The sequence below is a fragment of the Bacillus sp. FSL E2-8900 genome (assembly GCF_037966225.1).
Classification (GTDB): Bacteria; Bacillota; Bacilli; order Bacillales; family Bacillaceae_G; genus Bacillus_A; species Bacillus_A cereus.
In genome coordinates this window covers 1,128,700-1,186,370 of record NZ_CP150193.1, presented here as the reverse complement: position 1 = coordinate 1,186,370, position 57,671 = coordinate 1,128,700, and the positions used below count along the sequence as shown (strand labels likewise).

Sequence of the window (57,671 nt, the reverse complement as noted above, 5' to 3'; positions counted from 1 at the left end):
TGGTGAGGGACGCTTCCCTTCTCTTCTTCATTTCTTACTATTAAATCCAAGCTTAAAACCTTTTCAAGTGAAAAAGGTAAATGAGCGCATCGATTTTATTAAGTTTATTAAAGAATTAGAACCGAAAAAAGCATTAAAAGAAATCATTCATGGTAAAGGAAAATATTTAGAGTACTTACAAAGTAACGATCGTTCTTCCTTTACGATGCATAAAGACATACAAGAAGAAATGTTGGAAGAATTAATGGAGTCTGCAACTCGTTTCACCGATATTCCAGCTTATTTACAATTTATCGACGAGGCGATTCAAGGTCAAAAAGAAATGGAAGCATTAAAAACAATGCCGCAAAAAGATGCCGTTTCACTTATGTCAATCCATAACGCAAAAGGCCTTGAATTTCCATGTGTCTTTTTACTTGGAGCAAGTGATGGAATCCTGCCTCATACTTCTTCTTTAAAAGATGCAAATGATCGTGTTACGGAAACTTCTGAAGCGTTAGAAGAAGAACGCCGATTACTGTATGTCGCCATTACACGTGCGAAAGAAGAACTTTATATTTCTTCTCCGCAATTTTTCAGAGGAAAGAAATTAGATATATCTCGTTTTTTATATACTGTGCGAAAAGATTTACCTGAAAAGACATCCACTAAATAAGGATGTCTTTTTTTATATCACGTTATGTACATCCCTCCTATATAAATTCCTTGTTTTTATCGTGAGAATTAACGTAATATCAGCCATATTCCACTCATATTGTAATAGTGTATGTCAGAACTCACGAGAAGGAGTGAACATAATGAGCTGCAATTGTAATGAAGATCATCAACATGAGTGTGATTTCAACTGTGTATCGAATGTTGTTCGTTTTATACATGAACTACAAGAATGTGCAACGACAACATGTGGATCTGGTTGCGAAGTTCCATTTTTAGGTGCACATAACAATGCATCAGTAGCGAATACACGTCCTTTTATTTTATACACAAAAACTGGAGAACCTTTTGAAGCATTTGCACCATCTTCAAGCCTTACTAGCTGCCGTTCTCCCATTTTCCGCGTAGAAAGTATAGATGATGATGACTGTGCTGTATTGCGTGTATTAACTGTAGTTTTAGGTGATGGTACCGCTGTACCACCTGGTGACGACCCAATCTGTACGTTTTTAGCTGTACCAAATGCAAGACTAATATCAACCTCCACTTGCATTACTGTTGATTTAAGTTGCTTCTGCGCTATTCAATGCTTACGCGATGTTTCTATTTAAAACTAAATAATGAGTTAAGCATGGATTGGGTGGCAGATAATTCTGCCACCCAATCCATGCTTAACGAGTATTCTTATGTAAATTTCTTAAAATTGGGAACTTGTCTAGAACATAGAACCTGTCCTTTTCATTAACTGAAAGTAGAAACAGATAAAGGAGTGAAAAACATGTTCTCTTCTGATTGCGAATTTACTAAAATCGATTGCGAGGCGAAGCCAGCTAGTACACTACCTGCCTTTGGTTTTGCTTTCAACGCGTCTGCACCTCAGTTTGCTTCACTATTTACACCACTATTATTACCTAGCGTAAGTCCAAACCCAAATATTACTGTTCCTGTAATAAATGATACAGTAAGTGTCGGAGATGGCATTCGAATTCTACGAGCTGGTATTTATCAAATCAGTTATACATTAACAATTAGTCTTGATAACTCACCTGTTGCACCAGAAGCTGGTCGTTTCTTCTTATCATTAAATACACCAGCTAATATTATTCCTGGATCAGGTACAGCAGTTCGTTCTAACGTTATTGGTACTGGTGAAGTAGACGTATCCAGCGGTGTTATTCTTATTAACTTAAATCCTGGTGACTTAATTCAAATTGTGCCAGTTCAGTTAATTGGAACTGTAGACATTCGTGCTGCAGCATTAACAGTTGCACAAATTAGCTAGTAAAAAGCGGTATTTCTAATACAGAAATACCGCTTTTTATATATAATAAAAAACACTCACAGTAGCATGAGTGTTTCATTCTTCATATTGTTTTATTGTGTTCTTCTTTTTCCCACAATTGCATCCCTTTTTCTTCACAAATCCTTGTTGTTGTAATTGTTCTTGATATGCCTGTTGTTGTGCTTGGTGTTGTTGCTGTATATGATACCACTGCTGCAGGTCATATGAATTTTGCCTTGGATTATTGCTCACAGCAAACATCTCCTCTACTGTCAATTCTGTCTATTTACTATATGAACAACTCTTTATTTCCGTTCCCTCATTCTTTTAAACTCCGCTTTTTCTCTTATTATGAAAATATATTATTCTCCCATAAAATATCCAGTAATCGTTTCAATGATTGCTGCTGCTCCTGCAATGGCTAATAATGCAAGTAACGGTTCTGCAACGATAGGAATCCAATTATATAAGACTAATAAAAAAGCACTAACCCATACACCTGTACACCAATAACAGCTTAACAATTCGCCAATCCACTTTCTTAATCCTTTACCTTTCACTTTTGTAAACGTTGATACACTTCCATCCGGCTCCGTAATCTCTAATTCATCAATAAATGGTCTTCGCAAAAAGGCTGTAATTTTATCATAAACAATTAAACGAGTGAGCCTAAAAGCAGCTAACGCAAAAATAAAAAATAAAAGCCAGCTTGTAAACAGCATGATTCCACCTTCCCTTATCCTCTTTCGCCTATTTAAAAAAAAAGGTCTTGAGATTGTGACCAAATCTCCTCGACTCCAATATCTTATTAATGTAAATACAAACAAGAAGATAAGGAGTGACATTAATGAGTTGTAACGAAAATAAACACCATGGCTCTTCTCATTGTGTAGTTGACGTTGTAAAATTCATCAATGAATTACAAGATTGTTCTACAACAACATGTGGATCTGGTTGTGAAATCCCATTCTTAGGTGCACACAATACTGCATCAGTAGCTAATACACGCCCTTTTATTTTATACACAAAAACTGGAGAACCTTTTGAAGCATTTGCACCATCATCAAGCCTTACTAGCTGCCGTTCTCCCATTTTCCGTGTGGAAAGTGTAGATGACGATAGCTGTGCTGTACTACGTGTATTAACTGTAGTTTTAGGTGACAGTTCTCCGGTACCACCTGGTGACGATCCAATTTGTACGTTTTTAGCTGTACCAAATGCAAGATTAATATCTACAACTACTTGCATTACTGTTGATTTAAGCTGTTTCTGTGCGATTCAATGCTTACGCGACGTTTCTATCGTAAAGTAAACTAAAAAACTATTGGGGTGGTAGAAGCTTTCTACCACCTTTACATATTTAAAAACCGGCCATACTAATCGATTGGATATCATCTATAGACAGCCTAATATCTCTCATACTATTTTGCGGCATAATAGATACAATGCCATTTCGATACGATATGATCGATCCAACATATGAGACTGTAGCTGTTTTTATTCTGCACCTTACTTTCGGAATGTAATGAGGGCGGTTTAGTAAAAAATGAATTTTTTCATCATTATTCATATCCTTAAATGATTTATTATACGGGACAGTTCTTACTGGTTCTGGTTCTTGCTCTTCTTGTTCTGCGTGTTCTTCTTTTTCTTCTATTTTTTCTTCCACTTGCTGCTCTTCTTGTTGTTCTTGTTCTATTACCTCTTCCACAGCACTACTTACAATATTTTCTTGTCTATTACTTTTCTCTTTTTGATCTTCATTTTCAAAGTTTGTCAGGATAATCCTTTTTATTTTCGGTGCAGCAAGTTCTAAACTTACTTGCGTGATATATAACAACGGTTTTCCAACTGTTGAACTTTTATTTTTATTCTTCACACTCGTCCCTCCCACTTCCATACGTAGCTAAATAAATCGTGTACTATTATAGTTATATTCATCACCTGATAAGAACTTTCGTTAAAAATCGTTCTTTCTCAGAACAAATAAAAAGGACAATCTCATCATTTAGAGATTGTCCTTTAAAATTTAATATTATATTTATCCTAGGATATGATACCCTGAATCAACGTGAATGTTTTCTCCTGTTACACCTCGAGCTAAATCACTGAATAGGAATACTGCTGTATCGCCAACTTCTTCTTGCGTTGTTGTGCGACGAAGTGGTGCGCGCTCCTCAATTTCTCTTAAGATTGAGTTGAAATCGCCTACACCTTTTGCAGATAACGTACGAATTGGTCCTGCAGAAATAGCGTTAACACGAATACCGTGTTGACCTAAATCGTTCGCTAAATATTTCACGCTCGCTTCTAATGAAGCTTTCGCAACACCCATAACGTTATAATTTTTCACAACGCGCTCGCCGCCAAGGTATGTTAACGTTAAAATATTTCCGCCTTCTGTCATTACTTTTTTTGCTTCTCTTGCTACAGCTGTTAAAGAGAATGCACTAATATTTTGTGCAAGTAAAAATCCATCGCGAGAAGTATCTACAAATTCACCTTTTAAGTCATCGCGATTTGCAAAAGCAATACAATGTGCTACACCGTGAATAGTACCTACTTCTTGTTTAATTGTTTCAAAGCAAGCTGTAAGTTCCTCATCATTCGTTACATCACAAGGTAATACAAGTGATTCTTGTCCTTCTAATGTGTCCGCTAATTCACGAACGTTTCTTTCTAAACGTTCTCCTGCATATGTGAATATTAATTTTGCACCTGCATTATGCAAAGAGCGAGCTATTCCCCATGCAATACTTCTTTGGTTCGCAACGCCCATAACAACAAATGTTTTCCCTTGTAATAGTTCCATGATATATCCTCCCAGAAATACTTATACTTGTTATTAGTACCTGATACTATAATTATAGTACCATAAAACCGCTTAAAGGCAAACAAAAAAGTCATTAACAGAAATTTGTTAATGACTTTTGGTTTCTATAAAAAACCGCTCTAATCCTTCTTCCCAAGACGGCATTTGTGAAAAACCATTTAATCTTAGCATGTTATGTTGAAAAATAGAATATTTGGGCCTCGCAGCCGCAGCCCCGAATTCTTCCGTTGAAACAGGTAATACATGCACTTTCATATTGGCGTACGAAAATATCTTTTGTGCAAATTCAAACCAAGAGCATGAGCCTCTGTTTGATACGTGGTATGTACCGTATAAAGAAGTATGAATGAGCTTATTAATAACCATATTCAAATCCGCCACATACGTAGGAGAGCCAACTTGATCCGCTACAACAGATATTTCATCTCTTTCTTTTCCTAATCGCATCATCGTTTTCACAAAATTATTCCCATATTTACCATATAGCCACGATGTGCGAACGATAAAATATTTATTATGTAACTCTTTGACGAACTGCTCCCCCGCATACTTAGAGGCCCCATATATATTTATCGGTGCTGGACTATGAAATTCGTCGTATCCATCTGGTCTGGCGCCTTGAAATACATAATCAGTACTAATATAAACTAGCTTCGCCCCTACTAATTGTGAAGCAACCGCTACATTTCGAGCTCCGATTGCATTTATTCTATATGCAAGATCCTGTTCTTTCTCCGCATGATCTACTTTCGTATAGGCAGCACAATGAATAATTATATGTGGTTTTATTTCTTGTACCACTTGTTGTATTCGGGATATATTTGTCACATCTAATAACTTTTTATCAAATGGATATATATCATATTCTTCAGAGTCTAACTCTTCAAATAGTTGCTTTCCTAATTGACCGTTTGCTCCTGTTATGATAACCCTCTCTTTCATTTAACATGCCCCTTACTGGTCTTTTAGTGGTTTCCACCATTCCTTATTCTTTTCATACCATTTCACCGTCTCTTGTAATCCTTGTTCAAACGTATATTTCGGTTCCCAATCAAATTCATTCTTCATTTTCTCTGCATCAATCGCATAACGACGATCGTGCCCTAAACGATCTGTAACATATTCAATGTCTTTTTTTGTTTTTCCTAAAAGAGTAATAATTTGTTCCACAACTTCTACATTTGTTTTTTCATTATTTCCACCTATATTATATACTTCTCCGACACGTCCCTTATGCAAAACAACGTCAATCGCACTGCAATGATCCGTTACATGTAACCAATCTCTTACATTTAAACCATCACCATATAACGGTAGTTTTTTTCCTTCTAGTGCATTCGTAACCATTAATGGAATTAATTTTTCAGGATACTGGTACGGTCCATAATTGTTAGAACAACGCGTTACTATAACCGGTAATTGATATGTTTTATAGTAAGATAGAGCTATCATGTCCGCGCTCGCCTTACTTGAAGAATATGGACTATTTGGAGCTAACGGCGTTTTCTCTGTGAACTTCCCTGTTTTTCCTAAAGAGCCATACACTTCATCCGTTGATACTTGCACAAGTTTTATATGCGAATATTTTTTAACTAGTTCTAATAAAGTGACCGTCCCAATTACATTTGTATCATAAAAAGGAATCGGATTTTCAATACTACGGTCCACATGTGATTCAGCTGCAAAATTTACAATCACTTGTACGTCCCGCTCTTTTATAACGTGTTCTAATAGCTCTCCATTTTGAATTTCTCCCTTTACAAAAAAGTAATTCGGGTGATCCTGAAGAGATTTTACGTTATTTAAATTCCCGCTATATGTTAATGCATCGTAATTAATAATTTTATATGTTTCATAACTTTGTAGCATGTAATGAACGAAATTACTTCCAATAAATCCAGCCCCACCTGTTACTAATATATTCATAAACAACGCTCCTACTTAAAAACTATCTTCATATTCCTCTAATAATGGTAATATCTGATCCTTATCGGACAATATAGGATCGGTTACTGGCCAAGGAATTGCTAAATCTTTATCTTCCCAAAGTAACCCTGAGTCATGCTCTGCGCTATAATATTCATCTACTTTATACATAACGATAGTATGCGGAACAAGCGTGCAAAATCCATGCGCAAACCCTTTTGGCACTAGTAATTGCCGATGGTTATCTCCACTTAAAATATATCCTTTCCATTGTTTAAATGTTGGTGATTTTTTTCGTAAATCAACGATAACATCATAAATTGCCCCTTGCATAACTTGAATGAGTTTCGTTTGTGCTTTCGGTTTTTTTTGAAAGTGTAGTCCCCGAATCGTTCCTGCCTTAGCCGAATAAGATACGTTATCCTGTACAAATGAATACGTTATCCCTAATGTTTCTAGCACCTGCTTATTATAACTCTCTGAAAAAAAGCCACGCTCGTCTCCAAACAACCTCGGTTCTAACAATTTTGCATCGGTAAAATTTGTTTCTACAACTTTCATATTCTCACCTATTCTCCGTTAAACTGTTTCCCAAAATTAATATCACGCGCTAACGTATTCGCCTTTTGAAGCGAAGCATGAGTTCCCGCATCAGTCCACCAGCCGTTCATTTCATTATAAGTAAGTACCCCTCGTTTTAAATACCAATTATTTATATCTGTAATTTCAAGTTCTCCCCGTGCAGAAGGTTTTAATTCTTTAATATAAGAAAAGACTTTCGAATCATACAAATAAATTCCCGTAACCGCATAAGAACTTTTCGGCTCTTTCGGCTTTTCTTCAATTTCAACTATTTTTCGGTTTTGAATATGTGCTACGCCAAATCTTTCGGGATCTTCTACAGATTGCAATAGCACTTTCGCACCTTCTTTTTGATTTGCAAACTCTTCAACATACGGAAGAATATCATCTGAAAAAATATTATCACCTAATATAACTACCATACGATCATTCCCGACGAAATCTTCACAAAGCCCTAACGCCTGTGCGATCCCGCCCGCTTTATCTTGCACACGATACGTAAAGGACACTCCAAATTCATGACCACTCCCTAAAAAGCTAACAACATCCCCCATATGCTCTTTACCTGTAATAATCATAATATCTGTAATATCGCATTGTTTTAGCTTATATACCGCATGATAAATCATCGGATACCGACCAACAGGAAGTAAATGTTTATTCGTTACTTTCGTTATTGGATATAATCTCGATCCAGTACCACCTGCTAAAATAATTCCTTTCACTTTGCATCTCTCCTTTATGATGGAGATAATATATCTTTGTAATGTTCTACAAACACTTTCCGGTACTTCTCATATGTATCCGCATCAAACTCATCCCCGTTGTAATGAATACACCATAAATTTGCTTGATTTGGGATACCGATTAAATAACCAGCCCTTTGAAACTCTAAAGACTGTGACACATCATAAAAGTGAAACCCTTGAAACAAATCTTCTCGCCACGGAATATCATACTGCGTTGCCATGAATAAACCATCAATTGCCTGAACTGACAAAAATGGTTGATTACCATAAAAAACCTGATCTAAATTTAATAATTGATAATTCCGTCTTCTATACTCAATCACTTTCCCTACTAAATTTTTTCCTTCCCACCATATCCCGTTATTCGGTAAAAACTGAGCTCCAGCGACTCCTATTAAACCAAGCTTTTCATTTTCTTTAAAAAGAGATATAAGTGTAGAAAACATGTCTCGATTAATAAGATATGTATCTTGATGTATATACACTTTGTATTTCGCTGGATATGAAAGGGCTCGGTTGTATGCACTCGCCATACTTTGTGCATCTCGTATCGGAAAAATTTGTACGACATAACCAGGGGGAACAAAAATGTTTCTTATTTGGCTCTCACATTGTTTGAAAAGCTCCTCATTATTTACACAAACAACGACTAATATTGTATGATCTTTCATTTTTGTCCCCCCTTTTATTCTTCCTTATTTATATCTGACATATAGTGTTCCACAAATATTTTTCGATACTTTTCATAGTTCGTCATATTCACATCAAAATGATAATGGATACACCAAGCATCGCGCTGTACAGGTACACCAACTGTATATCCTGCTTTTTTAAATTCAAACGATTGAGATACATCATAAAAATCAAATCCGTCAAATAAGTCTTCTCGCCACGGAACATCATATTGTGTCGCCATTAATAAACCATCAATACATTCTACAGGAATAAATGTTTTTGATTCATGATACGGTTGTTCTAAACTTGCCATATAAAACAAATCATTCATATAACCAATGACCTTTCCTACAATTCCACGCCCTTCGTTCCATACACCAGTTGGAGGAACATATTGCGCTCCAACCATCCCAATCATACCAAGATGTTCATGTTCCTCAAATAATTGAAGTAATCCGTATAAAAAGGCTCTATTTATAATAAAAACATCTTGATGTATATACACTTTATACTTTGCTGGATGCGAAATGGCTTGATTGTATCCACTCGTCATACTTTTCGCATTTCGAATCGGCATAAATTGGACAATATATCCTGGCGGTACTAACAATTGCAATATATGTCGCACGCAGTTTGCATACAATTTCCGATCATTTATACATGTAACAAATAATATTGTTTTGTCTGCAGCACTCATAATTGTGATTTTTCAGCTTCAATAATATACTGAAATACAACTGTCTCAGCCATGAAGCCACTTCCAAGACGATATTTTTTACAAATTCCATATAACTCCTCAATAAGCGGCTCATACATTTTATGATCAACATATACACGATCTACTTTACTAATTGAATATCCTGCTTTTAAAAACATTCTTAGCATTTCATTGAATGTAAAGAAACGAATATGTGTTTTATCTAATAAACCATATTCTGTATACGTCCAATTTCCAGCAAGCAAGGGAGCTAATACTGAAATATGAGCAACGTTTGGTATACTTGCTAAAATCACACCATTTTGCTTTATATATGGCTTTACTTTTTCTATTACAGCCCATGGATTAAATAAATGCTCTAATACATCCCCAAATATGACGCAATCAAATTGCCCCTCCTCATAAGGAAGATCTATTTTTTCTATATCCCCTAAAATAACATGATCTAGTCTTTCCTTCGCTTTTTCTGCCGCCTCTGGAAATGCCTCAATTCCTGATACACGTGTACCGTTTTCTTTAATAGCTGCTCCCAATGCACCGCTCGAGCAACCAATATCAAGAACTTCTTTCCATTCCTCTTTTATATGCTTTAATAAATTCGGATTCGCTGCATTATAATAATGCTCGGATTTTTCTTCATATAAAGAACTTTTTTCGCGACTCATTTCACACACTCCTTATGCAAATTGAATTAGAAATATAAATCTCATATGAATTCTATAAAGTGCAGATTTTGTTCATCCCCCACTGATTATTAGCCCACAAATAGTAGTATAAAACCTTTTATTTATATTGGTTACGTTACTGATACTCTAATATATAACCAATCTATTAGAGTTAGAATAACGATACATCATTTCTAAAAAACGAAACCTATTACACTTTATATGGTTTATCAAAAACTCCCCGAAAATATTTACGGTTATATTCAATTGCAGCATTATTCGGAACATAAGAAGCTGCTAATTCATTGTAATAATACGCTTTATCCTGCTCCCCTAACCTGCTATAACAAATACACATTTGTAAATAGGGTAGCCATGTGTAGCTAGCGGGACTATGGAAAGGACTCTCCGTTGCCATTGGTACTTCCGTTGCAAGTTTAAACCAAAATATCGCTTCATTATATTTTTCTTGTTCCATATATATATATCCTATTCTTGTACAATTCTCTCCTCTAGGGACGCCATACCGAAACGACTTCACACAAGATTCGATTGCCTTCTCCCACATTCCGAGCTTTGCATAGCAATCTCCTAACTTACCACATGCATAAATTTTCTCTTCATACCATCCTTCGTCTTGATTAAGAAATGTTTCATATAGAAGAACTGCATCATCATATTTTTGGTTATCCGTAGATTCATTTGCGTAATAAAATAAATCTCTCGGACTTAATTCTTCACCTGCCGCTACAGTATTTTGAAAAATTTTCAAATTACGATTTGTTACTTTTTTTTCTTTTTTATGTGTAATAGCAACATTACTACTAAAAACCTCACCAGAAATAGCTAAATACTCATGAACCTTTCCAAACCATTGGAATTGTTTTTCACGCTTTACAAGTCGATTTCTTTTTGTACAATATAAAGGTTTCCCGTTAGAATCCATCGCAAGATGATAAGGCATCGAAACAGCATCAATTTTAGGATCTAATTCTCTTTTTAAAAGTTTCAATGCTTCTTGAGCATCTTCTAATAATACGTCATCTGCATCTAGCCACAATATATACTCTTGCGTCGCTTTTGAAAAAGAAAAATTTCTTGCTGCTGCAAAATCATCAATCCACTGGAAATCATATATGTTAGAAGTGTATTTCTCTACGATTTCTTTCGTTCGATCGACGGAGCCTGTATCAACCACTATAATTTCATCCACAATTTTTTCAACTGTGTCTAAACAACGGGCTATTGTCTCCTCCTCATCTCGAACAATCATACATAAACTAATTGTAATTCCTTGCTTGTTCAACATAATCACCCTCTTCCAAATCAATCATATGTTATACATATACTAAACTTTCCATTTTTTTAAATTGTTCAAGTAGTTTAAGATTTCTTTTCAATAATTCAAATGTCCGTGTCATTTTCTTTCGGTTTTGCATCTACTATATAATGAACGCTTTATGGAGGTGAATTTATGTCAAATAATAATTATTCAAATGGATTAAATCCCGATGAATCTTTATCAGCTAGTGCATTTGACCCTAATCTTGTAGGACCTACATTACCACCGATACCACCGTTTACCCTTCCGACTGGGCCAACTGGACCGACTGGACCGACTGGGCCGACTGGTGACACTGGGACTACTGGACCTACGGGGCCGACTGGTGACACTGGGGCTACTGGACCGACTGGGCCGACTGGTGACACTGGGGCTACTGGACCTACGGGGCCGACTGGTGACACTGGGGCTACTGGACCTACGGGGCCGACTGGTGACACTGGAGCTACTGGACCTACGGGGCCGACTGGGGCTACTGGACCGACTGGACCGACTGGACCATCCGGACTAGGACTTCCAGCAGGATTGTATGCATTTAACTCCGCTGGAATTTCTTTAGATCTTGGACTTAATGCTCCAGTACCATTTAATACTGTTGGATCTCAGTTTGGTACAGCAATTTCTCAATTAGATGCTGATACTTTCGTTATTGCTGAAACTGGATTCTATAAAATCACTGTTATCGTATATACTGCGGCAATAAGTGTATTAGGGGGGCTTACAATCCAAGTAAATGGGGTATCTGTACCAGGTACTGGGGCTACTTTAATCTCAGTTGGAGCACCTATCGTTGTTCAAGCAATTACGCAAATTACGACAACTCCATCATTAGTTGAAGTAATCGTTACAGGACTTGGGCTATCATTAGCTCTTGGTACAAATGCATCTATTATTATTGAAAAAGTTGCTTAATTTTTACTTAGCAGTAGAACTGTTATCAGTTTTACTGCTTTTTCAATTTTAAATTCAATCATGAAACATTCGCTATCTACATAATCATATTGTTGTATGACATTTTGCAGGAGGCACAAATATGGAAAGTAAATCTGCTGTTCAGCTTTATCTCGAATTGCTAAAGAAGACAATTTTATTTGAAATATGGTTAGAATATGAGGCATACTTACCGGCATCTCTACATATTTCGAAAGAACTAGAATTCGAACCAGTTACAGTCCCCCTCCCTTTATTCATTAAGCAATATGCCGAAAACCATAACTTAAAAATTGTAAAACCAAATGTCTCAAAAAGTGAACGTCATGATGGAATGGATTGGCCAAGAGCAGCACATAGCATGATTGGTCGAGAACGTATGAACCAATTACAAGAGGCGATGGAAACCGTTGTTCGTGAAAATATAGAAGGTGATTTTATTGAAACAGGTGTATGGCGCGGAGGATCATGCATTTTTATGAATGGTTTTTTACAAGCAAACAACATTACGGATCGTAATGTGTGGGTTGCAGATTCATTTGAAGGTTTGCCAGCACCGAATCTAGAGCAATATCCAAAAGATTACGGTGATTATTTACACACATTCGATTACTTACGCGTCTCTTTAGAACAAGTACAAGAGAATTTCAAAAAATATGATTTACTAAATGATCAAGTGAAATTTTTAAAAGGTTGGTTTAAAGATACTTTACCAACAGCACCAATTGAAAAAATAGCAATTGCACGGCTTGATGGTGATATGTATGAATCCACCATGGATGGTCTCGTGAACTTATATGATAAAGTTTCTAAAGGTGGCTACATAATTATCGATGACTACGGGCTACCACCATGCGCTGAGGCTGTGACAGACTTTAGAAATCAACGGAATTTAAAAGCCCCTATTACTAAAATTGATGTATTTGGCGTTTATTGGAGAAAAGAATAAAAAAGATTTAATCTATAGGAGATTCCATTTTCACTCATTCTTCTCTTACTTCTGATCCAATTAAGTATTCTTTTTCGGAATCTCCCTACATATAACAATTGTTTTCCTGTGTTCTCTCACTACAAATTGAAAATTTCATTAATAGAGTTACTGCATATTCTCACATAAGAAAGGGGTATACTCATGAGCGAATTTAACAAAGAAATGACTTTACTCCCCCCTCCTGAACTCGTCCAATATGTAGGTGGCGACTTCAAAAAGGTTGGAAAAGAGTTCCTAAAGCATTTTATTCAAATTGGCGCTTTAAAATCAAATGAAAAAGTATTAGATGTAGGCTGCGGTGTCGGCCGAATGGCTGTACCATTAATGAATTACTTAAATGATGATGGAGCGTATTATGGATTTGATTTGTTTAAAGATGGAATTACTTGGTGTCAAAATAACATTTCAACTATGCGTAATAATTTTCACTTTGAACATGTTGACATATACAATCAATTCTATAATCCGGAAGGAAAAGAAGATGCCTCTCAATATCGTTTTCCCTATGAAGACGGAACATTCGATTTTATCTTTTTAACTTCTGTATTTACGCATCTTCTCCCAAAAGAATTAGAACATTACGTATCTGAAATTGTACGTGTATTAAAAAAAGACGGGAGATGTTTCATTACATTCTTTCTTATAAACCCTGAATCGTCCTATTATTTAAATGCAGGACAAAGTACATTAGGTTTTTATCATCGAATCGAAAATTGCTACGTTGTAAATAAAGATATTCCGAATTTCGCAGTTGCTTATCCTGAGACAGATATTTGCAATCTATTGAATAAGTACGGCCTAGAAATAATCAATAAGCCGCATTACGGTTTATGGTGCGGCAGACATGAATATACAAGTTACCAAGATATTGTTCTTACAAAAAAAAGCTTCTGAAAGGAAGTTATGTATGATGAATGAAAAAAATCCACCTCTCGTTTCCATCCTTATTCCTACTTATAATCGGCCTCATTATTTCAAAATTGCTCTAGAAAGTGCATTGGCACAAACTTATTCAAATATTGAAATCATCATCGGAGATGATAGTACAAATGATGAAACAGCAACTTTAATACGCGAACAATACTTACCAAATTATAAAAATATAACATACATTCGAAATACCCCTACTCTAGGACAATTTCACAATGACCTTATGCTCATAGAAAAATCAAATGGTGAGTATATAAATTTTTTAATGGACGATGACGTGTTTTATAAGCATAAAATACAAAAAATGATGACCTATTTTGAGCAAGATCCCAATAAAAATCTTGCTCTTGTTACTTCTTATCGAGTACGCATTGATGATCATGGAAATCTAATCGGTGATTCCCATCCAACACAAAGGTTATATAGTGAAGACACCCCATTAAACGGGATATTTTTAGGTAATTGGATGTTAAAGGGCGGACACAACATTATCGGTGAGCCTACAACTACTTTGTTCCGAAAGGAATTGCTCACTGAACCTTTTGGCACCCTTAAAGAGCGACAATATTCTTGTAGTGTTGATATGGCCTCATGGATTTCTTTACTTTCTAAAGGAAATGCAATATACATTTCTGAGCCTTTAAGTCAATTTCGCTACCATGCTGGACAACAAATACACAATAAGCTCCTTCAAGGTTGTGAAGATTTCACACACCTTGTTATAACAGCAAAAGAATATGGCTTTTTACAAAATACTACGGACTATAGAGCAGCTCTACTTAGTGCTTACCAATGGTGTAAAAGTTCCTTAAAATACTATCTTCATCAACTAGATATTTTTCCTGACGCACATGTACGTCTCTCTCATTGTTTGGATATAATTATTAAAGAGCTAAACAATTAAACTACTCTGCAAAATTAAAAGTGTATGGACTATATGTGAATCATTCGTATAGTTCATACATTCTTTCTCATACTATAAAGTGAAACTTTAATCAGCTCTCACCAATCGGGCTTTTACGGGCAGTTGATCCCCCACCTAACTTCTTCGCTTTCGCTGAATTTTGAGGTGGGGGTCTTACTGCCCATTAATGCGGGATAAAATCCATTACTATAAAGAGCAGTAGAAAGGAATACCTACATTGAAAGATCCAAATTCTCAATATCAAATAGACTACGTATTACTATTTATTTTATTTGCCATTGGGATTGTTAGTTGTTGTGCTATTGCAAGTGCGCAAGCCTCTTTACCGCCATTTTTACAAAACGTCAATTTTGTACTAAAGCAAATCCAATGGTATTTCATTGGATTTATAGCCATTGGTGTTATTATGATTATCGACTTCGATCGTTATCAAAAAATTGCTTGGTATTTGTACAGCTTTGCAATGGTACTACTTATTGGACTAGAACTTCAAGTACCAGGTGCCGTTACAATTAAAGGCGCTACCGCTTGGTACAGGCTCCCAGGCATCGGAAATTTTCAGCCTTCTGAAATTATGAAATTGTTTTTAATTATCGTCATTGGACGAATTATAGCAAATCATAATGAGAAATATTTTTCCCAAACGATACATGACGATTTTTTACTACTTGGAAAAATATTTGCAACAAGCTTGCCACCACTACTACTTATTGCAAAAGAACCAGATTTAGGAAACACAATGGTCATTTCAGCGATGCTTGCAGCAATGATACTAGTTTCTGGCATACGATGGCGTTTTATTTTTGGATTAGTTTCAGGTACTTTCGTTGCTGGATCTACATTAATATATATTTTTTTTACTCACACAGATTTCTTTAAAGCACACATTTTAAAAGAATATCAATTAAATCGCTTCTACGGATGGTTAGCACCTTACAAATATGATGCACAAGGCTATCAATTAAGACAAGCATTCTTAGCGACTGGATCCGGAGAAATGCAAGGAAAAGGGTGGGAAAATGGACAAGTATATTTTCCAGAACCACATACAGATTTTATTTTCACTAATGTCGCTGAACAATTTGGATTTCTAGGCGCAAGTGTCATTATTTCTCTTTTTTTCTTACTCATTTTTCGAATGATTCATATTGCTTTAGAAAGTAATGACCCTTTCGGTAGTTACATTTGCGCTGGTACAATCGGAATGTTTACTTTCCAAGTATTCCAAAATATCGGGATGACAATCGGATTACTCCCCATTACAGGGATAACATTACCTCTTATGAGTTACGGAGGAAGTTCACTGCTTACATACATGATTGCGATTGGATTCATTTTAAATGTTCGCTCAAGAACGAAAATCTTTATGTTTAAATGAACAACACAAAAACGCTATATTTTTATCTCTATCCTTTTTTAGATATACTAATGAAAAATACGATGGAGGTTTAAATATGAAATATGACATTATAGGAGATATTCATGGATGCTTCCAAGAGTTTCAAAATTTAACAGAGAAGCTAGGATATAACTGGAGTAGCGGTCTACCGGTTCACCCTGACCAACGTAAACTTGCATTCGTTGGCGATATTACAGACCGTGGTCCTCATTCATTACGTATGATTGAAATTGTATGGGAACTTGTCATACATAAAAAAGAAGCTTATTACGCTCCTGGAAATCACTGTAATAAACTATATCGATTTTTCCTTGGGCGTAATGTAACAGTCGCTCACGGACTTGAAACAACTGTTGCTGAATATGAGGCACTTCCTTCTCATAAGCAAAACGTTATAAAAGAAAAGTTTATCACTCTTTATGAACAATCACCGCTCTACCACATACTAGATGAAAAAAGAGTAATCGTATGTCACGCTGGGATTCGGCAAGATTACATAGGAAGACGAGATAAAAAAGTACAAACCTTTGTATTATATGGCGATATTACAGGAGAAAAGCATGCCGATGGCTCACCTGTCCGTCGCGATTGGGCGCAAGAGTACAAGGGGCAAGCTTGGATTGTATATGGACATACACCAGTAGCAGAACCTCGATTCGTCAATCAGACAGTCAATATTGATACTGGTGCTGTATTTGGTGGCAAATTAACCGGATTACGTTATCCTGAAATGGAGACTATCTCTGTTCCTTCTTCTTTACCTTTTGTCGCTGAGAAATTCCGTCCAATTTCATAACTACCTTACTTAGCGAAAGATTACCGTATTATTTAGGCAGATCTCATATAAAACTAGGTAAAGTAATTAAAAAAAGATGCAATAAAGTGCATCTTTTTTTAATTACACTACATATAATGTCGCAGGAGGTGACAGAATGAAGAAAAAATCTTCTAAACAAAAAAGAAAATTTCCCCCTTTATATCTGCCCATGTACGGAATTAACAACTGGTGTAGTATTCGGGCTGCAGCGATAGAAGAACTGGAAGAACAAGAGTCATCAAAAAAAAGCAAAGTAAAACCAACATATGTCTCTTTAGAAAATGCTGTGATGAGCCGCATAATCGATCGCAGAAAAATAAAGATGCAACAAAAAAATAAACAGCTCTCAAATCAAGATGAACAGGTAATACATTCTAATCAAACAGAAGAAAAGACGGAAGAAAATATTTCTGTAGCAATAAATAAAAAAGTGGAACCAGAAATTCCAGCTGCTATTATAAACAAAGTAAAAAAAATAAAAGAGGCATTGGCTTCATCGAATGATATACAAACTGAAAAACCACTCATAATTGAGACACCTACACCTGAAAATACAAAAGTTAAAAGGGGCGGCCGATATGCATATGCGGAAGGGCTTCACTCTCATGCGGAGGGCATGGCAGCACATGCGGAAGGCTTATTAACACACGCAAAAGGTTCTTTCTCTCATGCAGAAGGATCAAACTCAAAAGCAACCGGACATAGTTCCCATAGTGAGGGAAGTGAAACGACAGCAGGCGGAGCTTATTCTCATGCAGAGGGGAAACAGACGATTGCTTTAGGCGAAGCAGCACACGCAGAAGGAACCGCAACTATCGCTAACGGATCCTCTTCTCATGCGGAAGGTCATCATACATCAACAGCTCATTTTGCAGGTAGCCATATTATGGGGCGCTTCGGCACTGCAGAAGAAGCTTATTCTTGGTTTATTGCAAATGGTGTAAGCGACACCGACCATAATATCGGGGCTAAATGGCTTGCCCATAATGGAGAAATGTACATTGAGGGTGCGTCTTACAATGCAAGTGGAACGGATTTTGCACAAATGTTTGAAACCGAAGATCATAAACCTATTGATGTCGGTTATTTCGTTACATTTAGTAGCGAAGAAAAAATTCGGATAGCTACTTCACACGACTCGTTCATTTTAGGAATATCTAGTGCAACCCCTGCCCTTATAGGAAATAGCGGGGCTTTAAGTTGGGAAAAACGTTATAAAACAGATAACTTTGGAAAACGCCAATATGTATGGACGGAAACCGAAGAAATACAACCTCTTTTAAATACAGAATGGGATCCAACTCGCAAATATGTAGCAAGAAAAGATCGCGCCGAGTGGCTTCCTGTCGGATTAATTGGACAAATGTTAGTACGTGATGACGGCACTTGCGAAGCACATGGATTTTGTCTTCCAAATGACAATGGCATTGCTACAAAAGCCGAAAGTGGATTTTTCGTTATAAAGCGTACGGGTGAAAACCAAATTTTAATATTATTCCGCTAAGAAAAAGGGAACAAAATTCTTTATAATATAAGAATTTTGTTCCCTTTTTAAGTATGCCGCAACACTTCTTGCATATCGCTTGGAAGCTTTATAGTGAAAGACATCTCTTTCTCTAAAATAGGATGATAAAACGTCAAAGATTTACTATGAAGTGCTTGCCGTTTCATTTCATCCCTTCTCCCTCCATATAAGCTATCACCAAGTAATGGATGTCCTATATGAGCCATATGCACACGAATTTGATGCGTTCTTCCTGTCTCAAGCTCAAGCGCTACATGTGTCTTATGATATGTACTATCAATTACTTTAAAATGAGTAACTGCCCTTTGTCCATCCTCACAAACCGTTCGCTCAATAATGCTATCAGATTTTCGACCAATTGGTGCATCAATCATTCCTTCTCGTTCTACAATCTTTCCGTGAACAATTGCTTCATACGTTCGTTTCACAGCTTTTTGTTGATGCTGCTTCGATAAAAGATGATGCACGAAACGATTTTTTGCAATAAGCATAAGCCCCGAAGTATCACGATCTAAACGTGTTACGATGTGCACTGTACTTGCAAGATGCTGCTTATCATAATGAGATAACAGCGCATTGGCAACACTTCCTGCCGGATGTTCTCTAGACGGAATCGTTGACATATTCGCCTCTTTATTAATGATAAGAACCGCGTCATCTTCATATATAATGCATAAAGGAATATCTTCTGCCATCATCCCTTCACTTCTTTCCTCCATTGGAAAAAAGACACGTAATTCTTCACCAGCACGCAACTGATGACGAACACTCGCATGTTGACCATTTACTTCAATTGCTCCGCCATGAAACTTTATATCCGTTAAAGCGGCTTTAGAAATACCTTTCGTTTTCAAAAATTCCCTAACTAAAGTTCCCTCTTTAGCCGGCCCTATATCCCATTTCAATGTAAATCTGTTCAAATATATAACCCTTTCTATTTATCTGCAACAAACGAGTCACGAACTCGTTTCCAGAACGGGAATGGACGGAAACGAACAAATCGTACTTTCTCGTTTGCGACGCGATACTGGATTGATTTCACATCTTGATGAACCATCGTTAAGTGATCCACTGTAATTTGTAAGTTCATCCCTGCAGCTGGCTTTAACACACATGTATGATGCTTCGGCAATACGAGTGGTGATCCTACAGTACGAAATACACGATTGTTAATGGACGCCATTTCTGCAATTTGAATCGCTTCAATAGATGGGTGAATAATTGCTCCGCCAAGCGCTTTATTATATGCGGTACTTCCTGAAGGAGTAGAGATACAAAGGCCATCTCCGCGGAATGTTTCAAAATATTCTCCGCGTATTTCTACTTCTGTTACTAATGTACCTTCTGCACTTTTTACAGTCGCCTCATTCATCGCTAAATACTGTGACTCTTTACTTCCATTCACATAGCGAATAATAACTTCTAAAAGCGGATATTCCACCACTTGGAATGGTGTTTTCGCAATCGCAATTACTAATTTCTCTACTTCTGTCGGTAACCAATCTGCATAGAAACCTAGATGTCCTGTATGTACACCAACAAATGCTGTTTCATCCAATCGATTATAATAACGATGAAACGCATATAAAAGCGTTCCATCTCCCCCAACAGAAATTACAATATCGGGTTCCTTTTCATCCATTATAAATCCAAAATCTAGCAAGTACTCTTTCATCGTGCTTGCCAGTGTATCTGATGATTGATCTCCCTTTGACATAATTGTAAATTTCATCGCCCAACACCCTTTAGTTTATGATTCGGAATCTTTCGTTTCTTGCTTTCTTGAAAAAGCCTTTTGCGCTTCTTGAATTTCAAGACGAATAGAAGACATTTCTTCATCTAATAAAAACGCCGCTTCAGCTGCACGTTGCAATCGTATTTTAATATCTTCAGGAAAACGTCCACTATATTTATAATTTAAAGAATGCTCAATTGTTGCCCAAAAGTTCATTGCTAGCGTGCGTATTTGGATTTCTACCAATACTTTTTGTTCACCTTGAATCGTTTGAACAGGATAACTAATGACAACATGATAAGAACGATAACCGCTATCTTTCTTTTGCGTGACATAATCACGTTCTTCCACGATTTCAAAGTCATTTCGTTTTCGAAGATATTCTACAACAGGCTTAATCTCATCAACAAATTGACACATCATTCTAAGCCCAGCAATATCCTGCATATCTTCTCTCAATCGGTCTAGCGGTACATTTCTCTTCTCCGCTTTATCAATAATACTTGCAACCGACTTTACCCTTCCTGTTACAAACTCAATTGGAGAATGCTCTGTTAACATTGCAAATTGAGTACGCATTCCTTTTAGTTTCACTTTTAGCTCTGCCACCGCTTGGTGGTAAGGTGCTAAAAATTCTTCCCAATTTCGATTCATTTCAACCACCACCAAAATCAATCCATTTGCTTATAGAAATACTTTTTCTACAGCAGTTACTAATTCTTCTCCGTAATTTGCATTACCTTCAATATTTTCAACTAAATATTCTACTTCTTCTTTTAATCCTTCTAATTCCATTTCAATGTCATTCACGCGAACGAACATAACCACATCGTTATTCATCGCTTCATGCATTGCTTCCCAGCATGTGTGCGGAATACTTACATAAATGAAAGATGATTCATTTTCTAAGATATATAAAAATGATAAATTGTCTGAGTCTACAAGTACGTGATTACGCGCACTTAACTCCTTTACCTCTATTTCACTATTTTCCGCACAAAAAATAAGAGCATTCTCTCTCTTTTCTACGCTCTTAACTTGGATTTTATTTTGCATGCTCTAACTCCTCCATCTCAACTTCCTGTCTTACTTAACAGTATTATTGTATCATAACATGGACGCAAACAAATAAAACATTGAACCAAATTTATGAAAAAGCGATAATGTGTAAAGAATTATTTTTCAAAAGGAGATTATACAATGACACAAGAAATTGAAATTGAATTCAAAAATATCGTTACAAAAGAAGAATTCGATACATTATGTAAATCGTTTTCTATTGAAGCATTTACAAAACAAGTGAATCACTACTTTGAAACACCTGACTTCTCGTTAAAAGAAGCTGGCTCTGCACTTCGTATTCGTCATAAAGGAGAAACTTATACGTTAACGTTGAAACAACCTGCAGAAATCGGTTTATTAGAAACGCATCAAGTCGTAACAGAAGACGAAGCAAAAATGATGATGGAAACAAACACAATCATTCAAGGAGCAGTAGTAGATCAATTACACAAATTACAAATTCCTGTTTCTGCTTTAACATATATGGGTAGTTTAACAACAGAAAGAGCAGAAACATTATTTAAAGGCGGAACGCTTGTCTTTGATCATAGTTTCTATTACAATCACGATGATTATGAAATTGAATTTGAAGTGCAAGATGAAGAAACAGGAAAAGCTGCATTTATTCATTTATTAACGCAACATAACATACCTGTTCGCCATACAAATAACAAAGTAAAACGCTTTTTCCTTGCCAAACAAAAAAAAGCACGCTAAAGTGAAAATTCCACTAGTGAATATGTTTCACTAGTGGATACATCTCACTAAAAAAGTTTACACCCGTAGAATAAGCAAAGAATCTTTGAGAAAGCTGTTTATTTGCCCTCTCGAACATTCCATTGCTACAATAGATATACATTTCATGGAAAAAGGAGTTTATAAAGGATGAGCAAGCAACCGATGACACCATTTGAAGCAATTGGCGGTGAACAATGCATTGCAATATTAGTAGATACATTTTATTCCTATGTCAGTAAACACCCTGACTTATCTCCCATCTTCCCGGAAGATTTAACAGAAACCGCTAGGAAGCAGAAGCAATTTTTAACACAATATTTAGGTGGTCCTAATTTGTACACTGAAGAACATGGTCATCCTATGTTAAGAGCACGCCATCTTCCGTTTGAGATTACTCCAAAACGAGCAGAGGCTTGGCTATCATGTATGGAGCAAGCAATGGATGATACTGGAGTTCATGGTCATATAAGAGAGTTTGTTTTTGAACGTTTAGCATTAACCGCTCAGCATATGGTTAATACTCCAAACGAAACAGGTGAAGTGTAATGGATAAGCAGGAAGCAAAGCATATAAATATGCCATCTCCTTCCGCATGCGAGCATAAGTCTGTAGAAGCATATTTATTTATTGATCCACTTTGTAAAGATTGCTGGGAAATTGAGCCTTTTATTATTAAACTATGGCTTGAATACGGGAAATACTTCTCTATTCGTCATATCGTAACAGGAAAAGTGGATGGAACGAACGCTTCCTCACACAAATGGAATAAACCTGCTAATATTCGATTTGTGTGGGAAAAGACAACCAGTTTACAAGGTTTTTCATGTGATGGAAAGGTACATATGCAAGAAGCATCGTCAACACCATATTTAGTTTCGATGGCAATTAAGGCAGCGGAGTTGCAAGGCCGAAAAGCAGGTTCGAAGTTTTTGCGAAAACTCCAAGAATACATTTTCCTTGAAAATGTATCAAACCCTGACTGCGAACTATTACTTGCATGTGCGAAAGATAGCAATATTGATGTAGAAGAATTTAAAAAAGATCTACATTCTGCTAGTGCAAAAAAAGCTTTCCAATGTGACTTGAAATTCACGAATGAAATGCATATTACAGAAATACCTTCCCTCGTCTTTTTTCATGCGAACTCAGATGAAGAAGGTATTAAAATCGCTGGAAATTATTCCTACGATGTATACGTACAATTATTGAAAGAACTTGTAAAATGTGAAATTGAGCCAGAACCATTACCACCTTTAGAAGTGTTACTAGAAGCAACACAATTTATATCTTCAAAAGAAGTAGCATTTATTTATGATTGTCCGCAACAAGAAATTGAACGCGAACTAAAAAAATTACAACTGAAACGAAAAGTACAAATGATAGAAGTAAAATGCGAACGTTATTGGAAATGGATAGCAAAAGAAAAAGACCTGGTGTAAACACCAGGTCTTTTTCTTTACGGCTTATAAAAATATTAAAGGGGATGGGAGAAATTTTCACGTTCAAACAAAGGGGTATATGTTTGTATGTGAATTCGTTCACGCTTATTATATTACAAGATTCGACGTCAGATGACAACCCCTTTTGTCGAATTTCACACTTTTGTCACATTCTAAACGTTTTCATTTTTGAATAAGCTATAAAAAAGGTCATTTAGGGGGTTTATTTATGAAAAAATCTTATATTGCTCTTCTCTTTCTAGCTGTCATCGTTTCTTTTTTCTTGTACATCCTCTCTCTACTACAAGCTTTTCCTAAAATTATTGCCTTACCTCTTTTATTCGGAATCATCGTTATCACTCTCTCTTATTTCAATTATAAAAAACGATTCAAAGGGTTTTAATTTTAAAAATCAGTCGTAAAACTATCCTTTCAGTTAGAAAAACAAAGAAATTCACCTTTCTCTCCGACAAATATCGACATTGAATCTATTCAACAAAAAGACGAGGATACAATCCCTCGTCTTTTTTCATTACTTTTCTTCAAATAATAATGCTTCTAATTCATTTAATTTCTCTTCAAATACTTGTAGTGCCTCTTTTACTGGTTCAGGAGATGCCATATCTACTCCTGCTTTTTTCAGCACTTCAATTGGATAATCAGAGCTTCCTGCTTTTAAGAACTCGTTAATATAACGTTCTACTGCTGGTTGTCCTTCTTCTAAAATCTGTTTAGATAGAGCTGTCGCTGCACTAAATCCTGTTGCGTATTGATATACGTAATAGTTGTAGTAAAAGTGTGGAATACGAGACCATTCTAAACCAATCTCTTCGTCGATTACTAAAGCGTCACCGAAATATTTCTTATTTAAATCATAGTAAATTTCCGTTAACATGTCTGGCGTAACAGCATGTCCTTCTTGTACTTTCTTATGAATAATATGTTCAAACTCTGCAAACATCGTTTGACGGAATACAGTACCACGGAACCCTTCTAAATAATGATTTAATAAATATAGACGCTCTTTCTTATCTTCTGTCGTTTTTAATAAATAATCATTTAGAAGTGCTTCATTACAAGTAGATGCCACTTCTGCTACGAAGATGGAATAATCACCATATACGTGCGGTTGTGTTTTTCTTGTATAGTAACTATGCACCGAATGACCAAACTCATGAGCAAGTGTAAATAAATTATTTACATTATCATGCCAGTTCATTAAAATATACGGATTTGTTCCATATGCACCAGATGAATATGCCCCGCTTCGTTTTCCTTTATTCTCATACACATCTACCCAGCGATTTTCATATGCCTCTTTCAAAATATCAACATATTCATCACCAAGTACGTTTAAAGATTTTAATAAAAGGTCTTGCGCTTCTTCGTATTTCACATTCATTTTCACTTCTGGTACAAGTGGTGTATATAAATCATACATATGAAGCTCATCAAGTCCTAGTGCACGCTTACGAATATCGATGTAACGGTGTAATAAATGTAAGTTGTCATTTACTGTTTCAACGAGTTGATCGTATACTGCTTCCGGAATATTATTATTGCTCAGTGCAGCTTGGCGAGCAGAATCATATTTACGAACACGCGCATTGAAATTATTACGTTTTACTGCTCCGCTTAACGTACTTGCGAATGTGTTTTTAAATTTTCCGTACGTTTCATATACAGCTTTAAATGCATCTTTGCGAACACGAGGATCATCACTTTCTAAAAACTGAATGTAACGGCCATGTGTAATTTCTATTTCTTCTCCGTCTTCCCCTTTAATAGATGGGAATTTTAAATCCGCGTTATTCAACATACCAAATGTATTGCTTGATGAACTCATTACTTCAGATGCTTCCGCTAATAAAGCTTCCTCAGCTTCTGATAATACGTGCGGGCGTTGACGTGTAATTTCTTCTAATGCATGTTCATATACACTTAAATCTCTATTTTCCTTCAAGAATGTTTGCAATGTATCTTCTGAAATCGATAAAATTTCAGGCACAATATACGCTGTGCTACTAGATACTTGTGAATATAAATTTGTTGCACGATCATTTAATGCTTGATATACAGAGTTTGTTGTATCTTGATCGTAACGCATATGAGCATATGTATATAACTTACCTAATCGCATTGATATTTCATCTTCATATTGCAATGCCTCAAGTAAATTGTCCGCAGAGTCACCAAGTTTCCCTTTAAATTCAGTTAACTTCGGTAATAGCTCTTTAATAGCTTGGAATTCTTTTTCCCATTCTGCATCCGTTTGGAAAATATCTTCTAATCGCCACGTACTTGCTTCTTCAATCTCGTTGCGATCTGGTAATGCTTTCGCTTTGTTTTGTTCAGACATTCTTTAAGCCCTCCTTTAAATATCTCTACTTAAGTACAATTCGTTTTTTTCTTATGTAATTCCTTCACAATCATTCTTTATTATATCCGCTTTTCCTCCTCTCATGTTAAAATTTGCCTCAAATAAAGATAGCGCATGTATTAAGCAAATCTCATCATGTTTCATAATTTCCTCCTCTGTTTTTAACATCACGGCATCCCTTATTTTTCGGTACGTATAAGTTCCCACTTTACGTAAAACACCTATATAGCATAAAAATGTCATATATTCAGTAACTGCCATTTTCCATATGTGCTGCGAAAAGTACGGAAGTATCCTCCTTTTCGTATACCTTTTTACATAACTACACACGTATTGAAGAGAAATACACTCTCCCACTGCAAGCTCCCCTATACACTTCATATATAGAAAAGCTTGCCATATAAATGGGTTTGTTTGAAAAGCAAATGCAGAAGGGAGTGGAACACCAATTTCAGAAGGAAAGCTCGCTGGGGTACATTTAAATTGATATAAGAGGCGTAATAATGACTTATAATTATAATTCCAAATCGGTAAGGCATTTTGGCGAAAGTTTTTCTTTCTCTTCTTCCACTCTTCACCCAATCTTTCTTTCCCGAAAGGAACAGGAGAAAAAAGCATTTCAAAAGTAGTCGCATCAGTTGGTAAATATATAGTATGTGAGAAAAAAACATTTGTAGAAAAGGGAGTGACAAATGCACATTTCATAAATGATTTTTGTTTCGGACAGAAGAAAATAAGAAGTGGCTGAGGATAAGATTGTAAGGAGAAAGCCATAAGTGAGGAAAATTTCATCCAATATGCAGATTGCTTTTTCAATTGATTTCCACCAACGATCCAAATGACCTGTATACCAGCTTGCCAATACGAATATGTTCTTTTGTACAGCTGCTCTATAGCGAGGTTTGCACATTGGTATTCAATTGCAATTTTTCTACCCGCCCTCTCTACAAAAACATCTGGTCGTTGCTTAATTTCTGGGAGGTAGTACTCTATATCCACCTGAAAGTTTTGACGTTTGAACCATCTATATAACAATTCTTTACCATGCATATGATACTTTGATTCCGCTTCATAAAAGGCAAGACATGAATCCACTTTTTTATGAGCAAAATGCCAACTTTTTTGTTTCCCTAATTTCATTTGCACTTCCTTTCCGCAAGCTACACAAAAGAATCGTTCTTGTTGACGCATACGGCGCAAAAGCTCTTCATTACAATTATAGAGTAAATGAATTTTTTCACCGTTTTCTCTTTTAGCGATAAATATCGTAATCACACCCTTTCAGCTCCTTATATTCTACAATTTGTTACAAATTCCTTTTAAAAAAGAGATGTCCCAATTTCGGACATCTCTTTTTATAATAAAGGTGATAATAATCGGTACGTTGATTCAACAATTCGTCTATGAAGACGTCTTTTATGAAAATGATCACCATGAATTTCACTTGATTCTTCTAAATCATCTTTAAAGTCTTGAACAAGTTTTCGAATGCTATCTGTATCATATAAAAAGGCATTTACTTCAAAATTCAAATGAAAACTTCTCATATCCATATTAGCTGTCCCAATTGAAGCTAAATCAGAATCAACGATGACAATTTTACTATGAAGAAAACCTTTTTCGTATTCATATATCTTTACTCCTGCATCTAAAAGCTCTGGGAAGTACGATCTCGATGCGTAAAAGACAGTACGCTTATCCGGTTTACTCGGCATTAATAAACGAACATCAATACCAGCAAGTGCAGCAACCTTTAATGCGGATAAAATATCATCATCCGGAATAAAATACGGCGTTGCAATCCAAATTGATTTCCGAGCAGAAGCGATCATTGCGAAATATAAATGCTTAATCGTTTCCCACTTATTATCGGGGCCACCTGCAACTAGCTGCACTCCTCCCCAATGATCACCCTCAACTGCTTTTGCTTGTAAATATTCAGGGGCTAGCACAGCCTCTCCAGTCATATAAAACCAGTCTTGAAGGAAAATAAGTTGTAAACTTTGAACCGCTTCACCACGTAAATACAAATGCGTATCTCGCCAAAAGCCAAAATATTTATTTTTCCCTAAATACTCATCACCGATATTTAATCCGCCTACAAACCCTTCGTTCCCATCAATCACAACAATTTTCCTATGATTTCGATAATTAATCTTATCGTTTAAAATCGGAAAGCGCACAGGAAAGAATGGAATCATTTCTACACCTGCATCGTTTAATTCTTCAATATACGATTTCGATAACTTAAAACTTCCAACCGCATCATATAAAAAGCGAACAACAACGCCTTCTTTCGATTTTTGTATTAAAATATCTTTAATTTCTGTTCCTAATTTATCATCACGCACAATGTAATATTCCATATGAATGTGATGTTTCGCTCGTTTTAACCCATTTAAAATAGCCCGAAACGTTTCATCTCCATTTGTTAATGTCCTCGTTTCAGTTTGAAATGAAATATTTAAAGCTCCTAATCGATCCGCTAAACGAAATAACAGTTCTTGATGCTTATGATTGCGTAAAATTCGTTCTTCGTAATCTTCATGCCCTTTATATTGTAAAAACGCCTGTTCATCAAGTAACGCCTTCTTTTGGAACATTCTTTTTCTTCGAAAATTTTGTCCAAATAATAAATAAGCAAAGAAACCAAATACCGGAAAAATTCCTAAAACAATTAACCATGTAAGTGTTTTAGATGGATGTCGATTTTCTAAGAAAATAACGCAACCAATTAAAAACGCAGATACTGTAAATAAAATACTAATAATACCTAAAATCGAAACATCTTTTATCCCAATCACATCTGAATAAAATGCTACATCAATAAACATACGTAACGAAACAAATAATGCGAACAATAGCAGTATAAAGAAAATCAGCTTTAACGTATTTTTCATCTCTTACCTCCTAACTAAGAAAGCTTTCCTATTCTTCATATAAAAAGCCGATTTCATACTACAGAAATCGGCCTACGTTTTAGCAGGAAAATTATTGCGAATCGTTTCAAGCGCATGCTCTTTCACAATTTGTTTTCCATACTCACTTACACGATGAATTGTTAAAGTTGATTCTTCTCCATATTCTAAAATAATACTTAAAATACGATCGATTTCTTCTTCATCATGTAGCACTTCATCGAATTCCACATATACATAATAGCGGTCCTCAAATGAATACAGCTCATCTTTTATATCTTCAAAGATAAGACGATGACTTAATGAAATGACATCTTCAAAATCATTAAATTTAATTAAAAAGCCAAACGTACCATCTTCATTAAAGTTTGTTCCTGTTTGTTCTTCTACCTCTTCGACTAATTCTTGTTGGAATAATGATTCGATGCCTTCATCTAGAGGAATATCTATAATTTTGTCTACCCCTATCGGTAGTTCCAGCTTTTGCCCGTCCTTTGAAAGCTCTGCTTTCGTGACAAGTACTTCAATCCCTTTATCGACTGCTTGCACTTGAATCCATAACGGCCCATCAATAAAGAAATCGTCATGATCACGAGCTTCGTCCATCATCTCCCAAAAGAGCTCTTCACTTCGTTCGCGATCATACCAAATTTCTTCACGATTAAATCCTCTATCCTCTATATCAATGTACGTAATAAAAAATTTCATCGTATGATCATTAATTCTTTCAATATCCAAAATACAACTCTCCCTTCCTGCTTAGAATTGTTATGAAGGGATTCCCCACTCATATGACAAATCAATAGATCCTTGTACTCTCATTTTATGATAAGATTCTCCAGAATGGAAATAAAATCGATTTATTTTACAAAAATAGTTATATGCCTATCTTTCCTCGATAAACTACATAAATATATTATTATAGCGATTTCTTACTTACAAAAAATTTGGACATACATTTCCACATTCCCCCGTACACTGTAATAAAGTGAAACTTCTATTAGAAGAGATTATTTAACAACAACTTTCTTCATCACATACATATAGTTCGCTTATTAAAACATCATAAATGGAGGCAGACGAATGGACTTAGAGTTTTTAACATCCGTACTAATGATTGTCGGTATCGATGTTGTATTAGGTGGTGACAATGCAATCGTCATCGCACTAGCTAGCCGAAATTTACCTGAATCGAAACGAAATAAGGCTATTTTGATCGGTACTCTTTTAGCGATTGTACTAAGAATCATCCTTACTATACTAGCTGTCTATTTACTCGACATTCCATTTCTACAATTGATTGGCGGGGTTTTACTTACATTAATTGCAGTCAATTTATTAACCGATAATAGCAACGATCTTTCTTCTATTCAAGGAAAAACAACTTTATTTCAAGCTGTGCGGACAATTGTTTTCGCGGATCTCGTTATGGGGTTTGATAATGTTATTGCCATTGCAGGTGCAGCTCACGGGAGATTTTTACTCGTCATAATCGGCTTACTCATTTCTATCCCGATTATTATTTGGGGCAGCAAACTTATTTTAATACTTATGGAACGATTTCCATTCCTCATTTATTGCGGGGCAGCGATTCTTGCCTATACTGCAGGAAAAATGGTTACACATGAAGACAGACTTGCAACCTTTTTTCATAACAATCCAAGTTTCACTACAAGCATTCCTTATTTGTTCATTTTCACTATTTTATGCATCGGCTTTATCGTACAACAAGTTCGATTACGCAATGTGAAACATTAAAAAAAACCTTCTACTATATAATAGGTAGAAGGTTTTCATATTATTATAATTAATTTACAAGACGTTGTGCTTCACGTAATTGGAACGTTCTTACTGTACGTGGTAAGAAACGACGAATTTCGTCTTCGTTGTAACCAACTTGAAGGCGTTTCTCGTCAATCATAATTGGACGACGTAAAATCCCTGGATAGTCACGAATCATCTTATATAAATCTTGAAGTGGTAAAGACTCTAAGTTTACATTCAATTCTTGGAAAACTTTCGAACGAGTAGAAATAATCTCATCCGTTCCGCTTTCTGTCATACGTAAAATCTCTTTAATTTCCTCAATCGTTAATGGATCTGAGAAAATATTACGTTCTGTATAGGGAATATGATTTTCCTCTAGCCATAATTTCGCCTTTCTACAAGACGTACAGCTTGGAGAACTATATAATGTTACCATACAAAGCTCACTCTCCTTAAAGAGTACAAATTCTGTACTAAATACAGTTTTAATTTCTAACTTCAGCAATTTTTCGCGATAACTTGTCTTATTGAAAAGTACAAAAATCGCATTTCATGTAAGCAACAACTTATAATAAACAACAATTACTTTTAATAAGTAACTTCTATAATCATTATACAATAGATTTTGCAAGAAATATACAGTAAATTTCCTGCTAGTTGAGAAAACTCTTCCGTGCATTTCACTGCTATGTAACATGATTACGCTCACTTCAGCTGTACTTTAACAATAACTTTCAATCCTTTTACTACTCACTTCTCATAGATTTTTCATATAATATATAGTTATTTATCTATAATCTTCCCTATGAAAAAGAGAACGTTTTCTTACTTTTTCTTGATAAATCAATTAAGAAATGTAAGACTATACAAATGAGAATAAAAAGGAACATTTGTTCTTATTTTAACAAATATCCTCCCTCCTGTCTACACGATTTCTAAAGTAAATTAAATATTTTTCTGACATTTCTTTCTTTTTCATTTTTTATCTCATACAATAAACATACAGACAGGCAAAGGGGGAGTTTTCAAATGATTGCTTTTTTTATTGATTTTATTACGGTTGCTGCCCTCATCATCGGAATAACAGCATTGATTGGTGTCATTACAAATAGCATCGGCGAAAAGCTCTTTGGTGGAAAAGAAAAAATGAAGTTTGTTAACAAAAGTTTGGGTGTACAATCTGGCTGGAACCAAGTTGGCGGAAAAGGCATTTATAAGAAACGAACGTATTAAAAAAAGCAGGCGATCGCCTGCTTTTTTTCTTATTTCTCTACTGACGCCCATTTAAAGCTTAAATCGCCGCCATATTTATGGTTATACATATTTTTAATTGAATCTCTTTGTAAATATGCTCTACCACGTTGATATACTGGAACAATCGCAGCATCATCAAGTAACATTTTTTCTGCTTCTAATAAGTTCTTCCAACGAGCATTTACATCGCTTCCATCTTTTTTCGCCTTCATAATGATTTCATCGTATTTTGGATTAGAGTACTTCATCTTATTTTGTGACCCATCTGTTACAAACATATCAAGATATGTAATTGGATCTGGGAAGTCCGCACTCCATCCAGAGAATGACATGACATAATCGCCCGCATCTTCTAATTTTAGTTTTTGTGCGAATGGTTGTTGTTTAATTTTTACTGTTAAACCTGGTAAATTCTTTTCTAATTCACCTTTTAAATATTCACCAGTTTTCTTTGATAACTCTACATCTTCATTTAATAATTCTAATTCGATTTCATTTTTACCAAGTTCTTTTTTACCAGCTTCCCAATATTTCTTCGCTTCTTTCACGTTTGGTTTTACAATATCCCCGTTTACAGCACGGAAATCTTTTTTATCTGGTCCTTTAATGAAGTTATCAGGAATTAATCCTGTTGCTGGCTTAGAACCGTTATTTAATAATGTATCCACGAATGGCTTACGGTCAAAAGCAAGTGAAATTGCTTTACGAATATTTTTATTTGCTAAAGCTGGATCTTTTTGATTTAAACGAAGGAAGAATACAGATGTATCTTCTACTGTTTGGAAATCTGGTTTTCCTTTATATTTATCAATAAACTCCGCTAATAACGACGCTCGATCAATTGCATTTGTTTCATATAAGTTAATTGGCGTAGATGTATCTTTTACAATATTAAAGTTTACTTCTTCAATCTTCACTTCTTTATTGTCCCAATATGACGCGCTCTTTGTCATTTTAAAGCTACGTTCATGTTGCCAATCACTTAATGTAAATGGTCCGTTATAAAGCGTTGTATTCGCTTCCAAACCAAACTTCGTACCTTGCTCTTTCACAAACTTTTCATTCACAGGATAGAAGATTGGATATACCATTAAATCTACAAGGTATGGAATTGAATTATCTAATTCCACTTCTAATGTATAATCATCAATCGCCTTTACCCCTAATTGATCCGGACTCATCTCTTTTTTATTAATTTTCTCTGCATTTTTTATATCATACATAATGTACGCTGATTTCGCAGCTGTATCTGGGTTAATCGCTCTTTGCCATGCGTATACGAAATCTTTTGCCGTCACAGGATCACCATTTGACCATTTTGCGTCTTCACGTAATTTAAATGTATATTTTTTACCATCTTCTGATTTTTGGAATTCCTTCGCTACACCAGGAACTAGCTTATCATCTTTTCCTAAACTGTATAAGCCTTCCATCGTATTACCCATTACTCTTGAAGAAACTGCATCAGCTGATAACGCTGGATCCATCGTTGGAATTTCTTGCGTTTCAATTAAGTTAATAACTTGCTTCGCACCGCTTTTCCCGCTATCCCCTTTTGCGTTCGCTTGCGGTTCATCTTTTTGGTAGCTACATGCCCCTAACATCATGCTCATTGCTACTGTTGATACTACAAAAACTGGCATCTTTTTTTTCATACTTCCACCCTCCACAAAAATGTTAGCCCTTTCATTTTCAAACAGAAAGAAATATATATATGTTCTAATAATTCATATTATACACACAAATATATTTTTTGTATATTTATATTTCTATTTCATTAAAATTTCCTGTTAAAAAATAAATCTTTGTAAACGTTTCATATTGCTGATTATTCTTACTAAAGTGTTAAAAACAATATTTTTTATACTTTTCTAAATTATCAGAGAAAAATGAATTTTATATCTCATAATACTTTATGTATAATTATCCTTTTGTTTTTATCATAAAATAGCACTCTCTTCATAATAAAAATATGTAGGCTAAAATGAGTGCAAAGGTTAAGAAAGTATGTTACGATACATTTTGCTAAAAATAGATATCGGTAAAGAGGGGACGGACATGGCAGCAATTCAGGCAAAAAACGGGCCTACTGAGAAATTAAGTTTATTCTTATTAACATGGCCTATTTTTCTAGAAGTTTTTCTTTTTATGTTAATGGGGATCGCTGATACTTTCATGTTAAGTGCATTATCAGACGATGCTGTATCTGGGGTTGGTGCAGCGAATCAATACCTCCATATCGCTATTTTGGTACTAGAAGTCATCGGGAACGGCGCAGCTATCGTCGTATCTCAATACCTCGGTTCCAAACGCTTTATGGAAGCATCTAAAATATCAGCATTAGCCGTCACATTAAATTTAATAGTTGGGCTCGTTATAAGCGCTGGTTTTCTTTTATTTTCGAAACATATGATGCTCGCAATGAACTTACAAGGCGATGTACTAACGTATGCGCAAAACTACTTATCTATCGTCGGAGGAGCCATCTTCCTACAAGCTATTATTAACTCATTAGCCGCAATTATCCGTGTACACGGTTTTACAAAGCAAGCGATGTTTATTTCACTCGGAATGAATATGATTCATATCGCTGGAAACTACGTACTCATTTTCGGTAAATTTGGTTTCCCTGAGCTCGGTGTACAAGGGGCTGCAATTTCTTCCGCTATCAGTCGATTGATCGCACTTATTGTTTTCTTCTGGTTACTATACCGCGTTATGGAATATCGTGTGAAATTACAATATTACTTCACTTTATCCAAAGAATACATTGGGAAAATTTTAAAAATTGGCATTCCATCTGCATTTGAACAAGTGATGTATCAAGCTTGTCAAATCGTCTTCCTTTATTACGCAACGTACTTAGGAACGGAATCATTAGCTGCTAGACAATACGCTACTAACATTTCCATGTTCACTTATTTATTTGCAATTGCAATTGGTATGGGAACAGCCATTATTATTGGCCGCCTCGTTGGTGGTGGCGAAAAAGATGAAGCATACGAACGCTTGTGGAAAAGTGTAAAATGGGCAATTGGTGTAACTTTATGTATGGTCGCTCTCGTTATTACATTCCGTACACAATTAATGGGACTGTTTACAGATAATCCGCACATTATCGGGTTAGGCGCAAGTGTTCTTTTACTAAGTGTACTACTTGAAACGGGACGTACGATGAACATCGTCATCATTAATTCGCTTCGTGCAGCTGGTGATGCAAAATATCCTGTTTTAATCGGTGCATTCTCTATGGTGTTAATGAGTTTACCACTAGGTTACTTTTTCGCCTTTCATTTAGATATGGGGCTCGTTGGTATTTGGCTAGCAATCGCCATCGACGAATGGACACGTGCCATTATTATGTTCTTCCGCTGGAAAAGTAGAGCATGGGAGCGTTATGCGCTTGTTAAACCTGAAGAACAAGAGGAGAATGTTTCTGTTCAAGTGCAGTAATTTTGCATATGGATATCACTAATGATACATGAGATTTATATCGGCGATTCTTTAAATATATCGACTGACCGACAAATGTATACAATTCTTTTATATAGTAGAAAAAGAGCCATCCTTCCATAACAGAAGAATGGCTCTTTTTCTTATTGATAAATCTCTTTATATTTCTTGTACTCCGCTTCCGAACATAGTACGAAATGTCCTGGGCGAATTTCACGCATTGTTGGTGCTTCACTACCATAATTATGCTGTGATGGATCATATACGATACGTTTACGATTGCGCTCATAATCTGGATCTGGAAGTGGAATCGCTGATAATAGTGATTTCGTATATGGATGAATTGGATTCGCATATAATTCATCACTTGTTGTTAACTCAACGATTTGGCCACGATACATTACACCAATACGGTCACTAATGTATTTTACCATTGATAAATCATGGGCGATGAATAAGTATGTTAAACCTTTTTCTTTTTGTAGCTTTTTCAGTAAGTTTACAACTTGCGCCTGAATCGATACGTCAAGTGCTGAGATCGGCTCATCGGCAATGATAAATTCTGGGTCTACAGCAAGCGCTCGAGCGATACCGATACGCTGACGTTGTCCACCTGAGAATTCGTGTGGGAAACGGTTTGCGTGCTCTTTATTTAAACCAACTGTGTTTAATAGTTCATGAACACGGTCCATGCGCTCTTTTTTACTTTTCGCTAGTCCGTGAATATCGATACCTTCTGCAATAATATCCCCTACTGTCATACGAGGATTTAATGATGCGTATGGATCTTGGAAAATCATTTGCATTTTACGGTTGAATTTCTTCAGTTCTGCGCGTGATTTCTTACCATGTACGTTTTCACCATCGAACAATACTTCACCAGCAGTTGCATCATATAAACGAATAATCGTTCTTCCAGTTGTCGATTTACCACAACCTGATTCTCCTACAAGACCAAATGTTTCTCCGCGGTAAATATCAAATGAAATATCATTAACCGCTTTGACAACACCACCACTCACGTCGAAGTGCTGCTTTACATTTTTTACTTCAATTAATTTCTCACGTTGTTTAGTCATGTTGTTCACCTGCTTTCATTTGAAGAATGCGTTTTTCAACGACTGCTGGCGGTTTTACTTCTGGAGCTTGCTCGTGAAGTAACCAAGTTGCCGCATAGTGCGTATCACTTACTTTAAATAAAGGTGGGTCCATTTCAAAATCAATTTTCAGTGCCTGCGGGTTACGTGGTGCAAAAGCATCTCCCTTTGGCGGCTTCAATAAATCTGGAGGCGTTCCAGGAATTGCATATAACTCTTCTTCTGAACCATCTAAACTTGGCATAGATGCGATTAAACCCCAAGTATATGGATGTTTCGGATTGTAGAAAATTTCATCTACAGTTCCAATTTCAACAACTTTACCAGCGTACATAACTGCCACTCGGTCCGCAACGTTTGCTACTACACCTAAGTCATGCGTAATGAAAATGATTGCTGCTTCTGTTTTTTGCTGAATGTCTTTCATAAGTTCTAAAATTTGCGCCTGAATCGTAACGTCTAGCGCTGTTGTCGGCTCATCGGCAATTAATAATTTCGGGTTACAAGCTAACGCCATCGCAATAACTACACGCTGTCTCATACCACCTGAGAATTGGTGAGGATATTGTTTTAAACGAGCTTCTGGATTTGGAATACCTACAAGGTCAATTAATTCTAAAGCAACTTTACGTGCATCTGCTTTACTCATCCCTTGGTGTTTAATTAGACCTTCCATAATTTGATTTCCAATTGTCATCGTTGGGTTTAATGATGTCATTGGATCTTGGAAAATCATCGCGATATCTTTACCGCGTACTTGCTGCATTTCTTTTTCTGTTAATTTCGTTAAGTCACGACCTTCAAATACGATTTCACCATTTTTAATGCGTCCAGGAGGATTCGGAATTAATCCCATTAACGCTTTAGAAGTAACTGATTTCCCTGAACCAGATTCTCCTACAATCGCCAATGTTTCTCCTTTTTTCAAATCAAAAGTAACGCCGCGTACAGCTTGTACTTCACCTGCATGTGTATCAAAGGAGACTTGTAAATCTTTTACCTCTAACAATGTTTTCATCTTTGCCTCTCCCCTCTTTTACTTACGCATTTTTGGATCTAACGCGTCGCGTAATCCGTCTGCCATTAAGTTAAACGCTAAAATTAATATACTGATGACAACCGCAGGGATGAACATCATATGCGGATACGTTTGAATAGATTTATAACCATCATTTACAAGAGAACCTAGTGACGCAAATGGCGGCTGAATTCCTAAACCGATGAAACTTAAGAACGCTTCACCAAACACCGCTGATGGAATTGTAAACATTGTCATTACGATAATAGGTCCCATTACGTTTGGAATTAAATGTTTCACAATTAATTGTGTATTTGTTGCACCTAATGTACGAGATGCTAATACATATTCTTGGTTTTTTAACTTTAAGATTTGTCCACGAACAATACGCGACATCCCTATCCAACCTGTAATCGCCATCGCGAGTGTAATTGACCAAATACCAGATCCCATAATGATTACCATTAAAATAACGATGATTAAGTATGGAATACCGTTAATAATCTCCATAATACGTTGCATAATGTTATCTACTCTACCGCCGTAGAATGCTGAAATACCTCCGTATGCAACCCCAATTACTAAGTCAATTGCTGCTGCTAAAAGAGCGATATATAATGATACGCGTGTACCTTCCCATGTTCTTGTCCATAAGTCACGGCCAAGATCATCTGTACCAAACCAGAAGTACTCTTTAATATCACGTTTTTCATATTGGTCAACACCATATTGATCTGTACCGTCAAATGGTAACCAATGAACATTTTCAATAACTGGAATTTTTGGTGGTAATTTCGCTCGACCTAAATCTTGCTCTTTATACGAGTGTTTACTTACCATCGGTCCAAAAATCGCTAATAGTGCAATGATAACTAATAATACAAGGCCAAGCATCGCACCTTTATGTTGGAATAAACGTCTTCTTACATCTTGCCAAAACGTTAGGCTTGGACGGGCAATGACTTCATTATCAACATTATTTTGATTGGCTTGTTGAAATAAATCTGGAGATAATTTTTGTACATCTTTCATCATTTTTTCCCTCCCGCTAAACGAATACGAGGATCAATAATTCCGTATAAAATATCTACAATGAAAATAACTAAAATGAAGATTGCACTATAGAAAATCGTAGTTCCCATAATAACTGTATAGTCATTTAAAGTAATCGATTTAACGAATTGTTCCCCAAGTCCTGGTACAGCATAAATTTGCTCGATAACAAGTGTTCCTGTAATTAATGCCGCAACCATTGGTCCTAAAATTGTTACAACTGGAATTAACGCGTTACGAAGTGCATGTTTGACAATGATAACGCCTTGGCTAATTCCTTTCGCTTTCGCTGTTAAAATGTAATCGGCTTGCATAACTTCAATTAATTCTGCACGAGAGAAACGTGCGATTGTTGCAATAACTCCCATCGATAATGCAATTGTAGGCATTACAGTAAACTCTGGTCCTTTCCAGAATGCTACTGGGAACCAGCCAAGTTTTACCCCTACGAAATATTGCAGTAATGCGGCGAATACGAATGATGGTACCGACATTCCGAGTACCGAAATAACTGTTGCACTATAATCTACCCACGTATTATTACGAAGTGCGGCAACAATACCTAAAATTAAACCGATAAATGTTCCTAATATAATCGCTTGTAAACCTAATTGGGCTGATGGTCCAATACGATCCACAATCATGTCTGTTACTGGGCGGTTATCATATTGGAATGATACCCCTAAATCACCTTTTGCTAGGTTACCTAAGTAACGTGCGTATTGAACTGGTACCGGATCATTCAATCCGTATTTTTCAAGAATGATTTCTTTTTGTGCCGGTGATAGCTTCTCCTGGTTTTTAAGCGGAGAACCCGGAAGTAATTTCATCAAAAAGAAAGTCAGTGTAGTAATTAAAAATAATGTCAAAGCCATGTACACGAAACGTTTTAATACATAACGTCCCATATCAAGCACCTCCCCGTTTTTCTCTAAAGCAATAAGATAGTTTAAAATATTCTTACTTTTATTTTTTTAAAATAAGAGCATATGCCCATCATAGGCATATACCCTTGTAAACGATGGAAAAAAAGATTATTTTTGTTCAACAGATGCCCATTTGTAAGTTAATTTACCACCATAGTTAATTGGGATAATATCTTTTACGGCACCTTTTACTACATACGCTGAACCTTTTTGGAAGATTGGAGTGATAACTGCATCCTCTTTAATTAACATCTTCTCTACTTCTAGAAGGTTGTCCCAGCGAGCTTGTAAATCTTTTGTATCTGTTTTAGCTTTTAGGATTAACTCATCATATTTCTGATTAGAATACCCTGTTTTATTTTGAGAACCATTCGTAACAAACATATCTAAATATGAGATTGGATCTGGGAAATCTGGTCCCCAAATACCAAACGCAATATCATATTGCTGAGAATCTTCTAATTTATTTTTTTGTGCGAATGGTTGCTGTTTAATTTTAATTGATAAACCTGGTAAGTTCTTTTCCATCTCACCTTTTAAGAATTCCCCAACCTTTTTAGCATCTTCATTATCAAAGTTTAAGAATTCTAGTTCGATTTTATCAGTTCCAAGCTCTTTCTTCGCTGTTTCCCAAAGCTTTTTCGCTTCTTTTGGATTTGTTTCAACTAGCTTTCCATTTTCAGCTCGGAAATCTTTTTTATTCGGACCTTCAGCGAAATCTTTTCCAACAAATCCGTAAGCTCCAATTGCACCGTTATTTAAAATAACTTTTGCAATGTTATCACGGTCAAAGGACATTGAAATTGCTTTTCTTAAGTTTTTATTACTTAAGTACTGATTACTTTGATTAAATCTTAAGTAAGCAACCCCTGCTTCTTTTCTTGTTTGGAACTCTGGACTTTTTCTAAACTTATCAACAAATTCAGACGTTAAAGCCGCTCGGTCAATCGCGTTTGTCTCATATAAATTTACATCAGTTGCTGTATTTTTTACAATATTAAAGTTGATTTCTTCGATTTTAACCGTTTTATTATCCCAATATGAAGGATTCTTCTTGAATTGGAAACTTTGTTCATGTTTCCAATCACTCATAACGAATGGACCGTTATATAATGTTGTATTTGCCTCTAAACCAAATTTATCACCTTGTGCTTTTACAAAGTTTTCATTTAGTGGGTAAAATACTGGATAAACTGTTAAATCGATAAAGTAAGGAACGGGATTGTCTAATTCTACTTCTAATGTATAATCATCAATCGCTTTTACACCTAATTGGTCAGCAGGTAATTCTTTTTTATGAATTTTCTCTGCATTTTTAATATCGAACATAATGTACGAATACGTTGCTTTTGTATCTGGATTTACTGCTCTTTTCCATGAATACACAAAATCTTTAGCTGTTACAGGTTCCCCATTCGACCATTTCGCATCTTTTCTTAATTTAAATATGTATTTCTTCCCATCATCTAGCTTTTCGACATCTTCTGCAACTCCAGGCATTCTCTTTTGATCTTTGCCAATACGATATAAACCTTCCATCGTATTATTTAATGCTGTAGAAGATGAAGAATCAGATGCCAATGATGCATCCATTGACGGAATTTCAGATAACTCTGTTAAATTAAGAATCTGTTTTCCGTTACTACTACTCGTAGCGTTCTCTTTCCCTTTTGCTTTTGCGTCATCTTTTTGGTAGCTACACGCGCTAAGCAACATACTTGCAGTTAAAGTTGATGCAAGTAATAACGGTATCTTTTTCTTCATGTTGTGTTGCCTCCCCTAATTGCACTTCCTGTACCCTCACTTGTTAAAAAGTAGAATTGAAAGAATAATCTCCAAGTTTCTACAATTTTCATTATACATATAATATAACAATTGTGAATATAGTTTTTTGTTTTTTTGTTAAAATTTTTAATAAAATATTTATATTTTTAATTTTTCGTAAAGGGATACATTAACATTGCTACCATCATCTTAAAATCAGACCTTTAATTGCGTATAATTTTCAAAAAATTAATCCTAGTACTTATTATAGCTTTTATAGTATAATAATTCTAGTAATATTTTGACGGAGGGGAATATTTTGAATAAAGTTTTTTTTCATACTTGTATACTAATTTTTATAGCGATGATTGCTTCTAGTATTGGTGCATTCCTCATTTCATCTCAATTTTTGTTGAACTTTGTCAACATTTTGTTTTATATTGCACTGTTTTTTATTCTGATCGGCGGTTTTTTATACATATTTCAAAATGGTTTTTTCAATGTAACCATTTACGCATTCCAAAGAGTATTTGGTACGAACAAAAAGATTGACTCTTTAATTGAAGAAGTCGAGGAACCTACAGATAAGAAAGAACGTATTTATAAAACATATTCATTCAAATGGACATATCCAATTTGTATTACAGGTATCTTCCTTGGGTTGTTCTCGACCCTCATTAGCTTTACTATTTTGATGTAGTTTGCAAACACTATCCCATATGATATAATAATCAGCAAAACATTTTGTTATAAAACTTTAGTTCTTTCATATTAAAAGAGCTCAAGTAACAATAAATAAATTTATATGTATGCGATGATAAAGAAGAGTACATATTGAGGCAATTTCAGAGAGCTTGTGGTTGGTGTGAACAAGTAATTGTACAGTATGGAATGGGCTTTTGAGCACCAAACCGAACCGAAAGTAGTAGGCTTTGGCGTTATATCCAAACGTTATTATGGATTAGAGAGATTTCACAGTAGTGAAATAATTAGGGTGGTACCACGGTCCATTCGTCCCTATAGTTTTTGGGATGAATGGGCTTTTTTGTTTGCCTTCTCTTCCCCACATCACGCATTCTATTTTAGGAGGAATTACTTATGTCAGTTATCTTTTCTGGTATTCAACCAAGTGGAACGATTACACTTGGAAACTATTTAGGAGCAATGAAGCAGTTTACAGAGCTTCAAAATGAACACGACTGTTATTTCTGTATTGTAAACCAACATGCGATTACAGTACCTCAAGATCCCGTCGGGCTTCGTAAAAACATCCGCAGTCTTGCTGCACTTTATGTAGCATGCGGCATCGATCCTGAAAAAGCTACTTTATTTGTACAATCAGAAGTACCAGCACACGCTCAACTAGGATGGATCATGCAATCTGTTGCTTACGTTGGAGAATTAGAACGTATGACGCAATATAAAGATAAAGCTTCTGGTAGAGATTCAGTTCCAGCTGGATTACTTACGTATCCACCATTAATGGCTGCTGATATTTTACTTTACAACACTGAAATCGTGCCGGTTGGTGATGACCAAAAGCAACATATCGAATTAACACGTGACTTAGCAGAGCGTTTCAACAAACGTTACCGCGAAATCTTCACAATGCCTGAAATTCGCATTCCAAAAGTAGGAGCTCGCGTTATGTCATTAACAGAGCCTACGAAAAAAATGAGTAAATCTGATCCGAATCCAAAATCAATGATTAGTATGCTTGATGAGCCAAAAACAATTGAAAAGAAAATTAAGAGTGCTGTAACTGACTCTGAAGGTATTGTGAAATTTGATAAGGAAAACAAACCTGGTATCTCTAATTTATTAACAATCTACTCTTCATTCTCTGGAAAAACAGTTGAAGAAATCGAAGCAATGTACGAAGGAAAAGGATACGGCGACTTCAAAGGCGACCTAGCGCAAGTAGTCGTAGAAGCTATTCGTCCAATCCAAGACAAATATAACGAACTAATCAACTCACCAGAACTAGACGAAATCCTAGACAAAGGTGCAGAAAAAGCAAACCGCGTTGCATTCAAACAACTACGCAAAGTAGAAAACGCAATGGGACTAAGCAGAAAACGTAGGTAACATATAAAGCGGAGGCGACTGCTTAGCCCTGACGGCTAAGGTTCTTTCCCACAGAAGGTGCTTTTTACCTTCTTGTGGGGAAGGTTCTTAGACGCGAAGGGTTAGGAGCCGGAGCTAGATTACATATAAAGCGGAGGCAGCTCGTTCAGCTCTGACTGGATAAGGTTCTTTCGCATAGAAGACGCTTTTTGTCTTCTTATGCGGAAGGTTCTTAGACACGAAGAGCTCGCTGCCGGAGCTGGATTTCTACATAAAGCGGAGGCGACTGCTTAGCCTTGACGGCTAAGGTTCTTTCCCACAGAAGGTGCTTTTTACCTTCTCGTGGGGAAGGTTCTTAGACGCGAAGGGCTAGGAGCCGGAGCTGGATTTCTACATAAAGTGGAAGCGGCTCGTTTAGAATGTTCGGTGGAACTAGATTACTACAAAATTAAAAAACCGCCAATTGGCGGTTTTTTAATTTACCTTTTGCTCATTTTCCATTTCCCATAACTTTTCAAAAAATGGCTGTCCTTTTACGAGACGCTCGCATAATTGTTCGTGCTTATCAGACCAGCCTGTTTTCGCTTCATCATACAGCTTAGCCCAAATATCTTCAAATTCCATATGTTGAACCATTCCATACGCTGATGGATCCCACTCTGTGAACCAATAGCGAATTTCTGCTGTATTTTTCGTTGTATGTAATTGATCTAACGCCATAAATAATAATTGTTTTAGCTGTCTTTCTTTACGAGTCAAGCCATTCATAATGAAAGGCGATGGTGATAAAATGTGATGTTCTTTTTCTGTTTCTTCTACTTGGAACTCATACTTTTCTGCTTGTACGTTTTCTACCATCTCATATACCATTTGCTCTTGGCGTGGTATAAGTCTACTTTTGCGAATTGGTACATTGTAACCAATTGTGTCAATGGCAATAATGCCTTTCCCATCTGTAACAACAAAGCAATACTCTTGCTGCAAACGTTCATGATTTTTACGAATATAAGCCTTATGATGTACGTCTTCCAGCATTTTTTGCGGAAGCTCTAACAATTCGTTCTCGATGTAATGATATAATGTGGCATCTACTTTTAATAATGGCACTTGATCTAATAGCTCAATCGTATCATCTTTCCGCCATTCGTAAAAATGACAAACGTTATACCCATTTTCTTCACCTTCAAACCAATTTACCCATACATCATGTAGATATAACATTCACTACCCCTCACTTCACTACTGTTTGTACCAATCATTATGTTCATTTTTGCTTAACTTTATTCCACTTGAGGAAATATATTCTAATTATTATTTTTTCTTCTATTAATACTAAAAAAACAGGAAATAGAATTCCTGTTTTTTTATATATGAAATGTATTTGCTTTATTCAATATTTCTTTTGCATCTATAGATAATAAAGAAAGTGTATCTTCTCCTTCCAAAGTTACACAATCTTTGACAATATGAAATCCAAGCGCATAGCCAAGCATCTTCGGATAAGAGTGAAAGCCATTTAATAAGATGTCATGTTCCCTTGTTCCTCGTTTTATACTTATTCTTTCATGTACAACATTTTTCCAATAATAAACAGCCTCTTCTTTTGAAAGATACGCCGTCCACGGTGCATTGTTTTTTTCTGTATACCTTTCTGTTACTGCTTGTTCCGCTAGCCCTTCCATAATCATCGTATCAAGTAATGTATATTCTGTTTCTTTCGTCTCAATTTGATGTAACCTGCATATGTGATGATATTCATGCGCCAATAACACTTTTAATTCTTCTACCGAATTCCGCCCACATACGAATAAGAAAATAACATGACGCATAGATAATCCAGCCCTACCGTTATACTCTTCTTGTACAGTTCGATTATAGGAATCTGATAATAAAATAAAGACAGGGACATCTGGACCTTTTAACCAATTTTTCAGTTTATCATACTCCAGGCTCAATTCTTTCCAAATTTCCTTTTCCTCTAATTCTTTAATTTCCTTTTCTCCGCGCATGATCGGGCGATACATCCCTTTTGAAATTAAAAAGCGATACAACCTTTCTTTTGGCAACGGAATATACTTCGTAAATTTCTCACAAAGTTTTTCTGGCCGTCCATAATATAAATGTAGCCATTCAGCTGTTTCAACAATCCCCATCTTTATCCCTCCTTTTTCTTATGTATATGCTACAGGAGAAAAAGGCGTAAAAATAAATAAGGAGTTTTTTCGCAATATATTGCGAAAAAACTCCTTATTTTATCGATTATTTATACGATTTAAATACTAACACTGCGTTATGACCACCAAATCCTAATGAGTTACTTAATACTGCATTTACTTCTTGGTGTCTCGCTTGATTTGGTACGTAATCTAAGTCACATTCTGGATCTGGTGTCTCATAGTTAATTGTTGGAGGAATTACTCCGTCTGTAATTGATTTAATAGAGAAAATCGCTTCAACAGCACCAGCTGCTCCTAATAAGTGACCTGTCATTGATTTCGTTGAGCTAATTGCTACTTTATACGCGTGCTCGCCGAAAGTTTCTTTAATTGCCATCGTTTCATATTTTTCATTCGCATCCGTACTTGTACCGTGCGCATTAATGTAATCAATATCTTCTGGCTGTAGGCCTGCATCAGCTAAAGCTTGACGCATTGCGCGCACTCCGCCTTCCCCACCAGGAGCAGGCATTGTAATATGGAATGCATCTCCAGTTGCACCATAACCAGCAATTTCCGCGTAAATGTGAGCACCACGTGCTAATGCGTGCTCTAATTCTTCAAGAATTAGAATACCTGAACCTTCACCCATTACGAAACCGCTACGGTTTTTATCAAATGGACGGCAAGCCGTTGCTGGGTCTTCATTAAATGTTAATGCTTTCGCTGAGCTAAATCCTGCGAATGCCATACTTGTTAGCGGCGCTTCTGCTCCGCCTGTAATCATTGCATCAGCATCACCACGCTGAATTGCTTTAAATGCATCACCAATTGAGTTTGCACCAGATGCACAAGCCGTTACAGAACAAGTGTTAATTCCTTTTGCTCCTGTTGCGATTGATACTTGACCTGCTGCCATATCTGGAATCATCATCGGCACGAAGAATGGGCTCACGCGGCGTGGGCCTTTCTCAGTAAAAATCTTAAATTGTTCTTCGTATGTTTCCATACCGCCAATACCAGATCCAATCCATACACCAATTCGAGGTCCGTTTTCTTCTGTAATTTCAAGCTTTGCATCTGCAACTGCCATTTTCGCTGCTGCTACTGCATATTGTGTAAAGCGATCCATACGGCGCGCTTCTTTTTTATCAATATATTTCTCGACTTCAAAGTCGTTAATTTCCGCTGCTACTTTTGCTGGAAATAGTTCTGGATCAATTCTTGTAAGTCGCCCGATTCCAGATACACCCTTTTTAATGTTTTCCCACGCTGTTTCAACATCTGTTCCGACCGGTGTAACAGCTCCTAGTCCTGTAATTACGACCCTCTTTTTTTCCATACAAAATACACTCCTTTTTTTCTCTCAGTCCTTATTTACCCCAACGAAGAGCAACTGCTCCCCATGTTAATCCGCCGCCAAAACCAACAAGTATAATTAAATCACCGTCTTGAATACGTCCGTTTTGCAATTCCTCTACCATTGCAATCGGAATTGAAGAAGCTGATGTATTACCGAACTTCTCAATCGTCATACTCATTTTTTCTTGTGGTAAATTTAACCTCTCTCTTGCAGATTCCATAATACGAATGTTTGCTTGATGCGGTACTAAGAAATCCACATCTTCTTTCGTAAGACCAGCTTTATCTAAAACGCGAAGACAAGAATCACCAAGTTGACGAACGGCAAATTTAAACACTTCTCTGCCATTCATCATAACATACTCGTCTTGATAAAGGTGCTTGCCGCCACTTCCGTCTGCTCCTAATTCAAAAGATAGAACACCTTTACCTTCTGAAACAGCTCCCATTACGATAGCACCGGCTCCGTCTCCAAATAGTACTGCTGTATTTCGATCGTTCCAGTCTACAATTTTAGATAGTTTATCACTACCAACTACTAATACATTTTTATACGTTCCTGTTTGAATAAATTGCTGCGCTGTAATCATTCCGTACATAAAACCGGCACATGCTGCACTTAAATCCATTGCAGCTGCATGTTTCGCTCCTATTGCTTCTTGAATTACACAAGCAACTGCTGGAAAAGCACGATCTGGTGTTACTGTTGCTACTAAAATAAGATCGATATCCTCTCCGCTAATTCCTGCATCTTCAAGTGCTTTTTTAGAAGCCTCTACGGCCATATATGAAGTATCTATTGTATCATCGGCAATGCGTCTTTCTGCAATTCCCGTTCTCGTACGAATCCATTCATCGGATGTTTCCATTATTTTCTCTAAATCGTGATTTGTGACTACTTTTTCTGGCACATATCTTCCGATCCCTAAAATGCCCACGTTCACATCGCAGCCCTCCGTTTTATATCAATTATTATGACTTGGTACTAATTTTAAAACATAAATGTATTTTTGTCTAGAATATATTTCGCATAAAACAGAAAGCTAACGCATTATTCACGTTATTTTTCATTAAAAGAAACAGAAACATACCTCTTAAATATAAAAAGGCTCAAACCGCTTCTATTCACGGTTCGAGCCTCTCTTCCATCTTAAGAAGATGCTTTTTATTCTTGATCTGCTTTCCTTCTAAACTAGAGAGTTCTCCTCACTACTTTTCCTTTATCCTCTTCATATCTCTGGTTTTCTCCCAGGCGAGAATAAAAAAGGCCCTGACCGCTTCTATTCACGGTTCGAGCCTCTCTTCCATCTTAAGAAGATGCTTTTTATTCTTTTTATTCTTTTTATTCTTTTTATTCTTTATCTGCTTTCCCGAGCTCATAGGCCTCGTTCATAACTTTCATTAACAACTCTAACACCGGCTGTGCCTTCTCCATATCAAGTGCAATTCCATTATCATCTAAAATTGCCTTTGCTTCCGGTAAATGCTTCATTGCGATTTGTAAAAACTGCATGCTTTTTTCGTTCATATTATGCTCTTCCTCTCCATTAAAACTTTCACATACAATAGTGTAACACGCGTACTACCCTTCGTATAACTCTTTATATTTTTTCATGTGTGCCAGTTGTTTATTTAAACCGTATTCTAACGGAGTATTTCTTTTTATTGAAATTACCTCGATAGCCTCATCTCTTACTTCGTTATTATTTTTATTTACTTTATCATCCGCGCGTAAAAGATTCATACCTTTTTCCCATAATGACTGTTTACCACTAAGTAAATTGTATATACCAAGCTGCGCCCCGTTCGTTCCATTTTCCCATAAGTATTCACATACATCTTCAACGTAAAGTAAATCATTCCCCTTTTCCTCAATCGTACAACGGCACTCTTTTTCACCTAATTCTGATAAAATAAGCTGATGAAACATCATAAAGGACGGTTGCCACGGTCCATATAATGTTGGAACTCGAAATACACTATATTGTAAATTCCCTTTTTTCAATCCTTCTTCTACTTTCAAAAATAGGCGCTTATTTTCGGATTCATCTGTACTGCCTACTTCAATAGAAGAAATTAAATTTAACTTCACTTTTTGTTCTTCACACATTCTTATAATTCGCTTTAAATATTGTAATATGACTCTTTCATTCCGAAATCCACTTTGCTGATTTGGCTCATATAAGCAAAAATAAACAGTATCGAATCTCTCTTCCTCAACCGATCTCCATCCATCTTCATCTCTTATCGAATAATACGTAAATAACGCATTTCGCCCAATTAATAATAACTTCTCTTCATTAATTTTCGTCATACTATCGAATTCATCAAAATCAAGACCATAGACTTCCACTTCTTCTGCAATCATTTTATTTACAAGGTGATAACCTACAAACGTAAGTGCACCTATTATCAGCACGCGTTCCATACCACCAACCCTTTCCCTCTGAAACAAATAGCTCCTCATTTATGTATATGGGAGCTTCATAATTCTTCTTCATATTTTTTAAAGAAATCAGTCGTTTGCCTAACCATTTTATATTTCACATCTTGCAGATGGAACAAGACAGAAGTATCACATTGATTTAGTTGCCTCATTTTCTCATATCTACGCAACTGCTGTTTTCTTCCTCTTTTTTCTTGTGTTGATACGAAAATTTTAACAGGTACACAAGATGGAAGAAGCGTAAATGATTTCTTATTTATTTTTGATTCTAATTCTTCTTCTTTGGCATCATACGCCAAACTTAATTCCTTCACGAGTCTCTTGTAAAAAAATTTATGCTCTTTCTCAAAACTTACATATTCCGGTAAATCTAAACACGGATTTAGCATAACAACAGAACGAATACATTCAGGATATTTGTTCATCATTTCAAGTGCTACAAGCGCTCCCATACCATCTGCCATAATGTGCATTTTCGCATTTAACGTCTCTTTTCTCAAAACAACATCATATAAACGTTTTGCCAGACGAACAGATTGATCGTTTCCCCAATGTCTTCCGTATAAATTAGAGGAAAAGACCGTGTAGCCTTGTTCAATAAGACCATGTAAAAAATAAGATTTACCCGCATGTTGTGTCCATAAACTTGTACCATTCTCAATAAAGTAGTTATAATCACCGAGGAGCATAACAGAAAATCCATTTGGCTTCTCCGGTAAATAAATGACACATGGTTCTTTTTCTAAGTAAAAAAAACGTTCCGTAATACTCATTTTTCCCCCGCCTTATTTTCTAAACATATAAAAGTACTCTTTTATAATGTATGAACGGAATGCAAATTTGCGTTGAAAAATCTACAAATATTTTTCTATATTCTTTTTTCAATTGTGTTACAATAAGGACAGATTGAACGAATAGAGGTGTAAAATATGCGTTTCATTTGGGCATTAATTTGGTCGTTCTTACTTGTACATATGATGAGCTATGTAATCGGCTCTATGACTGGCGGTACATACGACTTTAACCAAGCGTCTATTTTCTCAGTTGTTCTTGCTGTGTTAGTACTAGCAATTTCAGCTGCAATTCCAAACGAGCCAGTAGAACAACACTAAAAAAAGAGTCCGGATTTTATCCGAACTCTTTTTTATTTTTATTTCACATGAACGACTAATTCGTTATTTTCTACATCAACAACTACGTGACTATTATCAGTAATTGTTCCTGCAATTAATTCTCGTGCTAATTTCGTTTCCACTTGACGCTGTACGTATCGTTTTAATGGACGAGCTCCGTACATTGGGTCGAAACCGGCTTCCACAACAAATTCTTTTGCTGCATCTGTTAATTCTACTGTAATGTGACGGTCAGCTAGACGACCTTGTAGTTCTTTTACAATTTTATCAACAATGCCTTTAATTTCATTCGTTGTAAGAGGTTTGAATAAAATAATTTCATCCACACGGTTTAAAAATTCAGGGCGGAAATGTCCTCTTAATTGCCCCATTACAAGGTCTCTTGATTCCTCTTTAATCGAACCATCTTCTTCTAATCCATCTAGTAAATGAGCAGATCCAATATTTGAAGTCATAATAATAACTGTATTTTTAAAGTCCACTGTACGACCTTGCGAATCTGTAATGCGTCCATCATCTAACATTTGTAATAAAATGTTGAATACTTCTGGATGTGCTTTTTCAATTTCATCTAATAAAACAACGGAATATGGTTTACGTCTTACCGCTTCTGTTAATTGACCGCCTTCTTCATATCCTACATATCCAGGAGGTGCACCAATTAAGCGAGACACGGCGTGTTTTTCCATATACTCAGACATGTCAATGCGAATCATTTGCTCTTCACTATCGAATAAAGACTGGGCTAACGTTTTTGCAAGTTCTGTTTTACCAACACCTGTTGGCCCTAAGAAGATGAAAGAACCAATCGGGCGGTTCGGATCTTTAATACCAGCCCGAGCACGAAGAACCGCGTCTGACACTAAGCTTACTGCTTCCTCTTGTCCGATGACACGCTCTGATAAGATTTGCTCTAAGCGTAATAATTTCTCGCGTTCACCTTCCACGAGTTTCGCAACAGGAATACCAGTCCAGCGTGAAACAATATCTGCAATTTCTTCTTCACTTACTTCCTCACGTAATAAACGATTTTCTTGTTTATTATGCGCGCCCATTTCTTCCGCTTCTTTTAACTCTTTTTCAATTGCGGGAATTTTCCCGTGACGAAGTTCGGCTGCTTTATTTAAATCGTAATTGCCTTCTGCTTCTTCTAATTCACGACGCAAACGTTCTAAATGCTCACGTAAGTCACGAACTTTGTGAATGTCTTCTTTTTCTTTCTCCCATTTCGCTCTCATGCCACTGGCAACTTCTTTTAAATCCGATAATTCACGTTGCAATGTTTTTAGACGCTCTTGGCTACCACGATCCGTTTCTTTCCCAAGAGCCGCTTCTTCAATTTCCAGCTGCATAATGCGGCGCGTTACTTCATCTAATTCTGTTGGCATAGAATCAATTTCTGTACGAATTGTTGCACACGCTTCGTCAACAAGATCAATTGCTTTATCTGGTAAGAAGCGATCTGAAATATATCGATCTGATAAAACAGATGCTGCTACAATCGCACGGTCATGAATATTTACACCGTGATAAATTTCAAAGCGTTCTTTTAATCCACGTAAAATGGAAATCGTATCTTCAACAGTTGGCTCTTCTGCTAATACTTGTTGGAAACGTCTTTCTAGCGCTGGATCTTTCTCAATATATTTGCGATATTCATCTAGTGTTGTGGCTCCAATACAATGCAGTTCACCACGTGCAAGCATCGGTTTTAACATATTTCCTGCATCCATGGCTCCTTCTGTTTTACCAGCTCCAACTATTGTATGAAGTTCATCAATGAATAATAAAATGCGTCCTTCACTCTTTTTAATTTCATTTAATACAGCTTGCAGACGCTCTTCGAACTCACCACGGAATTTCGCACCAGCTACGAGTGCACTCATATCTAACGCAAAAATCGTTCTATCTTTCAATCCTTCAGGTACATCCTTTTTCACAATACGCTGGGCTAGCCCTTCAACGATTGCTGTTTTACCAACACCTGGCTCCCCAATTAAAACCGGATTGTTTTTCGTTTTACGTGAAAGAATACGGATTACACGTCGTATTTCACTATCACGGCCGATTACAGGATCAATTTTCCCTGCTCTCACTTCCGCCACTAAATCACGACCATATTTTTCTAACGCTTCATAAGTTGCTTCTGGATTTTGACTCGTCACTCTTTGATTCCCCCGAACTGTCATTAAAGACTGTAATAAGTTATCTTTCGTAATATGCAATCTTGTAAATAATTGATTTATATCGCCTTTTTCTTCAGAAAAAGCAAGCAATACATGTTCTACTGAAATGTAATCATCCTGCAGTTTTTCTGCTTCTTTCCCTGCTCTTACAAGCAGTTGTTGCAGAGCGCTCGTTACATACAATTTTCCAACTTCTGCACCGCTCCCCGTTACAGAAGGTTTCTTTTTAATTAAACTTTCAGCACCTTGCTTTAATGCTTCTATATCAACATTCATTTTTTGAAATATACGTACCGCTAACCCATCTTGCTCTTCTAATAATGCAAATAATAGATGAATAGTATCCACCTCTTGGTGATGATGAGATACCGCTAAAGATTGGGCACTCATAATCGCCTCTTGTGTTTTTGTTGTCATTTGATTTAAGTCCATCTTTACAGCCCTCCAAAAGTTTGACTTTCTTTGACCTTTGATTTGATTATACGCCAACTGACTTTTTTATACAATAATTTTGCCTATGTATTTTCAAACTTATTATTTGAAAAAGAAAAAGAGAGCATTCATTATACCGCTAAAAAATACGGTAAATGAAATTACAATGTGTAACGACAAAAAAGCCGCAATAATGATTGCGGCTTCTGTTACGGTTTTCTTTTATATGTCCACTGGCGGTTATGATTCGTGTTATCCGGAAACTTTTCACCGGCAGTTAATTTCACCATTTGCGGATCTTTCACCATACTTCCCGTTTCACCAATTTCTACGTAAATGCCATCATTCGGCGCTTTTTGTCCAGAACGAAACCTGCGATTTTGTCCCATCTTCATTCTCCTTCCATGACGTCTTGCCTCATTAGTATATCCATTTTAAAAGAAAGCTTTTCTGTCATGTTTAGGAAACAGTACTACATCTCATTCTTGTACATATATATGAATGACACAAGCGTAAGCAGGGATTTCTTTCCTACTTGTAGAAAAAAAAGAAACCAACCTACTCTAGGCTAGTTTCAAAGGAGAGTCAAACATATACGAGAAGATTACATGTTCATTATATGCCTCATCACACGAGCAATGTAACCCTTTTCACAATTTGTACATAATGAAAGAAACATTGTTTGAACTTTCTAAAAAGATGTTGACTTTTCTTAATTTCCAACGATAAATAGTAGACACCACAGCACTTTGAGACGTAAGATGGATATATAGTGAAATTTCCATCTATGGTGATTTCACCGAGTCTAACCTCTTATTTCTGCATATTAAAAACGGAAATACAGATAGATACAAAAAAATTATTATAAGAGGTGAAATTATGAACAAACAACATTTAATCGCATTAGACTTAGACGGCACTTTATTAACAGACAACAAAATAATTTCCACTCGAACGAAACATACAATTGCAAAAGCAAAGGAACAGGGACATATTGTCGTTATTTCAACAGGACGTCCATTCCGTGCTAGTTATGATTACTATAAAGAACTTGATCTTAACACACCTATCGTAAACTTTAACGGCGCTTACGTACATCATCCTCTTGATTCAAACTGGGGAACACATCACTCTCCTCTTGAGCTAGCAACAGCGCAAGAAATTGTCCGAGCTTGCTTTGATTTTGGCGTAAAAAATATATACGCGGAAGTAATGGACGATGTGTATGTTCGTGAAATTGATGAAGATAAAAAACATATTTTCGAATTCGGCTCTCCTAAGATTTTTACGGGAGACTTATTAAATATTTTAAACGATCATCCAACTTGCTTATTAATTGACGCCCATGACGAGCATTCTACTGCAATTCGTCAACATTTAACCGATATGCATGCGGAAGTAATCGACCATAGAAAATGGGGCGCACCTTGGCCGATTATTGAAATTGTGAAAAGCGGATTAAATAAAGCAGTTGGATTACAAAAAATTTCTAGTCATTACAACATTCCACAAGAGCGAATTATCGCTTTCGGTGATGAAGATAATGATTTTGAAATGATTGAATTTGCTGGTCACGGCATCGCAATGGGAAATGCCATCCCTGAATTAAAATCACTCGCAAACCATACGACGTTAACGAACGAAGAAGATGGTATTGCTTTATATTTAGAAGAGGTTCTTGGGTTGTAATCTAAAAATTTCCTACTTATAGTTTCCTGCCAAATGTCCATACTATAAGTAGACGCATGAGACATTGCGTCGATTGTTTTCAGCTAAATAAAGGGGGTTTTTCGAATGGGTAAAAAGAACAAATCAAAACGTTTTATCCAACAAGGAGCCGATGCTGTTATGAAGCATGATGCAAGATTCCCGTACAGAGGTACATTAGCTGAGGCAGAAAAAGCAAGAAGTAACTCTTCTTTTGGAGGGGTTTAAATGGGGAACTTACTATTCCAACAAGCTAGAGATGCTGTTGAAAATGCCGTATCTTGTTCAAGCGGTACTGAGCAACAAGATCTCGTGTATAGAGCAAAAAATGCTTTGCAATCCGCTTACGCAAACTCTTCAACTGCTGAAAAAGTTCAGCTCCGTGAAATGCAAGAGCAATTGCAAAACATTACGAATTTACATTAAAAAAGAGGACCAACTTCGGTCCTCTTTAATCTTTCCGAAACAATCCGAACACCCCAACTGTTTGCAGTATATTTGTAAATGCACCTGGGTCCACTTGTTTAATAATCCTCTCTAATTCGTATAACTCGTAACGAGTAATAACCATCATTAACATTTCTTTATTTTCATTCGTATAAGCACCTGTTGCTGGTATCGTTGTAATTCCTCTTACTAATCGCGAGTGAATCGCCTTTCTTACATCTGCCCCATTCTTCGTAACAATTAATGCTGTAATCTTTACATGACGAGTATGAATTGCATCAATAATTCTCGTTGATACATATAAAGTCACTAACGTATATAACGCTTTTTCCCATCCATATACATAGCCAGCAGCGATAATGATAATTGCATTAAAAAAGAAAAAGTATGTACCGACAGGCTTATCTTTTATTTTTGATAAAATCATGGCGATAATATCTAATCCACCTGTAGAAGCCCCCCACTTTAAAGCAATCCCTACTCCAATCGCCGAAATAATCCCGCCAAAAATCGCATTTAATATGATATCATTCGAAACCGCTCTAACAGGGATGACTTCTAGAAACAAAGTCATAAATATAACACAAAGAAAACTGAAAAAGGTGAAGGCCTTTCCAACCTTTTTCCACGCTAAAATAACGACAGGAATATTAAATAAGCTAAACAATACTCCCGTAGATATGTGAATCGATAAAAAATCACCTAATATTTGTGATAATAATTGAGACAATCCAGCAAAGCCGCTCGCATACACTTTTGCTGGCGTTAAAAATAAATTCATCCCAATCGCATTTAATAAACCTGCGATGATTACAACGATTAACTTCTTTATAAGTTCAGTATAATTCAACTTCAAATCCATTTCGAATCCACCTTTACCCTTCATAAATGCACCGCTATACATAGTCTTTACGAAAAAGGAAATGATAAACGTACAACGTTTAGAAATGGAGTTGATACATATGCCACATACGAGTGATAACGACAAAAAAGCACGCGATAATAACGCAAAACGCACACAAAAAAATGAGCAAGAGCAAAAAAATATTCAGCAAGGTAAACGTGCATACTCTAAAAAGACCGATCACCTTTGATTCCATCGTACATCAACAATTATGTTGATGTACTTTTTTACATTTTAAAGGAAAAAACATTAAAAATTCACTTCATGTTCACTTCTATATTCTACAATAGCGATAACATATTCGGATGAGGTGTTGGCATGAGAGGGAAACATATTTTCATTATTACTGCACTAATAAGTATATTGATGCTATCTGCTTGCGAACAAAAGAATGGCTCAGCTACAGTCGCTACAGCAACAGACTCGACCATTACAAAGGATAACTTCGAAAAACAATTGAAAGATCGTTACGGAAAAGACACGCTATACGAAATGATGGCACAAGACGTCATCACAAAAAAATATAAAGTACCTGATGAAGAGGTAAATAAAGAAGTAGAAAAAGTCAAAAAACAATATGGAGATCAATTCAAAAAAGTATTAGAAAATTATGGTTTAAAAGATGAAGAGGATTTCAAAAATCAAATTAAGTTCAAACTTGCTATGAATGAAGCGATTAAGAAAAGTATTACAGAAAAAGACGTAAAAGACCACTATAAGCCAGAAATTAAAGCGAGTCACATTTTAGTAAGTGACGAAAATGAAGCGAAAGAAATAAAGAGTAAACTAGATGCTGGTGCTTCATTTGAAGAATTAGCAAAACAAGAATCACAAGATCTGCTATCAAAAGATAAAGGTGGAGACCTTGGATACTTCAATTCAGGTACAATGGCTCCTGAATTCGAAACCGCTGCCTACAAACTAAATGTTGGACAAATTAGCAATCCCGTAAAATCATCAAACGGTTATCACGTTATTAAATTAACTGATAAAAAAGCTTTAAAGCCTTATGATGAAGTGAAAGACTCTATTCGCAAAAACTTAGAGGAAGAACGTACTGCTGATCCTGTATTCAGCAAAAAATTGTTACAAGAGGAATTAAAAAAGGCAAATATTAAAATAAATGATAGTGATTTGAAAGATACATTTACTCTTGTTTCTCCGCAAGGAAATTAAAAAAGCACAACCTTATTTTTTTAAATAAGGTTGTGCTTTTTAATCTTTCATCTACTTTATTTCTTAAAGTAAGTCCAACCTTCTTCTTGGTAAACCTTCTCTTCTTTC

At 36.0% G+C, this 57,671-nt stretch carries 64 protein-coding genes and 1 other annotated feature (2 of these 65 only partly in view); of the genes, 26 read left to right on the top strand and 38 right to left on the bottom strand.

All coding sequences use genetic code 11. The annotated features are described in order from the left end of the window. From NST90_RS06115 to exsF, 3 genes are all read left to right on the top strand, one after another. Positions 1–655, top strand: the final stretch of a protein-coding gene (locus NST90_RS06115) for an ATP-dependent helicase (protein ID WP_000191204.1). It extends 1,412 nt beyond the left edge of the window; 655 of the gene's 2,067 nt are visible here — the last part of the coding sequence; its start codon lies off the left edge, out of view; the stop codon is at positions 653–655. A 142-nt stretch (positions 656–797) separates the two neighbouring features. After that, positions 798–1,265: a spore coat protein CotY gene (cotY, locus tag NST90_RS06110; RefSeq protein WP_001277719.1), complete on the top strand. Its 468-nt coding sequence runs from the start codon at positions 798–800 to the stop codon at positions 1,263–1,265. Positions 1,266–1,432: 167 nt separating this feature from the next. Continuing rightward, complete coding sequence (gene exsF, locus NST90_RS06105) at positions 1,433–1,936, top strand: exosporium protein ExsF (protein ID WP_000492939.1); 504 nt, start codon at positions 1,433–1,435, stop codon at positions 1,934–1,936. A 75-nt stretch (positions 1,937–2,011) separates the two neighbouring features. Here exsF and NST90_RS06100 read toward each other — a convergent pair whose 3' ends face one another. Beyond that, the gene (locus tag NST90_RS06100) at positions 2,012–2,197 is read right to left on the bottom strand and encodes a hypothetical protein (RefSeq protein ID WP_029948404.1); all 186 of its coding nucleotides are present in this window, start codon (positions 2,195–2,197) and stop codon (positions 2,012–2,014) included. Positions 2,198–2,298: 101 nt separating this feature from the next. Continuing rightward, a complete protein-coding gene (locus tag NST90_RS06095; RefSeq protein ID WP_000899662.1) occupies positions 2,299–2,658 on the bottom strand; it encodes a DUF1360 domain-containing protein in 360 nt (119 codons plus the stop codon). A 125-nt stretch (positions 2,659–2,783) separates the two neighbouring features. On the opposite strand from NST90_RS06095, the gene exsY reads away from it, so the two are divergent. Beyond that, entirely contained in the window at positions 2,784–3,248 is a 465-nt protein-coding gene (gene exsY, locus NST90_RS06090; protein ID WP_001277744.1) for an exosporium assembly protein ExsY, read from the top strand. Between the two features lie 48 nt (positions 3,249–3,296). On the opposite strand, the gene NST90_RS06085 is transcribed toward exsY, so the two are convergent. The 10 genes from NST90_RS06085 to NST90_RS06040 form a co-directional block, all read right to left on the bottom strand. Further along, a complete protein-coding gene (locus NST90_RS06085) occupies positions 3,297–3,836 on the bottom strand; it encodes a spore coat CotO family protein (RefSeq protein ID WP_080348333.1) in 540 nt (179 codons plus the stop codon). Between the two features lie 141 nt (positions 3,837–3,977). Beyond that, complete coding sequence (gene fabI / locus NST90_RS06080) at positions 3,978–4,748, bottom strand: enoyl-ACP reductase FabI (protein ID WP_000421886.1); 771 nt, start codon at positions 4,746–4,748, stop codon at positions 3,978–3,980. A 108-nt stretch (positions 4,749–4,856) separates the two neighbouring features. Next, on the bottom strand, positions 4,857–5,711 hold the full coding sequence (rfbD, locus tag NST90_RS06075; protein ID WP_000664652.1) for a dTDP-4-dehydrorhamnose reductase: 855 nt from the start codon (positions 5,709–5,711) through the stop codon (positions 4,857–4,859). Between the two features lie 12 nt (positions 5,712–5,723). Then, positions 5,724–6,695: a dTDP-glucose 4,6-dehydratase gene (rfbB, locus tag NST90_RS06070; RefSeq protein ID WP_001024166.1), complete on the bottom strand. Its 972-nt coding sequence runs from the start codon at positions 6,693–6,695 to the stop codon at positions 5,724–5,726. 15 nt (positions 6,696–6,710) lie between these two features. Further along, positions 6,711–7,256, bottom strand: a complete 546-nt coding sequence (gene rfbC, locus NST90_RS06065) for a dTDP-4-dehydrorhamnose 3,5-epimerase (RefSeq protein WP_000869418.1) — start codon at positions 7,254–7,256, stop codon at positions 6,711–6,713. 8 nt (positions 7,257–7,264) lie between these two features. Then, the gene (locus NST90_RS06060; protein WP_000676157.1) at positions 7,265–8,002 is read right to left on the bottom strand and encodes a sugar phosphate nucleotidyltransferase; all 738 of its coding nucleotides are present in this window, start codon (positions 8,000–8,002) and stop codon (positions 7,265–7,267) included. A 14-nt stretch (positions 8,003–8,016) separates the two neighbouring features. After that, positions 8,017–8,697 (bottom strand): glycosyltransferase family protein, encoded by a 681-nt coding sequence (locus NST90_RS06055; RefSeq protein WP_000651527.1) that lies wholly within the window; start codon positions 8,695–8,697, stop codon positions 8,017–8,019. A 14-nt stretch (positions 8,698–8,711) separates the two neighbouring features. Then, the gene (locus tag NST90_RS06050) at positions 8,712–9,398 is read right to left on the bottom strand and encodes a glycosyltransferase family protein (protein ID WP_001271180.1); all 687 of its coding nucleotides are present in this window, start codon (positions 9,396–9,398) and stop codon (positions 8,712–8,714) included. After that, positions 9,395–10,084 carry a class I SAM-dependent methyltransferase gene (locus NST90_RS06045; RefSeq protein ID WP_046392462.1) on the bottom strand — a complete coding sequence of 230 codons (690 nt, stop codon included), beginning with the start codon at positions 10,082–10,084 and terminating at the stop codon, positions 9,395–9,397. Before NST90_RS06045 ends, NST90_RS06050 begins: the two co-directional genes overlap by 4 nt. Before the next feature lie 211 nt (positions 10,085–10,295). Then, entirely contained in the window at positions 10,296–11,393 is a 1,098-nt protein-coding gene (locus tag NST90_RS06040; RefSeq protein WP_000932908.1) for a glycosyltransferase family 2 protein, read from the bottom strand. Between the two features lie 165 nt (positions 11,394–11,558). Between NST90_RS06040 and NST90_RS06035 the strand changes: the two genes are divergently transcribed. The 7 genes from NST90_RS06035 (at position 11,559) to NST90_RS06005 (ending at position 18,922) form a co-directional block, all read left to right on the top strand. Beyond that, on the top strand, positions 11,559–12,338 hold the full coding sequence (locus NST90_RS06035) for an exosporium leader peptide-containing protein (protein ID WP_339201207.1): 780 nt from the start codon (positions 11,559–11,561) through the stop codon (positions 12,336–12,338). A gap of 121 nt (positions 12,339–12,459) precedes the next feature. Further along, positions 12,460–13,305, top strand: a complete 846-nt coding sequence (locus NST90_RS06030; protein WP_000444381.1) for a TylF/MycF family methyltransferase — start codon at positions 12,460–12,462, stop codon at positions 13,303–13,305. A 183-nt stretch (positions 13,306–13,488) separates the two neighbouring features. After that, a complete protein-coding gene (locus NST90_RS06025; RefSeq protein ID WP_001288765.1) occupies positions 13,489–14,241 on the top strand; it encodes a class I SAM-dependent methyltransferase in 753 nt (250 codons plus the stop codon). A 13-nt stretch (positions 14,242–14,254) separates the two neighbouring features. Further along, complete coding sequence (locus tag NST90_RS06020; RefSeq protein ID WP_000980807.1) at positions 14,255–15,181, top strand: glycosyltransferase; 927 nt, start codon at positions 14,255–14,257, stop codon at positions 15,179–15,181. Between the two features lie 238 nt (positions 15,182–15,419). After that, entirely contained in the window at positions 15,420–16,580 is a 1,161-nt protein-coding gene (locus NST90_RS06015; RefSeq protein ID WP_000654702.1) for an FtsW/RodA/SpoVE family cell cycle protein, read from the top strand. Between the two features lie 76 nt (positions 16,581–16,656). Continuing rightward, positions 16,657–17,397, top strand: coding sequence for a bis(5'-nucleosyl)-tetraphosphatase PrpE (prpE, locus tag NST90_RS06010; protein ID WP_000872700.1), 741 nt, complete (start codon positions 16,657–16,659; stop codon positions 17,395–17,397). Between the two features lie 136 nt (positions 17,398–17,533). Next, entirely contained in the window at positions 17,534–18,922 is a 1,389-nt protein-coding gene (locus NST90_RS06005; RefSeq protein WP_000730518.1) for a peptidase G2 autoproteolytic cleavage domain-containing protein, read from the top strand. A gap of 47 nt (positions 18,923–18,969) precedes the next feature. On the opposite strand, the gene NST90_RS06000 is transcribed toward NST90_RS06005, so the two are convergent. The 4 genes from NST90_RS06000 to NST90_RS05985 are packed head-to-tail and all read right to left on the bottom strand — an operon-like array spanning position 18,970 to position 21,734. Continuing rightward, positions 18,970–19,863: an RluA family pseudouridine synthase gene (locus NST90_RS06000; protein WP_025709868.1), complete on the bottom strand. Its 894-nt coding sequence runs from the start codon at positions 19,861–19,863 to the stop codon at positions 18,970–18,972. Positions 19,864–19,877: 14 nt separating this feature from the next. Then, positions 19,878–20,675, bottom strand: a complete 798-nt coding sequence (locus NST90_RS05995) for an NAD kinase (RefSeq protein WP_000673190.1) — start codon at positions 20,673–20,675, stop codon at positions 19,878–19,880. Between the two features lie 18 nt (positions 20,676–20,693). Then, positions 20,694–21,332 (bottom strand): GTP pyrophosphokinase family protein, encoded by a 639-nt coding sequence (locus NST90_RS05990; RefSeq protein WP_001081482.1) that lies wholly within the window; start codon positions 21,330–21,332, stop codon positions 20,694–20,696. A gap of 30 nt (positions 21,333–21,362) precedes the next feature. Further along, positions 21,363–21,734: a hypothetical protein gene (locus NST90_RS05985; protein ID WP_001180003.1), complete on the bottom strand. Its 372-nt coding sequence runs from the start codon at positions 21,732–21,734 to the stop codon at positions 21,363–21,365. A 144-nt stretch (positions 21,735–21,878) separates the two neighbouring features. Here NST90_RS05985 and NST90_RS05980 point away from each other — a divergent pair, with 144 nt between their 5' ends. From NST90_RS05980 to NST90_RS05965, 4 genes are all read left to right on the top strand, one after another. Then, a complete protein-coding gene (locus tag NST90_RS05980) occupies positions 21,879–22,457 on the top strand; it encodes a CYTH domain-containing protein (protein WP_000191121.1) in 579 nt (192 codons plus the stop codon). 168 nt (positions 22,458–22,625) lie between these two features. Beyond that, the gene (locus tag NST90_RS05975) at positions 22,626–23,024 is read left to right on the top strand and encodes a hypothetical protein (RefSeq protein ID WP_000043386.1); all 399 of its coding nucleotides are present in this window, start codon (positions 22,626–22,628) and stop codon (positions 23,022–23,024) included. Beyond that, on the top strand, positions 23,024–23,917 hold the full coding sequence (locus NST90_RS05970) for a ClpXP adapter SpxH family protein (protein WP_000360645.1): 894 nt from the start codon (positions 23,024–23,026) through the stop codon (positions 23,915–23,917). Before NST90_RS05975 ends, NST90_RS05970 begins: the two co-directional genes overlap by 1 nt. Positions 23,918–24,146: 229 nt before the next feature. Beyond that, on the top strand, positions 24,147–24,320 hold the full coding sequence (locus NST90_RS05965) for a hypothetical protein (protein ID WP_000750355.1): 174 nt from the start codon (positions 24,147–24,149) through the stop codon (positions 24,318–24,320). A 129-nt stretch (positions 24,321–24,449) separates the two neighbouring features. Here NST90_RS05965 and pepF read toward each other — a convergent pair whose 3' ends face one another. From pepF to mecA, 4 genes are all read right to left on the bottom strand, one after another. Further along, a complete protein-coding gene (pepF, locus tag NST90_RS05960) occupies positions 24,450–26,276 on the bottom strand; it encodes an oligoendopeptidase F (protein ID WP_000003348.1) in 1,827 nt (608 codons plus the stop codon). Between the two features lie 51 nt (positions 26,277–26,327). Then, on the bottom strand, positions 26,328–27,572 hold the full coding sequence (locus tag NST90_RS05955; protein WP_000628315.1) for a competence protein CoiA family protein: 1,245 nt from the start codon (positions 27,570–27,572) through the stop codon (positions 26,328–26,330). Positions 27,573–27,652: 80 nt separating this feature from the next. Further along, complete coding sequence (locus NST90_RS05950; RefSeq protein ID WP_000799194.1) at positions 27,653–29,197, bottom strand: cardiolipin synthase; 1,545 nt, start codon at positions 29,195–29,197, stop codon at positions 27,653–27,655. A gap of 72 nt (positions 29,198–29,269) precedes the next feature. Beyond that, positions 29,270–29,953 (bottom strand): adaptor protein MecA, encoded by a 684-nt coding sequence (gene mecA / locus NST90_RS05945; protein ID WP_000350713.1) that lies wholly within the window; start codon positions 29,951–29,953, stop codon positions 29,270–29,272. Between the two features lie 345 nt (positions 29,954–30,298). On the opposite strand from mecA, the gene NST90_RS05940 reads away from it, so the two are divergent. Beyond that, positions 30,299–30,973 (top strand): TerC family protein, encoded by a 675-nt coding sequence (locus NST90_RS05940; protein ID WP_000362607.1) that lies wholly within the window; start codon positions 30,299–30,301, stop codon positions 30,971–30,973. A gap of 49 nt (positions 30,974–31,022) precedes the next feature. Here NST90_RS05940 and spx read toward each other — a convergent pair whose 3' ends face one another. After that, positions 31,023–31,418, bottom strand: coding sequence for a transcriptional regulator Spx (gene spx, locus NST90_RS05935; RefSeq protein ID WP_000258267.1), 396 nt, complete (start codon positions 31,416–31,418; stop codon positions 31,023–31,025). Positions 31,419–32,011: 593 nt separating this feature from the next. Here spx and NST90_RS05930 point away from each other — a divergent pair. Next, positions 32,012–32,215 carry a hypothetical protein gene (locus tag NST90_RS05930; RefSeq protein WP_000559972.1) on the top strand — a complete coding sequence of 68 codons (204 nt, stop codon included), beginning with the start codon at positions 32,012–32,014 and terminating at the stop codon, positions 32,213–32,215. Between the two features lie 29 nt (positions 32,216–32,244). On the opposite strand, the gene NST90_RS05925 is transcribed toward NST90_RS05930, so the two are convergent. After that, positions 32,245–33,891: a peptide ABC transporter substrate-binding protein gene (locus NST90_RS05925; RefSeq protein WP_000728609.1), complete on the bottom strand. Its 1,647-nt coding sequence runs from the start codon at positions 33,889–33,891 to the stop codon at positions 32,245–32,247. 352 nt (positions 33,892–34,243) lie between these two features. Here NST90_RS05925 and NST90_RS05920 point away from each other — a divergent pair, with 352 nt between their 5' ends. After that, entirely contained in the window at positions 34,244–35,689 is a 1,446-nt protein-coding gene (locus NST90_RS05920) for an MATE family efflux transporter (protein ID WP_009327244.1), read from the top strand. Positions 35,690–35,832: 143 nt separating this feature from the next. Here the strand turns inward: NST90_RS05920 and NST90_RS05915 are convergent, their stop codons facing one another. From NST90_RS05915 to NST90_RS05895, 5 genes are all read right to left on the bottom strand, one after another. Beyond that, a complete protein-coding gene (locus tag NST90_RS05915; protein WP_000166348.1) occupies positions 35,833–36,768 on the bottom strand; it encodes an ATP-binding cassette domain-containing protein in 936 nt (311 codons plus the stop codon). Continuing rightward, entirely contained in the window at positions 36,761–37,804 is a 1,044-nt protein-coding gene (locus tag NST90_RS05910) for an ABC transporter ATP-binding protein (RefSeq protein WP_000854346.1), read from the bottom strand. Before NST90_RS05910 ends, NST90_RS05915 begins: the two co-directional genes overlap by 8 nt. 18 nt (positions 37,805–37,822) lie before the next feature. Then, a complete protein-coding gene (gene opp3C, locus NST90_RS05905; protein ID WP_000974106.1) occupies positions 37,823–38,839 on the bottom strand; it encodes an oligopeptide ABC transporter permease in 1,017 nt (338 codons plus the stop codon). Beyond that, positions 38,836–39,765: an oligopeptide ABC transporter permease gene (gene opp3b / locus NST90_RS05900; protein WP_000534167.1), complete on the bottom strand. Its 930-nt coding sequence runs from the start codon at positions 39,763–39,765 to the stop codon at positions 38,836–38,838. Before opp3b ends, opp3C begins: the two co-directional genes overlap by 4 nt. A gap of 126 nt (positions 39,766–39,891) precedes the next feature. Then, complete coding sequence (locus NST90_RS05895) at positions 39,892–41,547, bottom strand: peptide ABC transporter substrate-binding protein (protein ID WP_000727217.1); 1,656 nt, start codon at positions 41,545–41,547, stop codon at positions 39,892–39,894. A gap of 319 nt (positions 41,548–41,866) precedes the next feature. Between NST90_RS05895 and NST90_RS05890 the strand changes: the two genes are divergently transcribed. Continuing rightward, positions 41,867–42,247, top strand: coding sequence for a DUF3899 domain-containing protein (locus NST90_RS05890; protein ID WP_001044997.1), 381 nt, complete (start codon positions 41,867–41,869; stop codon positions 42,245–42,247). A 105-nt stretch (positions 42,248–42,352) separates the two neighbouring features. After that, positions 42,353–42,569, top strand: a binding site (T-box leader). Positions 42,570–42,645: 76 nt separating this feature from the next. After that, positions 42,646–43,635: a tryptophan--tRNA ligase gene (gene trpS / locus NST90_RS05885; RefSeq protein WP_000110982.1), complete on the top strand. Its 990-nt coding sequence runs from the start codon at positions 42,646–42,648 to the stop codon at positions 43,633–43,635. A 453-nt stretch (positions 43,636–44,088) separates the two neighbouring features. Here the strand turns inward: trpS and NST90_RS05880 are convergent, their stop codons facing one another. The 7 genes from NST90_RS05880 to NST90_RS05850 form a co-directional block, all read right to left on the bottom strand. Continuing rightward, positions 44,089–44,835 carry a YjbA family protein gene (locus NST90_RS05880; RefSeq protein ID WP_000966127.1) on the bottom strand — a complete coding sequence of 249 codons (747 nt, stop codon included), beginning with the start codon at positions 44,833–44,835 and terminating at the stop codon, positions 44,089–44,091. A 143-nt stretch (positions 44,836–44,978) separates the two neighbouring features. Further along, positions 44,979–45,767 (bottom strand): DUF2268 domain-containing putative Zn-dependent protease, encoded by a 789-nt coding sequence (locus NST90_RS05875; protein WP_000513277.1) that lies wholly within the window; start codon positions 45,765–45,767, stop codon positions 44,979–44,981. Between the two features lie 106 nt (positions 45,768–45,873). Further along, positions 45,874–47,112, bottom strand: coding sequence for a beta-ketoacyl-ACP synthase II (gene fabF, locus NST90_RS05870; protein ID WP_000412656.1), 1,239 nt, complete (start codon positions 47,110–47,112; stop codon positions 45,874–45,876). Between the two features lie 31 nt (positions 47,113–47,143). Continuing rightward, complete coding sequence (fabH, locus tag NST90_RS05865) at positions 47,144–48,076, bottom strand: beta-ketoacyl-ACP synthase III (protein WP_001100545.1); 933 nt, start codon at positions 48,074–48,076, stop codon at positions 47,144–47,146. Positions 48,077–48,483: 407 nt separating this feature from the next. Beyond that, the gene (locus tag NST90_RS05860; protein WP_001986215.1) at positions 48,484–48,660 is read right to left on the bottom strand and encodes a ComZ family protein; all 177 of its coding nucleotides are present in this window, start codon (positions 48,658–48,660) and stop codon (positions 48,484–48,486) included. Positions 48,661–48,714: 54 nt separating this feature from the next. Beyond that, positions 48,715–49,587, bottom strand: coding sequence for an NAD(P)-dependent oxidoreductase (locus NST90_RS05855; RefSeq protein WP_006921015.1), 873 nt, complete (start codon positions 49,585–49,587; stop codon positions 48,715–48,717). Positions 49,588–49,616: 29 nt separating this feature from the next. Continuing rightward, a complete protein-coding gene (locus NST90_RS05850; RefSeq protein ID WP_000028691.1) occupies positions 49,617–50,351 on the bottom strand; it encodes a hydrolase in 735 nt (244 codons plus the stop codon). A 156-nt stretch (positions 50,352–50,507) separates the two neighbouring features. Between NST90_RS05850 and NST90_RS05845 the strand changes: the two genes are divergently transcribed. Next, positions 50,508–50,690, top strand: coding sequence for a YjzD family protein (locus NST90_RS05845; RefSeq protein ID WP_001211116.1), 183 nt, complete (start codon positions 50,508–50,510; stop codon positions 50,688–50,690). Between the two features lie 38 nt (positions 50,691–50,728). Here NST90_RS05845 and clpB read toward each other — a convergent pair whose 3' ends face one another. Both clpB and NST90_RS05835 read right to left on the bottom strand, forming a co-directional pair. Next, the gene (gene clpB, locus NST90_RS05840) at positions 50,729–53,329 is read right to left on the bottom strand and encodes an ATP-dependent chaperone ClpB (RefSeq protein WP_016122101.1); all 2,601 of its coding nucleotides are present in this window, start codon (positions 53,327–53,329) and stop codon (positions 50,729–50,731) included. Between the two features lie 209 nt (positions 53,330–53,538). After that, on the bottom strand, positions 53,539–53,718 hold the full coding sequence (locus NST90_RS05835) for a YjzC family protein (protein WP_000531421.1): 180 nt from the start codon (positions 53,716–53,718) through the stop codon (positions 53,539–53,541). Between the two features lie 490 nt (positions 53,719–54,208). Here NST90_RS05835 and NST90_RS05830 point away from each other — a divergent pair, with 490 nt between their 5' ends. The 3 genes from NST90_RS05830 to NST90_RS05820 all read left to right on the top strand — a co-directional run bounded on the left by NST90_RS05830 (position 54,209) and on the right by NST90_RS05820 (position 55,462). Next, entirely contained in the window at positions 54,209–55,018 is an 810-nt protein-coding gene (locus NST90_RS05830) for a Cof-type HAD-IIB family hydrolase (protein WP_001041232.1), read from the top strand. Between the two features lie 105 nt (positions 55,019–55,123). After that, positions 55,124–55,264, top strand: a complete 141-nt coding sequence (locus tag NST90_RS05825; RefSeq protein WP_000516816.1) for a hypothetical protein — start codon at positions 55,124–55,126, stop codon at positions 55,262–55,264. Next, positions 55,265–55,462: a DUF3813 domain-containing protein gene (locus tag NST90_RS05820; protein WP_000527407.1), complete on the top strand. Its 198-nt coding sequence runs from the start codon at positions 55,265–55,267 to the stop codon at positions 55,460–55,462. Positions 55,463–55,487: 25 nt separating this feature from the next. Here NST90_RS05820 and NST90_RS05815 read toward each other — a convergent pair whose 3' ends face one another. Then, positions 55,488–56,345 (bottom strand): YitT family protein, encoded by an 858-nt coding sequence (locus tag NST90_RS05815; RefSeq protein ID WP_000364444.1) that lies wholly within the window; start codon positions 56,343–56,345, stop codon positions 55,488–55,490. 100 nt (positions 56,346–56,445) lie between these two features. Here NST90_RS05815 and NST90_RS05810 point away from each other — a divergent pair, with 100 nt between their 5' ends. Next, a complete protein-coding gene (locus NST90_RS05810) occupies positions 56,446–56,577 on the top strand; it encodes a DUF3941 domain-containing protein (RefSeq protein ID WP_001120851.1) in 132 nt (43 codons plus the stop codon). A gap of 128 nt (positions 56,578–56,705) precedes the next feature. After that, positions 56,706–57,563, top strand: coding sequence for a peptidylprolyl isomerase PrsA (gene prsA, locus NST90_RS05805; RefSeq protein ID WP_048558820.1), 858 nt, complete (start codon positions 56,706–56,708; stop codon positions 57,561–57,563). A 56-nt stretch (positions 57,564–57,619) separates the two neighbouring features. Here prsA and NST90_RS05800 read toward each other — a convergent pair whose 3' ends face one another. Beyond that, positions 57,620–57,671 carry the end of a S1-like domain-containing RNA-binding protein gene (locus NST90_RS05800; protein ID WP_000281262.1) on the bottom strand. The gene runs 803 nt beyond the window's last position, so 52 of the gene's 855 nt are visible here — the last part of the coding sequence; the start codon falls outside the window, past its right edge — the gene reads right to left on this strand; it ends in the stop codon at positions 57,620–57,622.

What these genes read in the sequence shown, in the direction of transcription:
- cotY (WP_001277719.1), top strand. Translation starts at nt 798, where the DNA reads ATGAGCTGCAATTGTAATGAAGATCATCAACATGAGTGTGATTTCAAC.
- exsF (WP_000492939.1), top strand. Translation starts at nt 1,433, where the DNA reads ATGTTCTCTTCTGATTGCGAATTTACTAAAATCGATTGCGAGGCGAAG.
- NST90_RS06100 (WP_029948404.1), bottom strand. Translation starts at nt 2,197, where the DNA reads ATGTTTGCTGTGAGCAATAATCCAAGGCAAAATTCATATGACCTGCAG.
- NST90_RS06095 (WP_000899662.1), bottom strand. Translation starts at nt 2,658, where the DNA reads ATGCTGTTTACAAGCTGGCTTTTATTTTTTATTTTTGCGTTAGCTGCT.
- exsY (WP_001277744.1), top strand. Translation starts at nt 2,784, where the DNA reads ATGAGTTGTAACGAAAATAAACACCATGGCTCTTCTCATTGTGTAGTT.
- NST90_RS06085 (WP_080348333.1), bottom strand. Translation starts at nt 3,836, where the DNA reads ATGGAAGTGGGAGGGACGAGTGTGAAGAATAAAAATAAAAGTTCAACA.
- fabI (WP_000421886.1), bottom strand. Translation starts at nt 4,748, where the DNA reads ATGGAACTATTACAAGGGAAAACATTTGTTGTTATGGGCGTTGCGAAC.
- rfbD (WP_000664652.1), bottom strand. Translation starts at nt 5,711, where the DNA reads ATGAAAGAGAGGGTTATCATAACAGGAGCAAACGGTCAATTAGGAAAG.
- rfbB (WP_001024166.1), bottom strand. Translation starts at nt 6,695, where the DNA reads ATGAATATATTAGTAACAGGTGGGGCTGGATTTATTGGAAGTAATTTC.
- rfbC (WP_000869418.1), bottom strand. Translation starts at nt 7,256, where the DNA reads ATGAAAGTTGTAGAAACAAATTTTACCGATGCAAAATTGTTAGAACCG.
- NST90_RS06055 (WP_000651527.1), bottom strand. Translation starts at nt 8,697, where the DNA reads ATGAAAGATCATACAATATTAGTCGTTGTTTGTGTAAATAATGAGGAG.
- NST90_RS06050 (WP_001271180.1), bottom strand. Translation starts at nt 9,398, where the DNA reads ATGAGTGCTGCAGACAAAACAATATTATTTGTTACATGTATAAATGAT.
- NST90_RS06045 (WP_046392462.1), bottom strand. Translation starts at nt 10,084, where the DNA reads ATGAGTCGCGAAAAAAGTTCTTTATATGAAGAAAAATCCGAGCATTAT.
- NST90_RS06040 (WP_000932908.1), bottom strand. Translation starts at nt 11,393, where the DNA reads ATGTTGAACAAGCAAGGAATTACAATTAGTTTATGTATGATTGTTCGA.
- NST90_RS06035 (WP_339201207.1), top strand. Translation starts at nt 11,559, where the DNA reads ATGTCAAATAATAATTATTCAAATGGATTAAATCCCGATGAATCTTTA.
- NST90_RS06030 (WP_000444381.1), top strand. Translation starts at nt 12,460, where the DNA reads ATGGAAAGTAAATCTGCTGTTCAGCTTTATCTCGAATTGCTAAAGAAG.
- NST90_RS06025 (WP_001288765.1), top strand. Translation starts at nt 13,489, where the DNA reads ATGAGCGAATTTAACAAAGAAATGACTTTACTCCCCCCTCCTGAACTC.
- NST90_RS06020 (WP_000980807.1), top strand. Translation starts at nt 14,255, where the DNA reads ATGATGAATGAAAAAAATCCACCTCTCGTTTCCATCCTTATTCCTACT.
- prpE (WP_000872700.1), top strand. Translation starts at nt 16,657, where the DNA reads ATGAAATATGACATTATAGGAGATATTCATGGATGCTTCCAAGAGTTT.
- NST90_RS06005 (WP_000730518.1), top strand. Translation starts at nt 17,534, where the DNA reads ATGAAGAAAAAATCTTCTAAACAAAAAAGAAAATTTCCCCCTTTATAT.
- NST90_RS05995 (WP_000673190.1), bottom strand. Translation starts at nt 20,675, where the DNA reads ATGAAATTTACAATTATGTCAAAGGGAGATCAATCATCAGATACACTG.
- NST90_RS05990 (WP_001081482.1), bottom strand. Translation starts at nt 21,332, where the DNA reads ATGAATCGAAATTGGGAAGAATTTTTAGCACCTTACCACCAAGCGGTG.
- NST90_RS05985 (WP_001180003.1), bottom strand. Translation starts at nt 21,734, where the DNA reads ATGCAAAATAAAATCCAAGTTAAGAGCGTAGAAAAGAGAGAGAATGCT.
- NST90_RS05980 (WP_000191121.1), top strand. Translation starts at nt 21,879, where the DNA reads ATGACACAAGAAATTGAAATTGAATTCAAAAATATCGTTACAAAAGAA.
- NST90_RS05975 (WP_000043386.1), top strand. Translation starts at nt 22,626, where the DNA reads ATGAGCAAGCAACCGATGACACCATTTGAAGCAATTGGCGGTGAACAA.
- NST90_RS05970 (WP_000360645.1), top strand. Translation starts at nt 23,024, where the DNA reads ATGGATAAGCAGGAAGCAAAGCATATAAATATGCCATCTCCTTCCGCA.
- NST90_RS05965 (WP_000750355.1), top strand. Translation starts at nt 24,147, where the DNA reads ATGAAAAAATCTTATATTGCTCTTCTCTTTCTAGCTGTCATCGTTTCT.
- pepF (WP_000003348.1), bottom strand. Translation starts at nt 26,276, where the DNA reads ATGTCTGAACAAAACAAAGCGAAAGCATTACCAGATCGCAACGAGATT.
- NST90_RS05950 (WP_000799194.1), bottom strand. Translation starts at nt 29,197, where the DNA reads ATGAAAAATACGTTAAAGCTGATTTTCTTTATACTGCTATTGTTCGCA.
- NST90_RS05940 (WP_000362607.1), top strand. Translation starts at nt 30,299, where the DNA reads ATGGACTTAGAGTTTTTAACATCCGTACTAATGATTGTCGGTATCGAT.
- spx (WP_000258267.1), bottom strand. Translation starts at nt 31,418, where the DNA reads ATGGTAACATTATATAGTTCTCCAAGCTGTACGTCTTGTAGAAAGGCG.
- NST90_RS05930 (WP_000559972.1), top strand. Translation starts at nt 32,012, where the DNA reads ATGATTGCTTTTTTTATTGATTTTATTACGGTTGCTGCCCTCATCATC.
- NST90_RS05925 (WP_000728609.1), bottom strand. Translation starts at nt 33,891, where the DNA reads ATGAAAAAAAAGATGCCAGTTTTTGTAGTATCAACAGTAGCAATGAGC.
- NST90_RS05920 (WP_009327244.1), top strand. Translation starts at nt 34,244, where the DNA reads ATGTTACGATACATTTTGCTAAAAATAGATATCGGTAAAGAGGGGACG.
- NST90_RS05915 (WP_000166348.1), bottom strand. Translation starts at nt 36,768, where the DNA reads ATGACTAAACAACGTGAGAAATTAATTGAAGTAAAAAATGTAAAGCAG.
- NST90_RS05910 (WP_000854346.1), bottom strand. Translation starts at nt 37,804, where the DNA reads ATGAAAACATTGTTAGAGGTAAAAGATTTACAAGTCTCCTTTGATACA.
- opp3C (WP_000974106.1), bottom strand. Translation starts at nt 38,839, where the DNA reads ATGATGAAAGATGTACAAAAATTATCTCCAGATTTATTTCAACAAGCC.
- opp3b (WP_000534167.1), bottom strand. Translation starts at nt 39,765, where the DNA reads ATGGGACGTTATGTATTAAAACGTTTCGTGTACATGGCTTTGACATTA.
- NST90_RS05895 (WP_000727217.1), bottom strand. Translation starts at nt 41,547, where the DNA reads ATGAAGAAAAAGATACCGTTATTACTTGCATCAACTTTAACTGCAAGT.
- trpS (WP_000110982.1), top strand. Translation starts at nt 42,646, where the DNA reads ATGTCAGTTATCTTTTCTGGTATTCAACCAAGTGGAACGATTACACTT.
- NST90_RS05880 (WP_000966127.1), bottom strand. Translation starts at nt 44,835, where the DNA reads ATGTTATATCTACATGATGTATGGGTAAATTGGTTTGAAGGTGAAGAA.
- NST90_RS05875 (WP_000513277.1), bottom strand. Translation starts at nt 45,767, where the DNA reads ATGGGGATTGTTGAAACAGCTGAATGGCTACATTTATATTATGGACGG.
- fabF (WP_000412656.1), bottom strand. Translation starts at nt 47,112, where the DNA reads ATGGAAAAAAAGAGGGTCGTAATTACAGGACTAGGAGCTGTTACACCG.
- NST90_RS05860 (WP_001986215.1), bottom strand. Translation starts at nt 48,660, where the DNA reads ATGAACGAAAAAAGCATGCAGTTTTTACAAATCGCAATGAAGCATTTA.
- NST90_RS05850 (WP_000028691.1), bottom strand. Translation starts at nt 50,351, where the DNA reads ATGAGTATTACGGAACGTTTTTTTTACTTAGAAAAAGAACCATGTGTC.
- NST90_RS05845 (WP_001211116.1), top strand. Translation starts at nt 50,508, where the DNA reads ATGCGTTTCATTTGGGCATTAATTTGGTCGTTCTTACTTGTACATATG.
- clpB (WP_016122101.1), bottom strand. Translation starts at nt 53,329, where the DNA reads ATGGACTTAAATCAAATGACAACAAAAACACAAGAGGCGATTATGAGT.
- NST90_RS05835 (WP_000531421.1), bottom strand. Translation starts at nt 53,718, where the DNA reads ATGGGACAAAATCGCAGGTTTCGTTCTGGACAAAAAGCGCCGAATGAT.
- NST90_RS05830 (WP_001041232.1), top strand. Translation starts at nt 54,209, where the DNA reads ATGAACAAACAACATTTAATCGCATTAGACTTAGACGGCACTTTATTA.
- NST90_RS05825 (WP_000516816.1), top strand. Translation starts at nt 55,124, where the DNA reads ATGGGTAAAAAGAACAAATCAAAACGTTTTATCCAACAAGGAGCCGAT.
- NST90_RS05820 (WP_000527407.1), top strand. Translation starts at nt 55,265, where the DNA reads ATGGGGAACTTACTATTCCAACAAGCTAGAGATGCTGTTGAAAATGCC.
- NST90_RS05815 (WP_000364444.1), bottom strand. Translation starts at nt 56,345, where the DNA reads ATGGATTTGAAGTTGAATTATACTGAACTTATAAAGAAGTTAATCGTT.
- NST90_RS05810 (WP_001120851.1), top strand. Translation starts at nt 56,446, where the DNA reads ATGCCACATACGAGTGATAACGACAAAAAAGCACGCGATAATAACGCA.
- prsA (WP_048558820.1), top strand. Translation starts at nt 56,706, where the DNA reads ATGAGAGGGAAACATATTTTCATTATTACTGCACTAATAAGTATATTG.